We start from the raw sequence: 56,794 nt of genomic DNA on the forward strand, positions 1-56,794 counted from the left end.
GGGCGCATCAGCGAGGGCGAGGTGAGCTTCCGCGACTTCGTGCACTTCCCCCTGACCACCGAGCTGCGCGAGCTGGGCGAGGGCGCCTACCGCTTCGGCGTGCGCCCCGGCCACATCGGCCTGGTGCCGTCCAACGACGACGACCTGGAGCTGGCGGTGAAGGTGGAGCTGGCCGAGATCAGCGGCTCCGAGACCTTCCTCCATGTGCGCAGCGAGCATTTCGCCCTGGTCCTGCACCTGCAGGGCGTGCACGAGTACGACGTGGATGCGCCGATCCGCATCTACATCCCCACCCACAAACTCTTCGTCTTCGACGCCCAGGATCGATTGGTCCTGGCGCCGAGCCGTCGTACCTGAGGAGCCGCCCATGGCCGAGATACGCCTGCAGAGCCTCGCCCACAGCTACGCCAGCCAGCCGAAGGGGCCGGAGGACTACGCCATCCTGGCGATGGACCACGTCTGGGAGCAGGGCGGCGCCTATGCGCTGCTGGGGCCTTCGGGCTGCGGCAAGTCGACCCTGCTGAACATCATCTCCGGGCTGCTCAGCCCCTCCGAAGGGCAGGTGCTGTTCGACACCCGCGAGGTCAACCTGCTGCCGCCGGAGGCGCGCAACATCGCCCAGGTTTTCCAGTTCCCGGTGGTCTACGACACCATGACGGTGTTCGACAACCTGGCCTTCCCGCTGCGCAACCAGGGCCTGCCCGAGTCGCGGGTGCTGAGCAAGGTCAGCGAGATCGCCGAGGTGCTCGACCTGCACCACCTGCTCAAGCGCAAGGCGCGCAACCTGACGGCGGACGAGAAGCAGAAGGTCTCGATGGGGCGGGGGCTGGTGCGTGACGACGTGTCGGCGATTCTCTTCGACGAGCCGCTGACGGTGATCGACCCGCACCTGAAGTGGAAGCTGCGGCGCAAGCTCAAGCAGATCCACGAGCAGTTCAACATCACCATGATCTACGTGACCCACGACCAGCTTGAGGCCTCGACCTTCGCCGACAAGATCGCGGTCATGTACGAGGGGCGCATCGTCCAGTTCGGCACCCCGCGCGAGCTGTTCGAGCGGCCGCTGCACACCTTCGTCGGCTTCTTCATCGGCAGCCCGGGGATGAACCTGATCGAGGTGCGCCCGGAGGGTGAGGCGCTGGTCTTCGGCGCCACCCGCGTGCCCCTGGCCCCGGCCATGGCGGCGCACCTGGCCAAGGGGGGCTGGAGCAGCCTGAAGCTGGGCATCCGCCCGGAGTTCGTGCACGTCAGCGACGAGCCCTTCGTCGATGCCCTGGCCGGCGAGGTGACGCACGTGGAGGACCTGGGCACCTACAAGATCCTCACCCTGAACCTGGATGGGCAGCGGCTCAAGGCGCGCATGCAGGAGGACCAGGCCGTGCCGCGCGGGACGGCGTGGATCGGCTTCCCCTCGCAGTGGCTGATGCTCTACGCCGATGACTTGCTGGTGGAGGTGGCGCCATGACCGACAAGGTGATCAACAACAAGGCCTGGTGGCTGGTGCTGCCGGTGTTCCTGCTGGTGGCCTTCAGCGCCATCCTGCCGATGATGACGGTGGTGAACTATTCGGTGCAGGACATCTTCGATGCCTCCACCCGCACCTTCGTCGGCACCGAGTGGTACAAGCAAGTGCTGCAGGACCCGCGCCTGCACGACTCGCTGCTGCGCCAGTTCATCTTCTCCGCCTGCGTGCTGCTGATCGAGATCCCGCTGGGCATCGGCATCGCCCTGTGCATGCCGACCCGGGGGCGCTGGGCCTCGGCCAGCTTGATCGTGATGGCCATCCCGCTGCTGATCCCGTGGAACGTAATCGGCACCATCTGGCAGATATTCGGCCGCGCCGACATCGGCCTGCTGGGCTGGACCCTGAGCAAGCTGGGCATCAGCTACAACTACGCCTCCAACACCATGGACGCCTGGGTGACGGTGCTGGTGATGGACGTGTGGCACTGGACCTCGCTGGTGGCGCTGCTGTGCTATTCGGGCCTGCGCGCGATCCCCAACGCCTACTACCAGGCGGCGCGCATCGACCGCGCCTCGGGCTGGGCGGTGTTCCGCCACATCCAGCTGCCGAAGATGAAGAGCGTGCTGCTGATCGCCGTGATGCTGCGCTTCATGGACAGCTTCATGATCTACACCGAGCCCTTCGTGCTCACCGGCGGCGGGCCGGGCAACGCCACCACCTTCCTCAGCCAGACGCTGACCAAGATGGCGGTGGGGCAGTTCGACCTGGGGCCGGCGGCGGCGTTCTCGCTGGTGTATTTCCTCATCATCCTGCTGGTGTCCTGGCTGTTCTACACGGCCATGACCCACGACGACTCGAAGAGCTGAGGCCGCCCATGACGCCACGCAAAGCCCTGGTGCTGCTCGCCTACATCCTGTTCCTGCTGGTGCCGATCTACTGGCTGCTGAACATGTCGTTCAAGAGCAACACCGAGATACTCGGCGGCCTGACGCTCTGGCCCCACGAGTTCACCCTGCGCAACTACCAGGTGATCTTCACCGACCCGAGCTGGTACGAGGGCTACCTCAACTCGCTCTACTACGTGTGCCTGAACACGGTGATCTCCCTGGCGGTGGCGCTGCCGGCGGCCTACGCCTTCTCGCGCTACCGCTTCCTGGGGGACAAGCACCTGTTCTTCTGGCTGCTGACCAACCGCATGGCGCCGCCGGCGGTGTTCCTGCTGCCGTTCTTCCAGCTGTATTCGTCCATCGGCCTGTTCGACACCCATATCGCCGTGGCCCTGGCCCACTGCCTGTTCAACGTGCCGCTGGCGGTGTGGATCCTCGAGGGCTTCATGTCGGGGGTGCCGAAGGAGATCGACGAGACGGCCTACATCGACGGCTACAGCTTCCCGCGCTTCTTCGCCAAGATCTTCATTCCGCTGATCGGCTCGGGCATCGGCGTGACGGCGTTCTTCTGCTTCATGTTCTCCTGGGTCGAGCTGCTGCTGGCACGCACCCTGACGTCGGTGAACGCCAAGCCGATCGTGGCGGTGATGACCCGCACCGTGTCCGCATCGGGGATCGACTGGGGCGTGCTGGCGGCGGCGGGGGTGCTGACCATCCTGCCGGGCGTGCTGGTGATCTGGTTCGTGCGCAACCACGTGGCCAAGGGCTTCGCCCTCGGCCGGGTATGAGGTGATTTTATGGAATGGATGGCCTGGACCCTGCCCACCGCGACCTTCTTCGGCAGCATCGCGCTGGTGCTGTTGCTGATGGGTATCTGGGAGCTGCGTTCGCCCTGCGTCGAGCGCAAGGGCTTCCTGCCGATCGTCACGACCCGTGGCGACCGGCTGTTCATCGGGCTGCTCGGGAGCGCCTACCTGCACCTGTTGGTGATAGGCGCGACCAGCTGGAACCTGTGGGTAGCGTCTGCGCTATCCGTCGTGTGGTTGTTGGTCGTGATGCGCTTCGGCTAGTTGCGACCGTTCTGAATCCCAAAGGAGGTGTCTATGTTCGAAAACAATTACAAGACCCGACATAGCATGGCGATGGCGGCCCTGCTGGCATTGTCCGGATTGAGTGGCGCGGCCTGGGCCGATGCCTATGAGGATGCGGCGAAGAAGTGGATCGACTCGGAGTTTCAGCCCTCGACCCTGAGCAAGGAGCAGCAGCTGGCGGAGCTGAAGTGGTTCATCAAGGCCGCCGAGCCGTTCCGCGGCATGGAGATCAACGTCGCCTCGGAGACCATCGCCACCCATGAGTACGAGTCCAAGGTGCTGGCCAAGGCCTTCAGCGAGATCACCGGCATCAAGCTCAAGCACGACCTGATGCAGGAAGGCGACGTGGTGGAGAAGCTGCAGACGCAGATGCAGTCGGGCAAGAACATCTATGACGGCTGGGTCAACGACTCGGACCTGATCGGCACCCACTTCCGCTACGGCAAGGCGGTCTCGATCACCGACATGATGGCCAACGAAGGCAAGGACGTGACCTCGCCGACCCTGGACCTCAACGACTTCATCGGCATCTCCTTCACCACCGGGCCGGACAAGAAGATCTACCAGCTGCCCGACCAGCAGTTCGCCAACCTCTACTGGTTCCGCGCCGACTGGTTCGAGAAGCCGGAGCTGAAGGCCAAGTTCAAGGAAATCTACGGCTACGAGCTGGGCGTGCCGGTGAACTGGTCCGCCTACGAGGACATCGCCGAGTTCTTCAGCAAGCACGTGAAGGAGATCGACGGCAAGCGCGTGTACGGCCACATGGACTACGGCAAGAAGGACCCGTCCCTCGGCTGGCGCTTCACGGACGCCTGGTTCTCCATGGCCGGCGGTGGCGACAAGGGCCTGCCCAACGGCCTGCCGGTGGACGAGTGGGGCATCCGCGTCGAGGGCTGCCGCCCGGTGGGCTCCAGCGTCACCCGTGGTGGCGACACCAACGGCCCGGCGGCGGTCTACGCGACCCAGAAGTACGTCGACTGGCTGCACCAGTACGCGCCGCCGGAAGCCCAGGGCATGACCTTCTCCGAGGCCGGCCCGGTGCCTGCGCAGGGCAACATCGCCCAGCAGATCTTCTGGTACACCGCCTTCACCGCCGACATGACCAAGCCCGGCCTGCCGGTGGTCAACGCCGATGGCACGCCGAAGTGGCGCATGGCGCCGTCGCCGAAGGGCCCGTACTGGGAGGAGGGTATGAAGCTGGGCTACCAGGACACCGGCTCCTGGACCTTCCTCAAGTCCACTCCCGAGAAGCAGCGCCTGGCGGCCTGGCTGTATGCGCAGTTCGTCACCGCCAAGACCGTTTCGCTGAAGAAGACCCTGGTGGGGCTGACGCCGATCCGCGAATCGGACATCAACTCCCAGGCGATGACCGACGCGGCACCGAAGCTCGGCGGGCTGGTGGAGTTCTACCGCAGCCCGGCGCGCCTGCAGTGGTCGCCCACCGGCACCAACGTCCCGGACTACCCGCGCCTGGCGCAGCTGTGGTGGCAGTTCATCGCCGAGGCCGCCAGCGGCGACAAGACCCCGCAGGAAGCCCTGGATGGCCTGGCCGCCGCGCAGGACACCATGATGGCGCGCATCGAGCGCTCCGGGGTGCAGGGCGAGTGCGGGCCGAAGCTCAACGAGGAGCGTGACGCCCAGTACTGGTTCGACCAGCCCGGCGCGCCGAAGCCGAAGCTGGCCAACGAGAAGCCGAAGGGCGAGACCGTGAGCTACGACGAGCTGGTCAAATCCTGGCAGAAGAAATAAGGCTGGAAGGCAGGCCCCGGATGCCCGGGGCTGTTCGCTGAAACGAAAAACGGCACCCTCGGGTGCCGTTTTTCATGGTGCTGCCGCTGCTCAGTCGTGCAGGGTTTCCGCCGCGTGGAGGGTGTTCTCCAGCAGGCAGGCGCGGGTCATGGGGCCGACGCCGCCCGGGACCGGGGTGATCCAGCTGGCGCGTTGCAGGGCCGGCTCGTATTCCACGTCGCCCACCAGCTTGCCGTCTTCCTGGCGGTTGATGCCGACGTCGATGACGATGGCGCCTTCCTTGATCCACTCACCCTTGACCAGGCCCGGCTTGCCGGCGGCGACCACCACCAGGTCGGCGCGGCCCACGTGGCCGGCCAGGTCCTTGGTGAAGCGGTGGGTGACGGTGACGGTGCAGCCGGCCAGCAGCAGCTCGAGGGCCATGGGGCGGCCGACGATGTTGGAGGCGCCGACGACGACCGCGTCCATGCCGTAGAGATCGGCCCCGGTGCTTTCCAGCAGGGTCATGATCCCCTTCGGCGTGCAGGGGCGCAGCAGCGGCATGCGCTGGGCCAGGCGGCCGATGTTGTAGGGGTGGAAGCCGTCGACGTCCTTGTCCGGGCTGATGCGTTCGAGCAGCAGGGACGCGTCCAGGTGCGCCGGCAGCGGCAGTTGCACGAGGATGCCGTCGATGGTCGGGTCGACGTTGAGGCGGTCGATCAGCGCCAGCAGGTCTTCCTGGCGGGTGTTGGCCGGGAGGTCATGGGCCTCGGAGATGAAGCCGACTTCCTCGCAGTCCTTGCGCTTGTGCGCGACATAGACCTGAGAGGCCGGATCGCTGCCAACCAGGATGACGGCCAGGCCGGGAATGCGCAGGCCTTGCTGGCGGCGCTCGTCGACGCGCTGGGCTATCTGTTGGCGGAGGCGGGCGGCGATCGTTTTGCCGTCGATCAGTTGTGCGGTCATGTCGCGTGATTAACCATCGGAAGGGGCTAAAAAGGGCGCATATTCTCGCATGGCGTGGCTTTTGGGCAAAGGCGGCTGGTCAGCATTTTCCCGTAACCCCTTTATCTTTCTAAATTTTTTTAAATTTCCTGTTGACGAGGTAGGGGGCCCTCTATAACATGCGCCCCGCTTGTCGAGCACAGCAACTAGCTGGGTAAGACGGCAAACGTAGAAGTCTACAGGCTTCTGCTGAAGCCGAAGCTTTTAGTAATCTGTTCCACAGATGAATAAGCGCCCGTAGCTCAGCTGGATAGAGCATCCGCCTTCTAAGCGGATGGTCGCAGGTTCGAGTCCTGCCGGGCGTGCCAATTTGGCAAGTTTGGCTCAAGCAAGACGTAATATGGTGGGCGTAGCTCAGTTGGTAGAGCACAGGATTGTGGCTCCTGGTGTCGTGGGTTCGATTCCCATCGTCCACCCCATATTCGAGAAAGCGCCAGGCCTAGTGCCTGGCGTTTTCGTTTCAAGCGTTGCAAGCGGACGTGGTGAAATTGGTAGACACACCAGATTTAGGTTCTGGCGCCGCAAGGTGTGAGAGTTCGAGTCTCTCCGTCCGCACCATGTAAGCAGTCGTAGTCCGGGCTGCGCGAGGCGAGCCTCCAGAGATTCCGGATACGCAATCAGAGAAAGGCAGCCCCCTCGGGCTGCCTTTTTTCGTTTTCGGGCACGGCTCGTGCGCCAACCGGCCGCAGTGCCCTTCCCTGGGGGCTGTGCTCTACTCGAATCTCGCCGCCCGCCCGGCCGCAAGGCATCGGGCAGGGATGCTGGTCGGGTGGGGCGGTCTGTTCATTTCACGTTCTCATAGCCGTTCCTGGGTGCATCCGCCTGGGCGGTTTTCCCGTGTGCGAATTTGCAGGCAGGCTGGGTGGTCAGGGGTTGGCGTCACTGCGCACGAAGCGGTAGCCCAGGCCTTCGAAGCCGTCCGGGCGCAGGGTGAGGGTGTCGCCGAGGCTGCGGCCGCTCCCGGCGAGGATGGCGTGGGCATTGTCCTGGGGCAGCAGGAGGTAGTCGCCGATGGGGTTGCCGTCCGAGCGACCGCTGGCCAGGAGCATGCCGTCCTCCAGGCGCAGCCTGAGGCTCAGGGCGCTGTCGTCGCTCGCCTCACCGGCAATGCGATAGTCGCCGGCCAGCTCTGCCCATTCGGGAGGGATGGGGGTGGCGTCTACGCGTTCACCGATGAAGAGCGTCTGCCCGTGTCGGCGGCCGACCAGCACCTGGCGCCCTTGTAGCTCCACCACATCCAGCTGCAGTTGGCCCAGCTCGCCCAGGTCCTGGGGCCAGAGGCCGAGGAGTTTCTTGCGGGCCCTCAGCCAGCCGGCTTCGTCCCGCAGCAGTTCGACGCGAAGGCCCGGGAGCTCCGCGTACAGGCGTTCGCCCCTGGGGTGGATATGGATCAGGCCGGCGCCTGTGGCGTAGCGCCCGCTCAGGCGCCGGCGATCCTGTGGGCTTGGGCGTTGCAGGCCGGCAATGCCGGAAGGCTTCGCCGGGGTGCTTTCGGGGTGGGCCGCCTTGCCATCGCGCGCCTGCAGCATCAGTCGCATCGACAGGTTGGCGAGCTGCGTGGTGACGGCTGCGGCGCTGTCCGAGTTGGCAAGGACGACGACGCCGAGGCTCTGCTCCGGCAGCAGGATCATCTGGGCATTGAAGTCGCCGGTCGAGCCGCTGTGTTCGACGATGCGCAAGCCCTGGATGGCCAATTCGCCGCCGCAATCACCGAGGAACCAGCCGAGGCCTACCGAGCAGTCCAGGTCCAGTGCGTTGCCGGCGTTCTGTGGATGCAGCATCTCGCGGATCGAGGCTGGCTGCAGTACCTGCCGGCCCTGGTAGCGACCGTCGGCGAAGATCATCTGCATGAAGTGGCTGAGGTCGACCGGGCTGGCCCAGAGGCTACCGGCGGAGAGGTCCCTTATGTTGAGGTCTGCCGAGGGCTTGCCTCCTTTATAGCCGCGTGCGCGATAGGGCTGCTGGTCGCTGTTGCCGAGGAAGCCTGCGTGGCGCATGCCCAGCGGTTGCAACAGTGCTGCCTGGGCGCACTGCTCGAAGTCGCAACCACTGGCGCGTTCGATCGCGGCACCGGCCAGGGCGTAGCCGAGGTTGGAATAGACCGTCTGCGTACCGGGCATATGGCTCAGCCAGGTGCCGCTGGCAAGGGCGGGCAGTTCGCCGAGGGGGAGCGGGTGCTCGGCGACCTGGCCTTCGAGGCGGTCGGTCGGCAGGCCCGACTGGTGGCTGAGCAGGCGGCGCAGGGTGATGGCGCGGTCGGCTGCCGCCTGGTCTGTATGGAAGCGCGAGCGCACGTAGAACTCGCGCAGGCTGGATTGCAATGGGGCGTCCAGGTCCAGGGCTCCCCGTTCGCGCAGTTGCATGACGAGGCTGGCGGTGATCGGCTTTGACAGCGAGCCGACGCGGAAGGCGGTGTACTCGTCGGCGGAGAGGCGTCGCTCGCGGTCCGCGTAACCGAAGCCCCGGGCCCAGATCACCCGCTGGTCGTCCACCAGCGCCAGGGCCAGGCCGGGTATTTCGTGGGCCTGCATCTGCTGGCGGATGTGCTCCTGCAGGAAGACGATCAGTTCGCTGTAGTCGCCCTGGCGGATATCCGGTGTCGGTGTGCTCGGCAGGCCCTGGCAGCCAGCGCTGCCCAGCAGGCAGCCGAGCAATGGCAGGCGCAACGCGTGGAGCATGGGGGCTCTCCCTGGGTGATCAGGGAGACGATGCTAAGGGCGGTGGGGCGGGGCAGTCCGCCTGGCTTTGTCTGCAGTCTGTGAAAGATTGTGAAGCGGCTCCTCAGCCCTGGCGGGCCCAGCTGAGGCGGAAGGAGGCGCCGCCCTGCGGTGCGTCCAGCACTTCGGCGTGACCACCGTGCCATTGCGCGACACGGTGGACGATGGCCAGTCCCAGGCCGAAGCCGCCGGTGCGACGGTCGCGGCTCTCGTCGAGGCGGGAGAAGGGTTCGAAGACCCGCTGGCGTGACTCCTCGGGGATGCCGGGGCCGTCGTCGTTGACCTGGATCTGGTAGCTGTCACCGTCCTGGAGGAGGGCGACGTCCACCCGGCGGTCGGCATGGCGGATGGCATTGCGCAGCAGGTTGATCACTGCGCGGGCCATGAAGCGGGGCTCGATGCGCAGGCTATCCACCGCGCAGGTGCTGATTTCGCAGCGAACGCCGGCCGCTTCGGCTTCCAGGGCCACATCGGCGACCACGCTTTCCAGCCAGCTGGCAGCGTCGATGTTCTCGCGGTGCGAGCCTACGGCGCTGTGCTCCAGGCGCGCGTAGGTGAGCAGTTCGGAGACCATCCCTTCCAGCTCGCCCAGGTCGGCGCGCATGTCGTCCACCAGGGCCTGGTGGTCGGGGTGGTCGGAGCGGCGGGCCATCTGTTCCAGTTCGAAGCTGAGGCGGGCAATGGGGGTGCGCAGTTCGTGGGAGACGGCGTTGGTCAGTTCGCGCTGGTTGCTGATCAGGCTTTCGATGCGATCGGCCATCTGGTTGAAGTGCTCCGCCAGCTTGCGGCAGTCAGAGCCGCGGAATACCGGCGTGCGGGTGCCGAGGTCGCCGTCACCGAAGCGCTGGGCAGCCAGGCGCAGGGTCTCCAGGTTGCGCCAGTGCGGGCGGACCCAGAGGAACAGCACCAGGCCCACCAGGAAGCCCAGCAGCAGGTAGGCGCCGATGGTGTAGAGCAGGGTGCCGGCCGGCTCCGCGGGCAGGTCGATCACCAGCAGCTGCGGGCCGTCGTCGATGCGACTTATATAGCGGGTGTAGTTCTCGCGGGTGACCAGCAGGTCGTTGAGGATCAGCTTGCGCTCGCGCTCGTCCAGGGCGAGGTCACTGGCGTCCTTCAGCTCCAGGCGCAGGCCGTAGTGGGGGCGCCAGTCATCCATCTGGCGCGCGCGGCCGGCGGCGTCCAGTTGGCGCAGGCGCTCGGTGAGGGCATAGGCCTGGCCGCGCACCGCTTCGCGGTTGTATTCCTCGAGGCTCGGGGCGAAGAGGGTGGAGATGACGTGGTCGACCACGAAGATGGCGCCGCCGAAGCCCACCGCGAGCAATAGATAGAGGCGCAGGAACAGGCGCAGCATGGTTCAGCTCTCCCAGCCCAGGGGGTTGAACAGGTAGCCCTTGCCCCACACGGTCTTGATCCGTACCGGTTCGCGAGGGTTGTCCTGCAGCTTGGCGCGCAGCTTGCTGATGCAGACGTCGACGCTGCGGTTGAGACCGTCGAAGCCGATGCCGCGGGTGCGGTTGAGGATCTCGTCGCGGGAAAGGATCTCGCCAGCTTGGCCGGCCAATAGCCAGAGAAGTTCGAACTCCATGGTGGTGAGTTCGATGTCCTGGCCGCCCAGTTCGGCGCCTCGGCGGCGTCGATCGATATTCAGGCGGCCGAACTCGAGGCTGTCGCGCTCGCCGCCGGCGGGGGCATGGCGCCGTAGCAGCGCGCGCAGGCGAGCGAGGAGGACGGGCGGCTCGATGGGCTTGATCACGTAGTCGTCGGCGCCCGATTCGAGGCCGAGGATGTGGTCGAGGTCACTCTCCTTGGCGGTGAGCATCAGGATCGGCGTGTCGGCGATGCGGCGGATCTCGCGGCAGACGTGCAGGCCACTCTGGCCGGGGAGCATCAGGTCGAGCATCACCGCCTGGGGACGGAAGTCGACGAAGTTGTCGAGCGCGGTGTCGCCACGGTGCACCTGGCGAACCTCGAAGCCGTGTTCGGAGAGGTACTGGGACATCAGGCGGGCGAGCTTCTGATCGTCCTCGACCAGCATTACCTTGCTGAGGGCGTGACTTTCCATGGTTGTTTCGTCGGTCGGCGGGAGGCGTCGCGCATTATAAGCACCCTCCGCGGTCCTCATTCCAGTGGTGCGCCAGGCGGCGTAATCCCTGGCCGCGAGGCCTTCGCAGGAAGGCTTGCCGGAGCCGGGGGAAGGGCGGAAAAAGCGCTGTTGCATCTGCCGTCGCCGCTGGGGTGACTTCTGCATTTCGCTCCTCTAGAATGCATGCCCTTGATTATGGGGCCGGTCCGGCCGGCTAACGTCTGCAACGAGGAATATCCATGCAAGTTTCTGTTGAAAGCACCTCCGCTCTCGAGCGCCGTATGACTGTTGGCGTTCCGGCTGAGCGGATCGAGACTGAGGTCACCAAGCGTCTTCAGCAGACTGCTCGTCGCGCGAAAGTCGCTGGCTTCCGTCCGGGCAAGGTGCCCATGAGCGTGATCCGTCAACGTTACGAAGATTCCGCTCGTCAGGAAGTTCTGGGCGATCTGATCCAGTCCTCCTTCTATGAAGCCGTCGTCGAGCAGAAGCTCAACCCGGCTGGCCAGCCTTCCGTCGAGCCGAAAGTGTTCGAGAAGGGCAAGGACCTCGAGTTCATCGCCACCTTCGAAGTGTTCCCCGAGTTCCAGGTTGCCGGTTTCGATTCCATCGCCATCGAGCGCCTGCAGGCCGACGTGGCTGACGCCGATGTCGACAACATGCTGGAAATCCTGCGCAAGCAGAACACCCGCTTCGAAGTCGTCGAGCGTGCCGCCGAGAATGGCGACCAACTGAACATCGACTTCGTGGGCAAGATCGACGGCGAAGCCTTCGCCGGCGGTTCGGCCAAGGGCACTGCCCTGGTTCTGGGCTCCGGCCGCATGATCCCGGGCTTCGAAGAGGCACTGGTCGGCGTCAAGGCCGGCGAAGAGCGCGTCATCAACCCGACCTTCCCCGAGGACTATCAGAACCTCGATCTGGCCGGCAAGACCGCTGAGTTCACCGTCACCGTGAACAGCGTCTCCGCTCCCCAACTGCCGGAGCTGAACGACGAGTTCTTCGCCCTGTTCGGTATCAAAGAAGGCGGCCTGGAAGGTTTCCGCGCCGAAGTCCGCAAGAACATGGAGCGCGAGCTGCGCCAGGCCATCAAGTCCAAGGTCAAGAACCAGGTGATGGACGGCCTGCTGGCTGCCAACCCGATCGAAGTGCCGAAGGCCCTGATCGGCAACGAAGTGAATCGTCTGCGCGTGCAGGCCGTCCAGCAGTTCGGTGGCAACATCAAGCCCGACCAACTGCCGGCCGAACTGTTCGAAGAGCAAGCCAAGCGCCGCGTCGTGCTGGGCCTGATCGTCGCCGAAGTGGTCAAGCAGTTCGAGCTCAAGCCCGATGACGCCCGCGTTCGCGAGCTGATCGAGGAAATGGCTTCCGCTTACCAGGAGCCCGAGCAAGTCGTGGCCTGGTACTACAAGAACGACCAGCAACTGAACGAAGTGCGTTCTGTTGTGCTGGAAGAACAAGTTGTAGATACTGTCCTGCAGAAGGCCAACGTGACCGATAAAGCGGTCTCCTACGAAGATGCAGTCAAGCCGGTAGAAGCTCCGCAAGCCGCCTGATCGTTTCGCCTCGTTCGAGCACACCATAAGCCAGCCTCCGCGCTGGCTTATGCGTCTTTGAGACATGACATTAGTTAGGGAGTGATCGCTGGACATGTCCCGCAATTCTTATATGCAGCAACAGGTCCCTGATATCCAGGCCGCTGGTGGCCTCGTGCCCATGGTGATCGAGCAGTCCGCCCGTGGCGAACGTGCCTATGACATCTACTCGCGCCTCCTCAAGGAACGGGTGATCTTCCTGGTCGGTCCGGTCGAGGACTACATGGCCAACCTGGTCGTGGCGCAGCTCCTCTTCCTCGAGGCGGAGAACCCCGACAAGGATATCCACCTCTACATCAACTCCCCGGGCGGTTCGGTGACGGCTGGCATGTCGATCTACGACACCATGCAGTTCATCAAGCCCAACGTTTCCACCACCTGCATCGGCCAGGCCTGCAGCATGGGCGCGCTCCTGCTCGCCGGTGGCGCTGCCGGCAAACGCTACTGCCTGCCGCATTCGCGGATGATGATCCACCAGCCGCTGGGGGGTTCCAGGGCCAGGCTTCGGACATCGAGATCCATGCCCGCGAGATCCTGACCATCCGTGAGCGCCTGAACAAGATCCTCGCCGACCACACCGGTCAGCCGATCGACGTCATCGCCCGCGATACCGATCGCGACAACTTCATGAGCGGTGAAGAGGCAGTCAAGTACGGCCTCATCGATCAGGTCCACAGCAAGCGCCAACTGGCGAGCTAAGCGGTTCCGCAATACCGCGGCCGGAACATCTCCGGCCGCTTCGCGGGCTTGAAAATGCCCGCATTTGCCTTCATCTTGTGTTTCATGCCTATCCCGATTGGATTGATCGAATGACTGACACCCGCAATGGCGAGGACAACGGCAAGCTGCTCTATTGCTCCTTCTGCGGCAAAAGCCAGCACGAAGTGCGCAAATTGATTGCCGGCCCCTCGGTCTTTATCTGCGACGAGTGCGTGGACCTGTGCAACGACATCATCCGCGAGGAGGTGCAGGAAGCCCAGGCCGAGAACAGCGCGCACAAGCTGCCCGCGCCCAAGGAAATCCGCACCATCCTCGATCAGTACGTCATTGGTCAGGAACGTGCCAAGAAGGTGCTGGCCGTAGCGGTCTACAACCACTACAAGCGCCTCAACCAGCGTGACAAGAAAGACGATATCGAACTCGGTAAGAGCAACATCTTGCTGATCGGCCCGACCGGCTCGGGCAAGACGCTGCTGGCCGAGACGCTGGCCCGTCTGCTCAATGTTCCCTTCACCATCGCCGATGCCACCACCCTCACCGAGGCGGGCTACGTGGGTGAGGACGTCGAGAACATCATCCAGAAGCTGCTGCAGAAGTGCGATTACGACGTCGAGAAGGCCCAGATGGGCATCGTCTATATCGACGAAATCGACAAGATTTCACGCAAGTCCGACAACCCGTCCATCACCCGTGACGTGTCGGGCGAGGGCGTGCAGCAGGCGCTGTTGAAGCTCATCGAAGGTACTGTCGCTTCGGTTCCGCCCCAGGGTGGTCGCAAGCATCCGCAGCAGGAGTTCCTGCAGGTCGATACGCGCAATATCCTGTTCATCTGTGGTGGTGCTTTCGCGGGTCTGGAGAAAGTCATCCAGAACCGTTCCGCTCGCGGCGGCATCGGCTTCAATGCCGAGGTCCGCAGTGTCGAGCTGGGCAAGAAGGTCGGCGAAGCCCTGCGTGACGCAGAGCCGGAAGATTTGGTGAAGTTCGGGCTTATTCCGGAGTTCGTCGGTCGTCTGCCGGTCATCGCCACGCTGGACGAGCTCGACGAGGCCGCGCTGATGCAGATCCTCACCGAGCCTAAGAATGCGCTGACCAAGCAGTACGCCAAGCTCTTCGAGATGGAAGGGGTCGATCTCGAATTCCGTCCCGATGCGCTGAAGGCAGTCGCCCACCGCGCTCTGGAGCGTAAGACCGGTGCCCGTGGCCTCCGCTCCATCCTCGAAGGCATTCTGCTCGATACCATGTACGAAATCCCCTCGCAGACCGAGGTGAGCAAAGTGGTGATCGACGAGAGTGTCATCGAAGGCACTTCCAAGCCCTTGCTGATCTATGAGAACAGCGAGCAGCCGGCCAAGGCCGCGCCTGACGCTTGATGAAACAAAGGGGCCTCCGGGCCCCTTTGCATTTCCTACTACAGCGCTTGTTTTTTCCCGGACCTGCCCCCATCTTAGGTCCCAGGGTTATCCCATCTGTTACCGGCCATTGGCCGCTGTAGAGCTGAAATCATGAAGACAACCGTTGAATTGCCTCTCCTGCCATTGCGTGATGTCGTGGTCTATCCGCACATGGTCATCCCACTCTTCGTGGGCCGTGAAAAATCCATCGAGGCCCTCGAAGCCGCGATGACCGGGGACAAGCAAATTCTTCTGTTGGCGCAGAGGAATCCGGCCGATGACGATCCGGGCGAAGACGCCCTCTACCGGGTCGGCACCGTTGCGACCGTCCTGCAATTGCTGAAATTGCCCGACGGCACCGTGAAGGTGCTGGTCGAGGGCGAGCAACGTGGTTCGATCGAGCGTTTCACCGAGGTCGATGGCCATTGTCGCGCCGAGGTCTCCCTCATCGATGAGGTGGACGCTGGCGAGCGCGAGTCCGAGGTCTTCACCCGTAGCCTGTTGAGCCAGTTCGAGCAGTACGTGCAACTGGGCAAGAAGGTGCCCGCCGAGGTGCTTTCCTCGTTGAACAGCATCGACGAGCCCGGTCGCCTGGTGGACACCATGGCTGCTCACATGGCGCTGAAGATCGAGCAGAAGCAGGAAATCCTCGAAATCACCGAGCTTCCCGAGCGCGTCGAGCACGTGCTGGCGTTGCTGGATGCCGAGATCGACCTGCTGCAGGTCGAGAAGCGTATCCGTGGCCGCGTGAAGAAGCAGATGGAACGCAGCCAGCGCGAGTACTACCTGAATGAGCAGATGAAGGCCATTCAGAAAGAACTGGGTGACATCGATGAAGGCCACAACGAGATCGAGGAGCTCAAGAAGCGCATCGACAACGCGGGCCTGACCAAGGAAGCGCTGGCCAAGGCCAATGCCGAGCTGAACAAGCTGAAGCAGATGTCGCCGATGTCCGCGGAAGCCACCGTGGTGCGTTCCTATATCGATTGGCTGGTCAATGTGCCCTGGAAGGCCGAGAGCAAGGTGCGTCTCGACCTCGCCAAGGCCGAGGATATCCTCGATGCCGATCACTACGGCCTCGAGGAGGTCAAGGATCGTATCCTCGAGTACCTCGCCGTGCAGAAGCGCGTGAAGAAGGTCAAGGGCCCGGTGCTTTGCCTGGTCGGTCCGCCCGGCGTCGGCAAGACCTCGCTGGCCGAGTCCATCGCTCGCGCCACCAACCGCAAGTTCGTGCGCATGGCCCTCGGTGGCGTGCGCGACGAGGCTGAAATTCGCGGTCACCGTCGGACCTACATCGGTTCCATGCCGGGTCGCCTGATCCAGAAGATGACCAAGGTCGGCGTACGTAACCCGCTGTTCCTGCTGGACGAGATCGACAAGATGGGCAGCGACATGCGTGGCGACCCCGCCTCTGCGCTGCTGGAAGTGCTCGATCCCGAGCAGAACCACAACTTCAACGACCATTACCTGGAAGTCGACTACGACCTTTCCGACGTGATGTTCCTTTGCACAGCCAACTCCATGAACATTCCGGCGCCGCTGCTGGATCGCATGGAAGTGATCCGTCTTCCGGGCTACACCGAGGACGAGAAGGTCAATATCGCCACCAAGTACCTCGCGCCCAAGCAGACCCAGGCCAACGGCCTCAAGAAGGGCGAGCTGGAGTTCGATGAGGCCGCGATTCGCGACATCATCCGTTATTACACCCGTGAGGCGGGCGTGCGCAGCCTTGAGCGGCAACTGGCCAAGGTGTGCCGCAAGGCGGTCAAGGAGCACGCCCGCGAGAAACGCTTCAAGGTGCTGGTAACGGCCGAGTTCCTCGAGCACTTCCTTGGTGTGCGCAAGTTCCGCTATGGCCTTGCCGAGCTGCAGGACCAGATCGGGCAGGTCACCGGCCTGGCCTGGACCCAGGTCGGCGGCGAACTGCTGACCATCGAAGCCGCTGTGGTTCCTGGCAAAGGCCAGCTGACCAAGACCGGTTCGCTGGGCGATGTGATGGTGGAATCCATCACGGCTGCCTTGACCGTCGTGCGCAGTCGCGCGAAGAGCCTCGGTATTCCCGCGGACTTCCACGAGAAGCGTGACATCCACATCCACATGCCGGAAGGGGCGACCCCGAAGGATGGTCCGAGCGCGGGTATCGGGATGTGCACCGCGTTGGTTTCGGCCATGACGCAGATTCCCGTGCGGGCCGATGTGGCCATGACCGGGGAGATCACCCTGCGTGGTCAGGTGCTCGCCATCGGGGGTCTGAAAGAGAAATTGCTGGCTGCTCACAGGGGCGGGATCAAGACTGTGATCATCCCCGAAGAGAATGTGCGTGATCTGAAAGAGATTCCCGAAAATATCAAGCAGGACCTGGCCATTAAACCTGTTAAATGGATTGACGAGGTCCTGCAAATTGCGCTGCAATACGCCCCGGAGCCCTTGCCCGATGCGGCTCCCGAGATGGTTGCAAAGGATGACAAGCGCGAGTCTGATTCCAAGGAGCGAATCAGCACGCATTAGCCGGGGGGCTTTCTTGACACATTTTTCTAGCCCTTGTTATAAAGCGGCTCTTATGTGTCGGCAGGCCATCCAGCACCCGCTTTGCTTACACCAAACAACTAAGAAACAAACTCAACAGAAATAAGGGGACTTAAGAGTGAACAAGTCGGAACTGATCGATGCCATCGCCGCATCTGCTGATATCCCGAAAGCTGTCGCTGGCCGTGCGCTGGACGCAGTTATCGAATCCGTCACTGGCGCTCTGAAGGCTGGTGATTCCGTGGTGCTGGTAGGTTTCGGTACTTTCGCTGTGAAAGAGCGCGCTGCTCGCACTGGCCGTAACCCGCAGACTGGCAAGCCGATCAAGATCGCTGCTGCCAAGATCCCTGGCTTCAAAGCTGGTAAAGCTCTGAAAGACGCCGTCAACTAAGCGTCTTTCGGGCTTTGCCCTTCCAGCCGGGGCCTCGCCCTGGCTGGCAGCGGAGCGGTAGACCACGGGGAATACCCCGCGTCCAGGAAGCCCAGCTTCCGACCGCTCCGCCAGTTACGAGAGAAGGCGCATCCTCGGATGCGCCTTTCTTATATCCGGACTCTACCCGCGCTGCGCGGCTGTTTTATTCGGTACAGCCGTTTCTGGGGGACGCATGCTGCAGAACATCAGGGACAATTCACAGGGATGGATTGCCAAGACCATTATCGGCGTCATCATCGCGCTGCTCGCGCTGACGGGTTTCGACGCCATCTTCAATGCCACCAGCAATCGCCAGGATGCCGCCAAGGTCAACGGTGAGGAGATCACCCTCGACCAGTTGAGCCAGGCCGCAGACATGCAGCGCCGCCAGCTGATGCAGCAATTGGGCAAGGACTTCGATGCTTCCCAGCTGGACGACAAGCTGCTGCGCGAAGCCGCCCTCAAGGGGCTGATCGAGCGCAAGCTGCTGCTGCAAGGCGCAAAGTCGTCCGGTTTCGCCTTCTCGCAGCCTGCCCTGGATCAACTGATCCTGCAGACCCCCGAATTCCAGGTCGATGGCAAGTTCAACCCTGATCGCTTCGATCAGGTGATCCGCCAGATGAGCTACACCCGCCTGCAGTTCCGCCAGATGCTCGAGCAGGAGATGCTCGTCGGCCAGCTGCGCGCAGGCCTTGCCGGCAGTGGCTTCGTCACTGACGAGGAAATCCGTGCCTTCGCCCGTCTGGAGAAGCAGACCCGCGACTTCGCGACCCTGACCTTCAAGGCCGACCCCAAGGCGGTCACGGTCAGCGATGACGAGATCCAGGCCTACTACGACGAGCACAAGGGCCAGTTCATGAGCCCGGAGCAGGTCGTGCTCGAATACGTCGAACTGAAGAAAGAAGCTTTCTTCAGCCAGGTCGAAGTCAGCGAGGACGACCTCAAGGCCCAGTACGACAAGGAGATCGGCAACCTCTCCGAGCAGCGCGACGCGGCCCACATCCTGGTCGAGATCAACGACCAGCAGACCGAAGAGCAGGCCAAGGCCAAGATCGACGAGATCAAGCAGCGCCTGGACAAGGGCGAGGCGTTCGCCGCCCTGGCCAAGGAGTTCTCCCAGGACCCCGGCTCCGCTGCCAACGGTGGTGACCTCGGTTTCGCCGGTCGCGGTGTCTACGAGCCGGCGTTCGAGGACGCGCTCTACGCCCTGAAGAAGGACGAAGTCTCCGCTCCGGTGCGCACGCCCTACGGCCTGCACCTGATCAAGCTGCTGGCGATCCAGGCCCCCGAAGTGCCGAGCTTCGACAGCCTGAAGGAGAAGATGGTCCGCGAGCTGAAGACCCAACAGGTCGAGCAGCGCTTCGTCGAAGCCACCAAGGAACTGGAGGACTCCGCATTCGAGGCGTCCGACCTGGCCCAGCCGGCCCAGGAGCTGAACCTCAAGGTCCAGACCAGCGCGCCCTTCGGTCGTGAGGGTGGCGAAGGCCTGACTGCCAATCGCCAGGTCCTGCAGGCTGCATTCAGCCCCGAGGTCCTTGAAGACGGCGGCAACAGTGGCGCCATCGAGCTTGATCCGGACACCGTGGTCGTCCTGCGTGCCAAGGAGCACCGCAAGCCCACCCAGCTAGAACTGGCTTCCGTCATCGACAGCATCCGTCAGCACCTGACCCAGGAGAAGGCCAGCGAATCGGCCAAGGCCAAGGCCGATGAGCTGCTGGCCAGCCTGCGTGAAGGCAAGACCCCCGCTACCCAGGCGCCGCAAGGCCAGACCTGGAACGTGGTCGAGGCCGCCACCCGCAGCCAGGAAGGTGTAGACCCCGCCCTGTTGCAGACCCTGTTCCGCATGGGCAAGCCCGAGTCTGCCGACAAGCCGACCTTCTCCAGCCTGAAGCTGAGCAATGGCGACTACGTGGTGATCCGCCTGAATGGCGTGAGCCAGCCCGAGGACGCGCTATCCGAGCAGGACAAGGCCATGTATGGCCGTTTCCTGGCTTCGCGCAGCGGTCAGCAGGATTTCGCTGCCTACCGTCGCCAACTGGAAGCGGAAGCCAAGGTCGAGCGTTTCTGATCGACCTGGCGTGATTGAGGAAGGCCGCGGAAGCGGCCTTTTTCATGCCCGGGAGAAAAGGGGAGGGAGCGGAGCTCTTCCCGGCCTGCAGCCGGGCCAAAGGCTGCGCAAATGCCGGCTGTCGAGCCCCCATGAAAAAGCCCGCCTGATGGCGGGCTTTTCCACGTCCGGGGCGATCAGTCTTCGATCGCGCCCATGGCAGTGGTGTTGAAGCCACCGTCGACGTAGAGGATCTCACCGCTGATGCCCGAGGCCAGGTCGGAGCAGATGAAGGCGCCGGCGTTGCCGACTTCCTCGATGGTCACGTTGCGGCGCAGGGGGGTCTGCTTCTCGTTGGCGGCAAGCATCTTGCGGAAGCTCTTGATGCCGGAAGCGGCAAGGGTGCGGATCGGACCGGCGGAGATGGCGTTGACGCGGGTGCCTTCCGGGCCGAGGCTGCCGGCCAGGTAGCGGACGCCGGCTTCCAGGCTGGCCTTGGCCATGCCCATCACGTTGTAGTTGGGCATGGTGCGTTCCGCGCCCAGGTAGGACAGGGTCAGCAGGCTGCCATTGCGGCCTTTCATCAGCTCGCGGCCGGCCTTGGCCAGGGCCACGAAGCTGTAGGCGCTGATGTCGTGGGCGATGCGGAAGCCCTCGCGGGTGGTGACCTCGGTGAAGTCACCGTCCAATTGGTCGCCCGGTGCGAAGCCGACGGAGTGGACGATGCAGTCCAGGCCGTCCCACTTCTTGCCCAGGGCCTCGAATACGGCTGCGATCTCGTCGTCGTTGGCGACGTCGCAGGGGAAGCACAGGTCGGCGTTGGAGCCCCAGCCTGCGGCGAACTCTTCCACACGGCCCTTCAGCTTTTCGTTCTGGTAGGTGAAGGCGAGCTCGGCGCCCTCACGGTGCATGGCAGCAGCGATGCCCGATGCGATGGACAGTTTGCTGGCGACGCCAACGATCAGTACGCGCTTACCGGCGAGAAAACCCATGTGCGTTCTTCCTCTTCTGGTTAATTGGCAGTTTCCGGAGCCAGGAATGCGGCTTCCAGCAACTGCTTCGTATAAGTGTGCTGCGGTGCGGCGAAGACCGTCTCGGCAGGGCCTTGCTCAACCACCTTGCCGTGCTTGACCACCATCAGGTGGTGGCTCAGGGCCCTGACCACCGCCAGGTCGTGGCTGATGAACAGGTAGGTCAGGTTGTACTTGGCCTGCAGCGAGCGCAGTAACTCCACCACTTGGCGCTGCACCGTCCGGTCGAGCGCCGAAGTGGGCTCGTCCAGCAGGATCAGCGCCGGTTTCAGCACCAATGCCCGGGCAATGGCGATCCGTTGCCGTTGCCCGCCGGAAAACTCATGGGGGTAGCGGTTCCGGGTTTCCGGATCCAGCCCCACCTCCAGGAGCGCGTCGATGATGGCCTGTTCCTGCTCCGCCTCGGTGCCCATGCCATGGATCTTCAGGCCTTCCCCGACGATCTGGCCCACGCACATGCGTGGGCTCAAACTGCCGAAGGGGTCCTGGAACACCACCTGCATCTGGCGCCGGAACGGACGCACCTCCTTCTGCGAGAGCCCCTCCAGGGCCTGGCCCTGGAAGCGGATGGCGCCCTGGCTGCCGAGCAGCCGGAGGATCGCCAGGCCCAGCGTGGACTTGCCGGAACCGCTTTCACCCACGATGCCCAGGGTCTGGCCCTGGTGCAGGGTGAAGTCGATACCGTCCACGGCCTTCACATGGTCGACCGTGCGGCGCAGCAATCCCTTCTTCACCGGGAACCACACACGCAGGTCGTCCACCTCCAGCAACGGCGGCCCCTGCGGGCTGTCCACCGGCTTGCCCGAGGGCTCGGCGGCGAGCAGTTCCCGGGTATAGGGATGCTGTGGTGCACGGAACAATTCTTCACACGACGCCTGTTCGACGATGCAACCGCGCTGCATGACACATACGCGATGCGCGATACGTCGCACCAGGTTCAGATCGTGGGTGATCAGCAGCAGCGCCATGCCCAGGCGGGCCTGCAATTCCTTGAGCAACTCGAGGATCTTCAGCTGCACGGTGACGTCCAGTGCGGTGGTCGGCTCGTCCGCGATCAGCAGCTCCGGCTCGTTGGCCAGGGCCATGGCGATCATCACCCGCTGGCGCTGGCCGCCGGAAAGCTCGTGCGGGTAGGCCTTCAGCCGCTTGGCCGGCTCGGGGATGCCCACCAGCTCCAGCAGCTCCAGGGTGCGCTGGGTGGCGGCCTTGCCGCTGATGCCCTTGTGCAGGGCCAGCACTTCCTTGATCTGCTTCTCGATGCTGTGCAACGGGTTGAGCGAGGTCATGGGCTCCTGGAAGACCATGGCGATGCGGTTGCCACGGATGCCGCGCAGCTTGGCCTCGGGCAGCTTGAGCAGGTCCTTGCCGGCGTACTGGATGCTCCCGGCCGGGTGGCGGGCGAGCGGGTAGGGCAGCAGGCGCAGGATGGAGTGCGCGGTCACCGACTTGCCCGAGCCGGACTCGCCGACCAGTGCCAGTGTCTCGCCCTTGCGGATGTCGAAGCTCACGCCCTCGATCACCCGCTGGGTGTGTTGCCCGGTGACGAATTCGACCGCGAGGTCGCGGATTTCAATCAGGTTCTCGCTCATCTCACTTCCTCGGGTCGAAGGCATCGCGGGCGGCTTCGCCGATGAACACCAGCAGGGTCAGCATGACGCCGAGTACGGCGAAGGCGCTGATGCCCAGCCAGGGTGCCTGCAGGTTGGCCTTGCCCTGGGACACCAGCTCGCCCAGCGAGGGGGCACCGGGCGGCAGGCCGAAGCCGAGGAAGTCCAGGGCGGTGAGGGTGCCGATGGCGCCCGTGAGGATGAAGGGCATGAAGGTCATGGTCGAGACCATGGCGTTGGGCAGGATGTGGCGGAACATGATCGCGCCGTTCTGCATGCCCAGCGCCCGGGCGGCGCGCACGTACTCCAGGTTGCGACCCCGGAGGAACTCCGCGCGCACCACGTCCACCAGGCTCATCCAGGAGAACAGCAGCATAATGCCCAGCAGCCACCAGAAGTTCGGCTGCACGAAGCTGGCGAGGATGATCAGCAGGTAGAGCACCGGCAGGCCCGACCAGATTTCCAGGAAGCGTTGCCCGGCCAGGTCCACCCACCCCCCGTAGAAGCCCTGCAGGGCACCGGCGATGACGCCGATGATGGAGCTGAGGATGGTCAGCGTCAGGGCGAACAGCACCGAGATGCGGAAACCGTAGATGACCCGGGCGAGCACGTCGCGCCCCTGGTCGTCGGTGCCCAGCAGGTTGTCGGGGGAGGGCGGCGCGGGGGCCGGCACCTTGAGGTCGTAGTTGATGGTCTCGTAGCTGAAGGGCACCGGCGGCCAGATCATCCGCCCGTCCTTGGCCGCGATCAGCTCGCGGATGTAGGGCGTCTTGTAGTTGGCCTCCAGGGGGAACTCGCCGCCGAAGGCGGTTTCCGGGTAGCGCTTGAACACCGGGAAGTACCACTGGCCGTCGTAGCGCACGGCCAGCGGCTTGTCGTTGGCGATCAGCTCGGCGCCCAGGCTGGCGATGAACAGCACGAGGAACAGCCAGAGCGACCACCAGCCCCGTTTGTTGGACTTGAAGCGCTCGAAGCGACGTCGATTGATTGGCGAGAGTTGCATGTCAGCCCTCCCGGCTTTCGAAGTCGATGCGCGGATCGACCAGGGTGTAGGTGATGTCGCCGATCAGTTTCACGATCAGTCCCAGCAGGGTGAAGATGAACAGGGTGCCGAACACCACCGGATAGTCGCGGTTCAGCGCCGATTCGAAGCTCAGAAGACCCAGGCCGTCGAGGGAGAAGATCACCTCGATCAGCAGCGAGCCGGTGAAGAACATGCCGATGAAGGCGGCGGGGAAGCCGGCGATGATCAGCAGCATCGCGTTGCGGAACACGTGGCCGTAGAGCACGCGTCTCTCCGACAGGCCCTTGGCGCGGGCGGTGATCACGTACTGCTTGTTGATCTCGTCGAGGAAGCTGTTCTTGGTCAGGAAGGTGAGGGTGGCGAAGTTGCCGATCACCAGCGCCAGTACCGGCAGCGCCAGGTGCCAGAGGTAGTCCAGGATCTTGCCGCCCAGGCTCAGCTCGTCGAAGTTGTTGGAGGTCAGCCCGCGCAGGGGGAACCAGTCGTAGTAGCTGCCACCGGCGAACAGCACGATCAGCAGGATGGCGAAGAGGAAGGCGGGAATGGCATAGCCCACGATGATCGCGGTGCTGGTCCAGACGTCGAAGGCATTGCCGTGGCGCACCGCCTTGGCGATGCCCAGGGGCACCGACACCAGGTACATGATCAGCGTGCTCCACAGGCCCAGGGAGATCGACACCGGCATCTTCTCGATGATCAGGTCGGTGACCTTGGCATCGCGGAAGAAGCTGTTGCCGAAGTCGAAGTGCAGGTAGTTCTTGATCATCAGCCAGAAGCGTTCATGGGCCGGCTTGTCGAAGCCGTACATCTTCTCGATTTCCTTGATCAGCTCCGGGTCCAGGCCCTGGGCGCCGCGGTAGTTCGAGCCGGCCACCGAAACCTCGGCGCCGCCGCCGGAGATGCGCCCGGTGGCGCCGCCGGCGGCGGCATCGAAGCCTTCGAGCTTGGCGATCATCTGCTCAACGGGGCCGCCGGGGGCGGCCTGGATGATGATGAAGTTGATCAGCAGGATGCCGAACAGGGTGGGGATGATCAGCAGCAGGCGCCGCAGGATGTAGGCGAGCATTACTGCGCTTCCTCGCTCTGTGCGGCGTTGGCCGGGGCGTCTTCTGCATCGGCCTCCTCAGCGGGGGGCTTGGCGCCGGGCTTCTGCCACCAGGTGAGCATGCCGAAGTCATACAGCGGCGTGGTGGCGGGGCGGTCGAACTGGTTCCAGTAGGCCACGCGCCAGGTGTCCACGTAGTAGTTGGGCACCACGTAGTTGCCCCACAGCAGCACCCGGTCCAGGGCGCGGGAATGGTCGATCAGGCTCTGCCGCGAGTCGGCGCGGATCAGCCCTTCGACCAGCTTGTCGATGGCCGGGTCGCGCAGGCCGATGAAGTTGCGGCTGCCCGGGCTGTCGGCGCTGCGCGAGTGCCAGAACTCCATCTGCTCGTTACCCGGCGAGTTGGATTGGCCCCAGGTCCCGGGGATCATGTCGTAGTCGCGCGAGCGCAGGCGGTTCATGTACTGCGAGACGTCGACACGGCGGATGGTCAGGTCGATGCCCAGCTCGGAGAGGTTGCGCTTGAACGGCAGGATCACGCGCTCCAGGTTGGCCTGGGCGATCATGATCTCGAAGGCCAGGGGCTTGCCGTCGGGGCCGACCATCTTGTCGTTCTCGATGCGGTAGCCGGCCTCGGTGAGCAGCTTGTAGGCGCGGCGCTTCTGCTCGCGGATGATGCCGCTGCCATCGCTGACCGGTGGCTTGAATTCCTGGGCGAAGACCTCGTCGGGGATCTGCCCGCGCAGCGGTTCCAGGATCTTCAGTTCGGCCTCGCTGGGGAGCCCGGTGGCGGCCATCTCGGAGTTCTCGAAGAAGCTCCGGGTGCGCTTGTAGGAACCGAAGAACAGCTGCTTGTTGGTCCATTCGAAATCGAACAGCGAGGCGATGGCCTCCCGCACCCGGCGATCCTGGAACACCGGCCGGCGGATGTTGAAGGCGAAGCCCTGCATGCCCACCGGGTTGTGGTTGGGGATGGCCTGCTTGATGATCTTGCCGGCGCGCAGGGCGGGGCTGTCGTAGCCGGTGGCCCAGTCCTTGGCGGAGTACTCGAGGTTGAAGTCGAACTGGCCGGCCTTGAAGGCCTCCAGCGCCACCGACATGTCGCGGTAGTAGTCGACGGTGATGACGTCGAAGTTGTAGTAGCCGCGGTTCACCGGCAGGTCCTTGCCCCACCAGTCCTTGACCCGCTCGAAGCGGATCGAGCGCCCGGCGTCCACCTTGGTGATGCGATAGGGGCCACTGCCCAGCGGCGGCTCCAGGGTGTTCCGGGAGAAATCGCGGGTGGCCCACCAGTGCTTGGGCAGCACCTGGATCTGCCCGAGGATCAGCGGCAGCTCGCGGTTGCCCGGGTGCTTGAAGTCGAAGCGCACGCGCTGCTTGTCCTCGGCCACCACCTGGGCCACGTCGGAATAGTAGTGGCGGTACATCGGGTCGCCGTGCTCGACCAGGATGTTGAAGGTGAACACCACGTCGTCCGAGGTCACCGGGGTGCCGTCGTTGAAGCGCGCCTTGGGGTTCAGGTAGAAGCGCACGTAGCTGTTGTCCGGAGCCTTCTCGATCTTCTCGGCGAGCAGCCCGTACTCGGTGAAGGGCTCGTCGGGGGAGTGGTAGGTCAGGGTGTCGTGGATCAGCCCCAACTGGCCCGCCGCCGTGCCCTTGGGAATGAACTCGTTGAGGCTGTCGAAGCCGCCGAAGCCGGAGAGGCGCAGGGTGCCGCCCTTGGGGGCGTCCGGGTTGACCCAGTCGAAGTGCTTGAAGTCCGCCGGGTACTTGGGCGGCTCGTCGTAGAGGGTGATCGCGTGGCGGGGCTCGGCATGGGCGATGCCGACGAGGGTCAGCAGCAATGCGCCGCAGCCGCTCAGGCAGAGGGAGCGCAGGGTCTTGCTCATCGGGATTTCTCCGTGGGCTTCAGCCACCAGGCGCGCAGGCCCAGGGTATAGGGCGGCGTGGTGACGAAGGCGAACCTGTTGCGGTACGCCAGGCGGTGGTAGTTGATGTACCAGTTGGGAATGCTGTAGTGCTGCCAGAGCAGCGTGCGGTCCAGTGCGCGCCCGGCGGCGACCTGCTCGTCGCGGCTGTGGGCGCCGAGGAGCTTCTCGACCATGGCGTCCACCACCGGGTCGGCGATGCCCGCGTAGTTCTTGCTGCCTTTCACGGAGGCCTGGCTGGAGTGGAAGTAGAGCGACTGCTCCAGTCCGGGGCTGAGGGTCTGGGCCAGGGTCATGAGGATCATGTCGTAGTCGAAATGGTCCAGGCGCTGCTTGTACTGGGCGCGGTCGACGGTACGCAGGGTGACGTCGATGCCGATGCTGGCGAGGTTCTCGCTGTAGGGCTGGAGGATGCGTTCAAGGTTCGGATTGACCAGCAGGATTTCGAAACGCAGCGGTTCGCCACGGCTGTTCACCAGACGCTGGCCGGAGAGCTTCCAGCCGGCGTCGGCCAATAGACCCAGGGCGCGGCGCAGGGTTTCCCTGGGGATGCCGCGGCCATCGGTTTCCGGGACCTTGAAGGGCTCGGTGAACAGCTTGGCCGGCAACTGCTCGCGGTAGGGGGAGAGCAGCAGCCATTCCTGGCCCTCGGGTTTCCCGCCGGCCTCGAACTCGCTGTTGGGGTAGTAGCTGCGGGCCCGCGCATAGGCGTTGTTGAACAGTGCGCGGTTGGTCCATTCGAAGTCGAACATCAGGCCCATGGCCTCGCGCACGCGGCGATCCTGGAAGGTGGCGCGGCGGGTGTTCATGAACAGCGCCTGGGTCTGGGTGGGGATCTGGTGCGGTATCTCGGCGCGGATCACATCCCCGCGGGCGATGGCCGGGAAGCGGTAGCCATTGGCCCAGTTCTTCGCCTGGTGCTCGATGTAGAAATCGAATTCACCCGCCTTGAAGGCCTCGAAGGCCACGTTGCTGTCGCGGTAGAACTCCACCTCGACGCGGTCGAAGTTGTACTTGCCACGGTTCACCGGCAGCTTTTCGCCCCACCAGTCCTTGACCCGTTCGAACACCAGCCCGCGCCCGGGGCGGACCTGGGTGATGCGGTAAGGCCCGCTGCCCAGTGGTGCCTCGAAGCTGGTGGCCTTGAAGTCGCGGTTCTTCCAGTAGTGCTGCGGCAGCACCGGCATCTCGCCCAGGCGCAGGATCAGCAGCGGGTTGCCCGCGCGCTTGAGCACGAAGCGGATGCGGTGGCGGTTGAGGATGTCGACCCGCTGCACCTCCTGCAGGCTGGTGCGGTACTGCGGGTGGCCGCTGCTCACCAGGGTGCGGTAGGAGAAGGCGACGTCATAGGCCGTGATCGGCTGGCCGTCGTGGAAGCGCGCTTCCGGGCGCAGGTTGAATACCACCCAGCTGCGGTCCTCGCTGTACTCGACGCTTCTCGCGATCAGCCCGTAGCTGGAGGCGGGCTCGTCGCCGGAGGGGTCGTAAGCACCGGTGCCCGCCATCAGCGGCTCGTTGAGCTCGGTGACGCCGTACTGTAGGAAGTTCGGCGTTGATACCGGGCTGCTGCCCTTGAAGGTGTAGGGGTTGAGCGTGTCGAAGGTGCCAAAGGCCATCACCCTCAGCGTGCCGCCCTTGGGGGCATCGGGGTTCACCCAGTCGAAGTGGGAGAAGCTTTCCGGGTATTTGAGCGTGCCGAACTGGGCATAGCCATGGCTCTCGCTGATGGTCGCGGCCACCGGGCCGCTGGCCAGGCTGATCATCAGGAGCAAGAGGCGGCGCATCAGGCGTGTATCCGGTCCATGGCAGGGTGGTCGTGGGTGGGATCGTGAGCCTGGCTGGGCATGAACACCTCGGACGGGCGTGCCGCCGGCTGCATCTCGGGCCCTCGGCGGGAGCCGTCGGGCGGGCATTTTGTCCGGTACAGTAACAGCTTGTATCCACTGGAAAAAGAGCTGGTTCAGGGCCGGATGGCCAGCATTTTGACTACACTTCCGGAAAACGTGCAGGGGTTCCTATCTTGGGTTCACGTAGCCATGGTTTGCAGTCATGGATCGACAGGCTCAATCAGGCGGATTTGCCCGCTCTCGCCGCGGTGGTGCAGGACTTGCACAAGCTGGCGCAACACGACAAGGCGTCGGTCCAGCAACTGGCCGACGTGCTCCTGCGCGACGCCGCGCTCACCTCGAAGGTGCTGCGGGTCGGCAATAGCGTCTACTACAACCCTTCCCAGGAAACGATCCGCACCATCTCGCGGGCGATCGTGCTGATCGGCTTCGACAACGTGAGGCTGATCGGTCTGTCGCTGTCGCTGATCGACGGCCTGCTCACCCGCGCCCCGCGCGAGCAGCTGCAGGAGTTGCTCGCACGCTCCTTCCATGCCGCCGTGCAGGCCCGCAACATCGCCGGCTACGTGCTCACCCGCGATCAGGAGGAAGTGTTCATCGCCGCCTTGCTCTACCACCTGGGCGAGTTGGCCTTCTGGGGTTGCGGCGGCGAACAGGCCGACGAGCTGGCCAGCGCCCTGGCCCAGGCGGGTGTCGACGAGGACGAGGCGGTGCGCCAGGTGCTGGGCACCAGCTTCCGCCAGCTCACCGGCGGCCTGGTGAAGAGCTGGAACCTCGGCGAGATCGTCGCCCTGGCCCAGGGCGGCAGCGCGCAGAACGACCCTTCGGTAAAGGCCGTCAGCCTCGGCGTGCGCATCAGCGAGGCGGCTCTCGAAGGCTGGGATTCGGCGTCCATGGGCAAGCTGGTGGGGCAGTTGGCGAGTTTCATCGGCGTCACCCCCGAGGAGGCGATGCAGCAGGTACTGGCCAGCGCCGACGAGGCGGTGAAGGTGGCGGCGACCTTCGGTGCCAGCAAGCTCTGCGCGCTGATCCCCAATACCGATCCCGAGCAGTTGCTGCAACAGCAGGCCCAGCGCAAGGCGCGGCTGCTGCAGCCGGACCTGTTGCTGATGCAGCAGGCGTTGCAGGACCTGGGGATGATGGTTTCGCGTAATGCGGATGTCAGCCTGATCCTCGACACCCTGACCAAGGGCCTGCACCAGGGCGTCGGGCTCGAACGGGTGATGATCGCCGTGCTTGCCGATCGGCAGACACGCTTCCGCGCCAAGCGCGCGGTGGGCGAGGGCAGTGCCCACTGGCTCAGCGAGTTCGAGCTGCCGGCGGAACTGCCCGAGCAGCCGCACCTGTTCAGCTATGTGCTGCGCAGTCGCGAGGCGTTGTGGATGGGAATCCCGGCGAGCTACAGCCTGAGCGACCTGGTGACCCAGCCCATGCGCCGCTGGTTCGGCCAGGGGATGTTCTTCGTCGCACCGCTGCGGGCGGGCAGCCGCGAGATCGGGGTGATCTACGCCGACTGCCGGCTATCGGGAAGGGCGCTCAAGCATGAGCAGTTCATCGCCTTCCAGCGCTTCGCCCAGTTGGCCGGGCGATGCCTGGAGGCGCTGACTCAGGGGAGGTAGAGCGTGAGGGTCTGGCCGGGCTTGAGGGCGTGGCCGCTGCGCGGGTTCCAGCGCTGCAGGTGCTTCATCTCGACGTTGAAGCGCTTGGCGATCACGTAGAGCGAATCGCCTTCCTTGACCTTGTAGTAGGTCACCGCATCGCGGCCGGGCTTGTCGATCGAGGCGACCATGCGCGCTGTGCTCTTCGCCGCGGTTGACTGGCCGGGGGCTTGCAGCGCCAGGCTCTGGCCAACCTTCAGGGCGTTGCCGGAAAGACGGTTCCAGCGCTTGAGATCAGCCACGTCGACCCCGGTCTGCTTGGCGATCTGCCAGAGGTTGTCGCCATTCTTCACCTTGTAGGTACGCGGCGCGCTGCTCGGGCGCTCCTCGGCACGGGCCAGGTTCTGGAACAGCGGCTGGCTCGGCTTGGCGCCCGGCTCCACCGGGATGCTCAGGGCCTGGCCCACGCGCAGGTGGTTGCCGGAAAGACCATTGATCTCCTTCAGGGTGTTCACCGTCACGTGGTAGCGGTTGGCGATGCCATGCAGGCTGTCTCCGTTGCGCACCTTGTACTCCTGCCACTCCACCAGGTCCTGCGGCTTCATCATCGACAGGTTGGCGGCCAGCAGCTCGGCCTTCTCGGTCGGCACCAGCAGCTGTTGCGGGCCGTCCACGGTGATGCGTTTCTTGAAGGCGGGGTTGAGCTGGTAGAGCTCGTCCTCGTCCACTTCGGCCATGGCGGCCACGCGGGACAGGTCCATGCGTTGCTTGAGCTCGACCACTTCGAAGTAGGGCTCGTTGGCGATGGGGCTGAGGTTCACGCCGTAGGCTTCGGGCGCCAGTACCACCTGGGACAGGGCCAGCAGCTTGGGCACGTAGTCACGGGTTTCCTGGGGCAGAGGCAGGTTCCAGTAGTCGGTTGGCAGCCCCAGCTTCTGGTTGCGTTCGATGGCCCGGCTCACGGTACCTTCGCCGGCGTTGTAGGCGGCCAGTGCCAGCAGCCAGTCGCCGTTGAACATCTCGTGCAGGCGGCCGAGGTAGTCCATGGCCGCATTGGTGGAGGCGGTGATGTCGCGGCGACCGTCGTACCAGCTGGTCTGGCGCAGGTTGAAGTGACGGCCGGTGGAGGGGATGAACTGCCACAGCCCCACCGCATCGGAGCGGGAATAGGCGAAGGGGTTGTAGGCGCTCTCGATCACCGGCAGCAGGGCCAGTTCCAACGGCATCTTGCGCTCTTCGAGGCGCTCGACGATGTAGTGGATGTACAGGCTGCCGCGCTGGCTGGCGTTCTCGACGAAGGAGGGATTGCTGACGAACCACAGGCGCTGTTGCTCGATGCGCGGGTTGACGCCGATCTCGTCCTGCAGGGCGAAGCCCTTGCGCATGCGCACCCAGATGTCCTGGGGTTCGCGCTCGACGGGCACCTCGTCCAGCCACTGGTTCTGCTGCTGCATGCCGACGGCGAGGTCGGTGTCCTGGCCCGCGTCCTCGGGCTTGTGGGCGGCGCTCTGGCATCCAGCCAGCGCGGCGGCGCACACCAGCACGAGCGCCCGGGAGGCTCGAACCAATGCGTCTAGATCAAGGGTTTGGTACGACTTGGACGGCATTGGTCAGGGTGCTTTTCCGGGCAAAAAGATCGGGCGATTCTAGAAACCGACCCGGGGGTGGTCAAGTTTTCACCAGCTCAACTGTGACCTGAGAGGGGTTTCAGAAGCCGTCTTTCCATGCCCGGATGACGGCGAAGACCTGTGCGGGTGCGGGATTGTGGGTCCCGGTCCGCTTGTCGGCTATTTCTTTTACGGATGTTTCATTCACCCGCAGGAAGGGATTGGTCAGGCGTTCCAGGCCGATGGTCGTGGGCAGGCTGACGCCGTCCTGCTCGCGCAGCCGGGTGACCTCCTCGAAACGTCGCGCTACATCGGCATTGCCGGGCTCCACCGCACGGGCGAAGCGCAGGTTGCTCAGGGTGTATTCGTGGGCGCAGTACACCAGGGTTTCCGCCGGCAGCGCGGCGAGGCGGGCGAGGGCATCCTGCATGCCTTCCGGGTTGCCCTCGAACATGCGCCCGCAGCCTGCGGCGAACAGGGTGTCGCCGCTGAACAGCAGCGGCCGCGTGGCATCCGCGTGGAAGAAGGCGATGTGGCCGAGGGTGTGGCCGGGCACGTGGATGACGCGGAACGAAAGACCCAGCACCTGCACCAGGTCACCTTCGCCCAGGGCCTCGTCGCGACCGGGGATGCGCTCGTTGGCCGGGCCGAGCACGCGGGCCCCGGTGGCCGCCTTGATGCGCTCGACGCCGCCGACGTGGTCGGCATGGTGGTGGGTGATGAGGATGTCCGTCAGGGTCCAGCCGGGGTGGGCCTCGAGCCAGGCCAGCACCGGTGTCGCGTCACCCGGGTCGACCACCGCGCAGCGGCGTTCCGTCGCATCCTGCAACAGCCAGATGTAGTTGTCGGAGAAGGCACGCAGGGGGTCGATCTGTATCATGATCCGGTCGCCAATCAGTGAGCAAAGGAGCATCTTAGGGCTCCCATGCAGGAGATTTCCATGACCGAGAAAGCCTTCGCCCAGGCCGACCCCGCCTGGATCGAGCTGATCGACGATGCCCGCACCTGGTTCGAAGGTCCGCTCGGCGGCCTGATGCTGTTCGAGGAGCAGCGCCTGCTGGAGGACGAACTGGCACGCTATTTCGGTGGCTACCTGGTGCACTACGGCCCGCGCGCCGAGCTGCCGCCGGGGGCGAAGCAGATCCAGCGCAGTGTGCACCTCGGGGCGCCGCTCTCGGGGGTCGAGATCGTCTGCGAGGAAAATGCCTGGCCGCTCAGTGAGCACGCCGCCGACGTGGTGGTGCTGCAGCACGGGCTGGATTTCTGCCTGTCGCCTCATGGCCTGCTGCGTGAAGCCGCGCGCAGCGTGCGGCCCGGCGGGCACCTGCTGATCGTCGGGGTCAACCCATGGAGCCCCTGGGGGCTGCGCCACTACTTCGCCGGGGACGCCCTGGGCAAGGCCCGCTGCATCTCGCCGACGCGGGTCGCGGACTGGCTCAACCTGCTGGGCTTCGCGCTGGAGAAACGCCGCTTCGGGTGCTATCGTCCGCCGCTCGCTTCGGCGGCCTGGCAAGCACGCCTGGCCCGGCTGGAGCGCTGGGGAGGCGCCGGGCAGTGGTTCGGCGCCGGCTTCTATCTATTGGTGGCGCGCAAGCTGGTGGTCGGCCTGCGCCCATTGCGTCCGGCACGCCGCGAGCCCATGGGCAAGCTGGTGCCGATGCCGGTGGCCAAGGTCAGCCGGCGCGATTCGAAACACGAGGCATAAGTGACCGATCAAGTCGAGATGTACACCGACGGCGCCTGCAAGGGTAACCCCGGTCCCGGTGGCTGGGGCGTATTGCTCGTCTACAAGGGCGTCGAGCGCGAGCTCTGGGGTGGCGAGCGCGACACCACCAACAACCGCATGGAGCTGATGGCCGCCATCAGTGGCCTGGCCGAGCTCAAGCGGCCTTGCAAGGTGCGCCTGGTGACCGACTCCGAATACGTGATGCGCGGCATTCGCGAGTGGATGCCGAACTGGAAGAAGCGGGGCTGGAAGACCGCGGCCAAGCAGCCGGTGAAGAACGCCGACCTGTGGCAACTGCTCGACGAGCAGGTGAGCCGCCACGAGGTGGAGTGGCAATGGGTGCGCGGCCATACCGGCCACCCGGGCAACGAGCGCGCCGACCAGTTGGCCAACCGGGGTGTCAGCGAGCTGAACGCCCGCTAGAATGCCGCCTGCGGCTTTCCTTCCTTATATACAGAGCCATTCATTCACGGGCCCGAACATGCGTTATGTAGTACTGGATACCGAAACCACCGGCATGCCGGTGACCGATGGTCACCGCATCATCGAGATCGGCTGCGTCGAGCTGGAGGGTCGCCGCCTGACGGGACGCCACTTCCACTATTACCTGCAGCCCGATCGCGAAGTGGACGAGGGCGCCATCGCGGTCCACGGCATCACCAACGAGTTCCTGGTGGGCAAGCCGCGCTTCAAGGACATCGCCGACGAGTTCTTCGAGTTCATCAAGGGCGCCGAGCTGATCATCCACAACGCGGCGTTCGACATCGGCTTCATCAACAACGAATTCGCCCTGCTGGGCCAGAGCGACCGCTCCGACATCGCCGAACACTGCGGCGTGCTCGACACCCTGCTGATGGCTCGCAGTCGCCACCCCGGCCAGCGCAACAGCCTGGACGCCCTGTGCAAGCGCTACGACGTCGACAACTCCGGCCGCGACCTGCACGGCGCACTGCTCGACGCCGAGATCCTCGCCGACGTCTACCTGGCGATGACCGGTGGCCAGACCAACCTGTCCCTGGCGGGCGAGAGCGGCGAGGACAGCGGCAACGGTCCGCAGGCCAGCCCCATCCGCCGCATCACCGGCCGCGCGCCGGGCCGCGTGATCCTCGCCAGCGAGGCGGAACTCCAGGCCCACATGGCACGCATGGCGGTGATCGAGAAGTCCTCCGGCGCCCCCGCGCTCTGGGTGCAGATGGAGCAACCGGCGGCTCCGGAAGCCTGAGTCGGCCGAGTTCCAGAGGCGCGACCTTTTCTTACAGGCTGAGGCAGCCGGGGTTCCGTCGACTCCGGCAAGCTTCTACCCTGAGGGCACAGGCGGGACGACCCCCGCCGCCCTCGGGAAGCCTGCATGTACAAAGACCTGAAGTTCCCCATCCTCATCGTCCACCGCGACATCAAGGCCGACACGGTCGCCGGTGATCGCGTGCGCGGCATCGCCCGCGAGCTGGAGCAGGACGGCTTCGCCATCCTCTCCACCGCCAGTTCCGCCGAAGGGCGCATCGTCGCCTCCACCCACCATGGCCTGGCCTGCATCCTCGTCGCCGCCGAAGGCGCGGGCGAGAACCAGCGGCTGCTGCAGGACGTGGTCGAGCTGATCCGCGTGGCCCGGGTGCGCGCACCGCAACTGCCGATCTTCGCCCTGGGCGAGCAGGTCACCATCGAGAATGCCCCGGCCGAAGCCATGGCCGACCTCAACCAGTTGCGGGGCCTGCTCTACCTCTTCGAAGACACCGTGCCCTTCCTCGCCCGGCAGGTCGCCCGCGCCGCGCGCAACTACCTCGAAGGCCTGCTGCCGCCGTTCTTCCGCGCCCTGGTGGAGCACACCGCGCAATCCAACTATTCCTGGCACACGCCCGGCCACGGGGGTGGCGTCGCCTACCGCAAGAGCCCGGTGGGGCAGGCGTTCCACCAGTTCTTCGGCGAGAACACCCTGCGTTCGGACCTCTCCGTCTCGGTGCCCGAACTGGGGTCGCTGCTGGACCACACCGGCCCGCTCGCCGAGGCCGAGGCCCGTGCCGCGCGCAACTTCGGCGCCGACCACACCTTCTTCGTGATCAACGGCACCTCGACGGCGAACAAGATCGTCTGGCACTCCATGGTCGCCCGCGACGACCTGGTGCTGGTGGACCGCAACTGCCACAAGTCCATCCTCCACTCGATCATCATGACCGGCGCCATCCCGCTGTACCTCTGCCCGGAGCGCAACGAGCTGGGCATCATCGGGCCCATCCCGCTCAGCGAGTTCAGCCGCGAATCCATCCAGGCCAAGATCGACGCCAGCCCCCTGGCCCGGGGTCGGGCGCCGAAGGTGAAGCTGGCGGTGGTGACCAACTCCACCTACGACGGCCTTTGCTACAACGCCGAACTGATCAAGCAGGCGCTGGGCGATGTAGTCGAGGTGCTGCATTTCGACGAGGCCTGGTACGCCTACGCGGCCTTCCACGAGTTCTACGACGGGCGCTACGGCATGGGCACCCGGCGCACCGACGACGGCCCGCTGGTGTTCACCACCCATTCCACCCACAAGCTGCTGGCGGCCTTCAGCCAGGCCTCGATGATCCACGTGCAGGACGGCGGCAGTCGCCAGCTGGACCGTGACCGCTTCAACGAGGCGTTCATGATGCACATCTCCACCTCGCCCCAGTACGGCATCATCGCCTCGCTCGACGTGGCCTCGGCGATGATGGAAGGCCCCGCCGGGCGCTCGCTGATCCAGGAGACCTTCGACGAAGCGGTGAGCTTCCGCCGCGCCCTGGCCAACGTCTGGCAGACCCTCGATGCCCAGGACTGGTGGTTCGATATCTGGGAGCCGCCGCAGGTGGAGGGCGCCGAGTCGGTGGCGACCCGCGACTGGTTGCTGCAGCCGGGCGCCGACTGGCACGGCTTCGGCGACGTGGCCGACGACTACGTGCTGCTCGACCCGATCAAGGTCACCCTGGTCACCCCCGGCCTCAGCGCCGACGGCAAGCTGGGCGAGCAGGGGATTCCCGCCGCCGTGGTGGGCAAGTTCCTCTGGGAGCGCGGGCTGGTGGTGGAGAAGACCGGGCTCTACTCCTTCCTCGTGCTGTTCTCCATGGGCATCACCAAGGGCAAATGGAGCACGCTGCTCACCGAGCTGCTGGAGTTCAAGCGCTCCTACGACGCCAACGCCCCGCTGACCAGCGCGCTGCCCTCGGTGGCCCGTGCCGGCGGTGCCCGCTACCAGGGGCTGGGGCTGCGCGACCTGTGCGACGAACTGCACGCCTGCTACCGCGACAACGCTACCGCCCGCGCCATGCGACGCATGTACACCGCGCTGCCGGAGCTGGCGATCAAGCCCTCGGAGGCCTACGACAAGCTGGTGCGCGGCGAGGTCGAGGCGGTGCCCATCGAGCAGCTCCAGGGGCGCATCGCCGCGGTCATGCTGGTGCCCTACCCGCCGGGCATCCCGCTGATCATGCCGGGCGAGCGTTTCACCGCGCAGACTCGCTCGATCATCGACTACCTGGCCTTCGCCCGGACCTTCGACAACTGCTTCCCCGGCTTCGATTCCGATGTCCACGGCCTGCAGCACGACGACAGCCCCACGGGGCGCTGCTATACCGTTGACTGCATAAGGGAATGACGGGCCTGGGGGCGCGATGAGCGAGGAAAGACCGGCGGGCCGGGCAGGCACCATGGGGTTCTGGACCTGCACCGCGCTGGTGGTGGGCAACATGATCGGCTCCGGGGTCTTCCTGCTGCCCTCCAGCCTCGCGGCCTATGGCGGCCTTAGCCTGTTCGGCTGGCTCATCTCCAGCACCGGGGCGGTGATCCTGGCGCTGACCTTCGCCCGCCTGGCCCGGCTCAACCCCGGTGCCGGCGGGCCCTACGCCTATACCCGCGACGGCTTCGGCGCCTTCGCCGGCTACCTTTGCGCCTGGACCTACTGGAAGGCCGCGTGGATCGGCAATGCGGCCATCTCGGTGACCCTGGTGGGCTACCTGCAAGTGTTCTTCCCGGCCCTGCGCGACCCGCTGCTGACGGTCGCTACCGCCATCGGTGCCATCTGGCTCTGCACCCTGGTCAACCTGCGCGGCATCGGTGCCTTCGGCCTGGCGCAGAACATCCTCACCGCCCTCAAGCTGATCCCCTTGCTGCTGGTGGGCGTGCTCGGCTGGTTCTCCTTCCACCCCGAGTACCTGCGCATCCCCGATGTCAGCGAGCTGCCGCCCGGTTCCGGCGGCTACGCCAAGGCCATCGCCACCACGGCGGCGCTGACGCTCTGGTCCTTCATCGGCCTGGAGTCCGCCACCGTGCCGGCCGATCATGTGCGCGACCCCAAGCGCACCATCCCCCGCGCCACCGTGTTCGGCACGCTGGTGGCGGCGGCGGTCTACATCCTCTCCATCACCGCCGTGCAGGGCGTGCTGCCCCCCGAGGTCCTGGTGCGTTCCACGGCGCCCTTCGCCGATGCGGCGAGGGTGCTGATCGGCGACTGGGGCTACCACCTGGTGGCGGCCGGCGCGGTCATCGCCTGCCTCGGCGCGCTCAACGGCTGGGTGCTGCTGCAGGGGCAGATCCCCATGGCCACCGCGCGTGACGGCCTCTTGCCCGAGTCCCTGGCCAGGACCAACAAGCACGATGTGCCGGCCAACGGCCTGCTGATCTCCGGCGTGCTGGTCACCGCCCTGGTGCTGGTGGACGGGCAGGGCGAGCTGGTGGACGTGTTCAACGTGATCATCCTGCTCGGCACCATGACCGGCGTCGTGCCCTACGCCTTCTGCACCGCCGCGCTGCTGCAGCAACTGGCGGTGCAGCCGGGGGATTTCTCCGCCAACGAGCGTGGCCGCCTGGTGGCCATCGGTGTGCTCGGTTTCGCCTACTCGATCTGGGCGCTCTACGGCACGGGCGAGCAGGCTATCTTCTGGGGGTTCCTCGTGCTCATGGCCGGCATCCCGCTCTATACCTGGCGCCAGTGGCGCAACCGGGTACACGAGGAGGCCCTTGGCTCGCGCCCTTGAGCCCCGTTGCAAGCGGCTTCTAACTGCCATGGCGTGTCCTGCATCACAGAGGTCGCCTTCGACTTTCATCGAACGCTTGATATAGTTGCCGGATTCAAAAAACCTGAAATTTCTGACAGGCCAGCACCAGAACTGGCGAGGATGACTGCCGTGTCCGACTACAAAGCCTTTCGCGTAGAACTGGCAGACAAGATTGCCCACGTCGAAATAAACCGCCCCGAGAAAATCAACGCCATGAACGCGGATTTCTGGGTCGAGATCATCGACATCTTCCGTTGGGCGAGCGAGAACGACGAGGTCCGCGTGGTTGTCCTCTCCGGCGCCGGCAAGCACTTCTCTTCGGGCATCGACCTGATGCTGCTGGCGTCGGTCGGCGCCCAGCTGGGCAAGGACGTGGGCCGCAACGCCCTGGCGCTGCGCCGCAAGATCCTCGAGCTGCAGGCCTCCTTCAATGCGGTGGACACCTGCAGCAAACCGGTGCTCGCCGCCATCCAGGGCTACTGCCTGGGCGGCGCCATCGACCTGATTTCCGCTTGCGACATGCGCTACTCCACCACCGATGCCCAGTTCTCCATCAAGGAGATCGACATCGGCATGGCCGCCGACGTCGGCACCCTGCAGCGCCTGCCGCGCCTCATCGGCGACGGCATGATGCGCGAGCTGGCCTACACCGGGCGCACCATCGACGGCGAGGAGGCCCGCTCCATCGGCCTGGTCAACCGCACCTACGCCGACCGCGACGCGCTGCTGGAAGGGGTCTTCGCCCTGGCCCGCGAGATCGCCGCCAAGTCCCCGGTCGCCGTGCGTGGCACCAAGGAAATGATTCGCTACATGCGTGACCACCGCGTCGACGACGGCCTCGAATACATCGCCACCTGGAATGCGGCGATGCTGCAGTCCGCCGACCTGCGCGTGGCCATGGCCGCCCACATGAACAAACAGAAGCCGGAATTCGCCGACTGATGCTGTACGAGAACTCCGCGCTGGAGGCGCGCTAGACGCATGGTCACTGGAGCCACTTCCCTGAGCCTGGTGCGCGACGAGCTGTTCGCCACCATAGAACAGGCCGAACAGAGCCTCGAGCAGTTCATCGTCGAACGGCAGAACGGCAGCCTGCTGCAACAGGCCGTGGAAAGCCTGCAGCAGGTACGCGGCACCCTGAATCTCATCGAGCTGACCGGCGCCGAACTGCTGGCCCAGGAAGTCCTGGACCAGGCGACCGACATTCCCGCCGGTGTCGGCGAGGAGCGCGACACCCAGCTGGCAGCCCTGAGCAACGCGCTCTACGTCCTGCGTCGCTACCTGGAGAACGTCGACGCCCATCGCCAGGAAATGCCCGAGCTGCTCCTGCCGGCGATCAACGAGTTGCGCCAGGCCGCCGGCCAGCCGGCGCTGCCTGAAAGTTTCTTCTTCAGCGTGCGCCTGGACCAGGCGCGCGTTCCCGCAGCCGCCAACCTGCCCGAGACCGGTGCCCAGGACCTCCTGGCCCGCCGCCTGCGGCAGATGTACCAGGTGGGCCTGCTGGGCTTCATCCGCGAGCAGAACCCCCAGGCCAGCCTGAAGCTCATGGGTCGCGCCCTCGGCCGTCTCGACAGCCTCTACGCCATCGACCCGCGCGCACGCCTGTGCTGGATCGGCGCCGCTGCCGTCGAGGCCGTTCTGGACGGCCAGCTGCTGCCGCGCAAGGCTCGCAAGCAGCTGTTCTCGCGCATCGACCGCGAGCTGAAGCAACTGCTGGCGAACGAGCTCTACGAGGCGCCCCGCAGCCTGCAGAAAGAGCTGCTCTACCTCGTCGCCCTGGCCGATACCCAGGGACCCCGTGCGAGCGAGCTGCGCACCGTCTTCGGCATGACCGCGCTGCCCTTCACCGACCACCTGCTGGAAGAGGAATACCAGCGCCTGGCCGGCCCGGGGCAGGCGGTGATGCGTTCCCTTTCCTCGGCCATCCGCGAGGAGCTGGCCAGCGTCAAGGATGTGCTCGACCTGATCGAGCGCGGTACCGCCCAGGCGGACAGCTTCGGCAGCCTGCACGCGCTGCTGGGCAAGCTGGCCAAGACCCTCGGCATGGTCGGCCAGACCTCCGCCGCCAATGCGCTCCACGCCCAGTTGCCGGTGGTGGCGGGCTGGAGCGAGGCGACGCCGGCCGCGCCCGAGTCCCTGCACAAGCTGGCGGACGCGGTGCTCTACGTGGAAAGCATGGTCGCCGACCTGGAGCGTGGCGAGCGCCGCGAAAGCCGCCAGGCCGCCGCCCAGGCGATGACCGAGTCCGAATCCTTCGCCCAGCACCAACTGACCGAGGCGCGCATCGTGGTCATCGACGAGGCCCAGGCGGGCCTGGCCATGGCCAAGCGTGCGATCACCGCGTACCTCGAGTCCAACGGCGACAAGCTGCACCTGGCCAACGTGCCCCTGACCCTGCAGGCGGTGCGTGGCGGCCTCTGGTTCCTCGGCCAGGAGCGTGCGGCGCTGCTGGTGGGCGCCTGTGGCGATTTCATCCAGAAGGACATGATCGAAGCGCCGCAGATGCCGTCCGAGCAACTGCTGGAAACCCTGGCCGATGCGCTGACCAGCCTCGAGTACTACCTCGAGGGCGGCGGCGTGCTGCGCCCCGACGCCCAGCCGAGCGTGCTCGACCTGGCCGCCGAGAGCGTGCGCGCCCTAGGCCTGTCGGTGGCCGCCTGATGGCTGGCGAACGCTGGCAGCCCGGCCTGCTCGATGCCGGCCGCACCGGTGGCTGGGCCCTGGCCCACTGCCGCCAGCAGTTCCTCGCCGATGGCAATGGCGTGCTGTTCCCCCGGGAATGGCTGAAGCGCCAGGACCTGCCGATCCTCTCCGAACACGGCATCGGCCATTTCGATGGCGACGAGATCTACCTGCTTGAGCTCTCGAGCACCGCCGATGTACCCGGCAGCGCCTGGGTCGGCCTGCGCCAGTTGATGATGCAGGGCGATCCGGACACCTTCCGCATGCTCGGCTTCGCCACCCAGATCGGCACCTGGGCCGACCACCACCGCTTCTGCGGCAGCTGCGGCGCACGCATGAGCCAGGTGAGCGGCGAGCGTGCCATGCATTGCCAGAGCTGCGGCGTGCACCATTACCCGCGCCTGTCGCCGAGCATGATCGTGCTGGTGACCCGTGGCGACGAGCTGCTGCTGGCGCGTTCGCCACGCTTCGTCAGTGGCGTCTACAGCACCCTGGCCGGTTTCGTCGAGCCGGGCGAGTCGGTGGAGCAGTGCGTGGCGCGTGAGGTGCGCGAGGAAGTCGGCGTGGAGATCGCCACGCCGCAGTACATCGGCAGCCAGAACTGGCCCTTCCCGCATTCGCTGATGCTCGGCTTCCACGCCGAGTACGTCAGTGGCGATATCGTCCCGCAGCCCGGCGAGATCGAGGATGCCCAGTGGTTCTCCATCCATGACCTGCCGCCGTTGCCGGCGAGCAAGTCCATCGCGCGCTACCTGATCGACCTCTACCTGGCGCGCCGCCTGGGCCACTCAGAACCAGTGCTGCCAGGCTAGCCGCGCAGTCAGCGCCAACACCACGCAGATGAACACCGGGCGGATGAACTTCGCCCCGCCGCTGATGGCCGTGCGTGCACCGAGGAAGGCGCCCGCCATCAGGGCGACGCCCATGCAGATGCCCAGCAGCCAGGCCACCTGGCCACCGACCACGAACACCGCGAGTGCCACGCCGTTGCTGACGAAGTTCATGGTGCGGGCCACGCCGCTGGCGCGCACCAGGTCGAGGGGGTAGAGCAGCAGGCTGCTGACGGTCCAGAAGGCGCCCGTGCCGGGGCCGGCGACGCCATCGTAGAAGCCGAGGCCCAGGCCCTGGGGCCACTGGCGACGGCGGGGGATCGGAGCGTCCGTGGCGTGCTGGGCGTCCGGCACCTTGCCGAACAGCAGGTACAGGCCGCAACCGAACACCACGACGGGGAGCATCTGGTTCAGCCAGTGGGCCGGCAGCCAATGGGCGATGACGGCGCCGATGGCCGCGCCCAGGGCCGTGGCGATCAGCGCCCCGCGCCATTTGGCCGGCTCGAACAGCTTGCGCCGGTAGAAGGTGTAGCTGGCGGTGGCCGAGCCGAAGGTGGCGCACAGCTTGTTGGTGCCCAGCACCAGGTGCGGCGGCAGGCCGGCGGTGAGCAGGGCGGGGATGGTCAGCAGGCCCCCACCACCGGCGATGGCATCGATGAAACCGGCGAGAAAGGCGACCGCCGCCAGCACCAGAAGGGTGACGGGGTCGACGGCGAAGTCGAGAGGGAAGGGCATAAATGCTCGATCTGTGTCCGATTGCGCAGCGCGGCAACTGGTCGCTGCGCCGGGAGGTCCGCATAATGCCGGCTATTTTGCACAGAAGGAAAGGGTTCCATGCAGTACGACGGCCTGGCCTGGGGCATTGCCCTGCTGGCTCTACTCGCGGCGGTGGTCGCCGCGCGCATCCTCTTCGATCGCAGCTGGTTCCTCGGCTGGTTGCGCGGCACCGTCGGGCTGGCATTCCTCGCCCTGGCGCTGCTGGTGGGCACCGTGGCCTGGGACCTGACGCGCTACGAGCCGTTGCATGCCGACAAGCCCATCGTCACCCTCAACTTCAAAGCCCTCGGCCCGCAACGCTACGAGGTGACCCTGCTGGAGGGAGGCAACGAGCGCAGCGTGCTGCTGGACGGCGACCTGTGGCAGCTGGACGCGCGTCTGCTGCGCCTGAAGGGCCTGGCCGAGCTGATCGGGCTGCAGCCGGGCTACCGCCTGGAGAAACTCTCCGGCCGCTTCCTCGCCATCGAGGAGCAGCAACTGGCTCAGCACCCCGAGGCGGAGCTGGCCGTCAGCCCCTATGGCATCGACCTGTGGCGCTGGCTGCGGCTCAACCAGCGCGACCTGTTCCTCTTCGATCCGCAGGCGCAGCGGGTGACCTACCTGCCGATGGCCGATGGCGCGGTCTACTCCGTCGCCCTTTCGCCCACCGGCCTGCTGGCCCAGCCGCTCAACCCGGTCGCCACCCAGGCACTCAAGGACTGGCGCTGATCGCCTCGCACCACCCGTGTCGATGCACAAACGAAAAGGGAGCCCGAAGGCTCCCTTTTTCATGGGCGGGGTTTCCTCAGGAGAGGAAGCCGCCGTCCACGTTCAGTGCCACGCCGGTGGTGTAGCTGGAGGCATCGCTGGCGAGGTACAGCACGGTGCCGGCCATCTCGCTCGGGTCGGCCACGCGTTTGAGCGGGATGCGTTGCAGGGCGACGTTGAGGATGGCGTCGTTCTTGGTCAGGGCCGAGGCGAACTTGGTGTCGGTCAGGCCCGGCAGCAGGGCGTTGCAGCGGATGCCGAACTGCGCGCATTCCTTGGCGAAGACCTTGGTCATGCTGATGACGGCGGCCTTGGTCACCGAGTAGATGCCCTGGAACTCGCCCGGGGAGACGCCGTTGATGGACGCGACGTTGATGATGCTGCCACCCCCGTTCTGCTTCATCAGCTTGCCGCCTTCGATGGACATGAAGTAGTAGCCGCGGATGTTGACGTCGACGGTCTTCTGGAAGGCCGACAGGTCGGTGTCCAGCACGTTGCAGAACTGCGGGTTGGTGGCGGCGTTGTTGACCAGGATGTCGAGGCGGCCGAACTGTTCGCGGATCTGCGCGAAGACGCTCTGGATCTGTTCCATCTCGCCGATGTGGCAGGCGATTGCGGTGGCCTTGCCACCCTCCGCGATGATGGCGTCGGCGACGGCCTGGCAGCCGTCGATCTTGCGGCTGGAGACGATCACGTGGGCGCCCTGCTGGGCCAGCAGCTTGGCGATGGCCTCGCCGATGCCGCGGCTGGCGCCGGATACGAAGGCGATCTTGCCGTCGAGGTCGAACAGGTGGGTCTTGGACATGGGGTTCCCCTTGTTGTGAGCCGTGTTACAGCCGTGATTTGCCGATGACCTGCAGGCTCATCTGCTCCAGCAGCTTGTTCATGTGGATGAACTGTGCGAAGCGCTTGTCCTGGGTCTGGCCGTGGAAGAAGCGGTAGTAGATCTGCTGCACGATGCCGGCCAGGCGGAACAGGCCGTAGGTGTAGTAGAAGTCGAGGTTGCTGATCGGCGGCAGGCCGGCGCGCTCGGCGTAGTAGTCGGCGAACGCCTGGCGGGTCAGCATGCCGGGCAGGTGGCTCGGCTGGCGGCGCATCAGCTGCACCGGTGCCGGGTCGGCGGCCTCGATCCAGTAGGCGAGGGTGTTGCCCAGGTCCATCAGCGGGTCGCCGATGGTGGTCAGCTCCCAGTCGAGCACACCGATGATGTTCATCGGGTTGGCCGGGTCGAGGATCACGTTGTCAAAGCGGTAGTCGTTGTGCACGATCGCCGGCTTGTGGTGGTCGGCCGGCATCTTGTCGCGCAGCCAGGCCTTGACCGGCTCCCAGGTGGGCGCGTCGGGCGTCAGGGCCTTCTCGTAGCGGTCGCTCCAGCCACCGATCTGGCGCTGCACGTAGCCTTCCGGCTTGCCCAGGTCGCCCAGGCCACAGGCGTTGTAGTCGACGTTGTGCAGCTCGACGAACTTGTCGATGAAGTTCTTGCACAACTCGCGGGTCTTGGCTTCGTCGAGGTTCAGCTCGGCCGGCACGTCGGCCCGCAGGATCACGCCCTTGACCCGGTCCATCACATAGAACTCGGCGCCGATCACCGACTCGTCGGTGCAGTGCACGTAGGCTTTCGGGCAGTAGGGGAAGCCGTCGTTGAGCTGGTTGAGGATGCGGAATTCGCGGCCCATGTCGTGCGCGGACTTGGCCTTGTGGCCGAAAGGCGGCCGGCGCAGGACGAACTCGCGCTCCGGGTACTCCAGCAGGTAGGTCAGGTTCGAGGCGCCACCGGGGAACTGGCTGATGCGCGGCGTGCCGGTCAGGCCGGGGATATTGGCCTTGAGGTAAGGATCGATGGCTGCGGCGTCGAGCTCTTCGCCTTCGCGGATGCGGGTGGACTGATCAGTAAGCGTCATGCTTATCCCTTCTACTTATGATGAGGGCCCGAGATTATTCGCTAATCTAATGCCGCCCCGAGGGCGTCACAAGGGCGAAGGGCCGTTATAGGCAGGCGTGTTGCAGCACAATCAAACTGCCTGATTAGCCCGGATTCACCTGCGCCGGGCGAAAAAAAACCGGAGCCCTGGGACTCCGGTTTCCTTTGTTCCTGGCCAGCTCGAAAGCTTAGACCGGGAAGAGCTCGCCGAGCTTCATGGCGAGCATCATGTCGCCTTCGGCGCGCAGCTTGCCGCCCATGAAGGCCTGCATGCCGTCGGTTTCACCGGTCATGATGCCGACCAGGGTCTCGGTGCTCATGATCAGGGTGACGTTCGGGTTCGGGGCGTCGCCTTGCTGTACGTCGCAGGTGCCGTCCTTGACGACCAGGTAGTGGTTGTCGCCATCTTCGATGTTGAACTGGAATACCAGGTCCAGGCCAGCGGCGGCACCGGCGTTGAACTTGGACTGCATGTTTTTGACGATGTCAGCAACTGTGGTCATGGTTCTATCCTTTATTTTTCAGGTTTTTCTAGCGGCCCGAGAGCCGCAGTGGGCCGGGCTCATCGGTAGGTGATGAGTTCCGGCGCCCTCAACAGTTCCAGATGCACATGACTGTTGAAGGAAGCTAGCGCCACTTCGCTGCCACGGAACTTGAGGCGCGAGAGCGAAGTATTGACGATCTGCCAGTTGAGTTCGAATGCGCGGTCCGCCGGCACGCCGGCCACATGGTGGAGCAGGGCGGTGATGGTACCGCCGGAGGTGAAGACCGCGATGTTCTGTTTGCTTTCGGCGTGTTGCAGCACACGTTCCAGCCCGCCCGCGACCTGGTCGTGGAAGGCCTGCCAGCTCTGCAGCTCGGCGTTGTCGTAGTCGCCCGCCACCCAGCGCAGCACCAGCCTGGAGAACAGGCGCTGGAACTCGGCGCGGTTCTGTGGGGCGTTGCGCATGATGTGCAGGGCTTCGGGCTCCTGCTCCAGCAGGCTGGGCAGCAGCGCACGGATCACGGCGTCCGCGTCGAATTCGTTGAAGGCCGGGTCGGTGTCCACGGCGGGGGCGGCGAGGCCGGCGGCACGCAAGCGCGAGAGCGCGGCTTCGGCGGTGTGCTGCTGGCGCTGCAGGCTGCCGGCGACGCAACGGTCGAGGTTCAGTCCGAGGCCGGCGAGATGGTCGCCGAGGACTTCGGCCTGGCGAACTCCGACGGCGGAGAGCACGTCGTAGTTATCGGCGCCGAATGAAGCCTGGCCATGTCGGATCAGGTAGATGCTGCCCACGTACGCTGCCGTCCCGGGACGTTGAAAGTTTCGCGAGGTTATGGGGAAGCTCTGGGGCTGTCAACGAAAAAACATACGCTTGTTTGAATGCATTCCCGCTATTTATTAAGCGGTTTTTCCGTCTCTGGTGGATGACCGATGGGGGCGGGTATGCTTGGCCGGTTTCGCGCCTGCCACAGCGGGCGACAGTCGATCCCAAAGGGGGTGTTGTGGAGTTCTTAGCCGATTACGCGAGCTTTCTCGCCAAGACGATAACGCTGGTGGTGGCCATCCTGGTCGTCCTGGTGGCGATAGCCGCCGTGCGCGGGCGAGGGCGTCGCGTGGGCAGTGGCCAGCTGGCGGTGACCAAGCTCAACGATTTCTATAAAGGCCTGCGCGAGCGCCTGGAGCACTCGCTGCTGGACAAGGACCGCATCAAGGCCCAGCGCAAGGAAGAGGCCAAGGCCGCCAAGGCGGCGAAGAAGGCCGGCGAGCAGAAGCCGCGGGTCTTCGTCCTCGACTTCGATGGCGATATCAAGGCCTCGGCCGCCGAGCAGATGCGCCACGAGATCACCGCGCTGCTGACCCTGGCCACCCCCGCTGACGAAGTGGTACTGCGCCTGGAAAGCGGCGGCGGCATGGTGCACAGCTACGGCCTGGCCTCCTCGCAGCTGGCGCGCATCCGCCAGGCGGGCATCCCGCTGACCGTGTGCGTCGACAAGGTCGCTGCCAGCGGCGGCTACATGATGGCCTGCATCGGCGACAAGGTGCTCTCCGCGCCCTTCGCCATCCTCGGCTCCATCGGCGTGGTGGCGCAGCTGCCCAACGTGCACCGCCTGCTGAAGAAGCACGACGTCGACTTCGAGGTGCTCACCGCCGGCGAGTACAAGCGCACCCTCACCGTGTTCGGCGAGAACACCGAGAAGGGCCGGGAGAAATTCCAGGAAGACCTGGAAACCACCCACGAGCTGTTCAAGAACTTCGTCGCTCGCTACCGCCCGCAACTGGCCATCGACGAAGTGGCCACCGGCGAGGTCTGGCTGGGCATGGCCGCACTGGAAAAGCGCCTGGTGGATGAGCTCAAGACCAGCGACGAGTACCTGGCCGAGCGCGCCCGCGAGGCCGACCTGTTCCTGCTCAACTTCATCGAGAAGAAGAGCCTGCAGGAGCGCTTCGGCCTGGCCGCCAGCGCAGCCGTCGACCGGGTGTTGCTGAACGGGTGGGGTCGCCTCAGCCAGCAGCGCTTCTGGCAGTGAATGAAAGAGGCCCGGAGCGATCCGGGCCTCTGCGCTTTCACGCCTTGCTCAGGTACATGGTGATCTCGGCGCGCAGCACGGCGGTGTCGCCGACATAGGCCATCACCGGCACCTTGACGTCGCCCAGCACCGACCAGTCCACCGCGCTGCCATCGGCCACGGCGCGCACGTCGCCATTGGCCTTGGCCAGGTATTCCACCGTCATGCCGCGGGGAATCCAGCGGGTGCCGGCGGGGATGGAGGCGTCGGTCATGGTGCCGGCCACCAGCTCGGCGGCGTTGCACAGCGCGATGGCGTGCACGGTGCCGATGTGGTTGAGCACCTCGCGGCGCTTGGGAAAGGTGATTTCGGCGTAGCCCGCGCGCAGTTCGACGAACTGCGGGGCGATGCTGGCGAAGTAGGGGGCGACCTGGCCGATCATCGCGCTGAACTGCGCTGCACCGGCCTGCTGGAACATCTGCAACATCTGGCTCATGGGTTCCGATTCTCTCGTGAGTGGATTGAAGATGAGCGCGCGCCGCAGCAGTATACGAATATTAGAAAAGAATTCTAGAATTATATTCTAGTCATTTCACCGGGAGTTCCATGGCTCGTTCCTCGCGCAAAGACGACATCCTCCAGGCCGCCCTCCGGTGCTTCACCGAGGAAGGCGTGGACGCCACCACCATCGAGATGATCCGCGACCGCTCCGGCGCCAGCATCGGCAGCCTCTACCACCACTTCGGCAACAAGGAGCGCATCATCGGCGCGCTTTACCTCGCCGGGGTCGGCCAGTACGCCGCGCTGCTGCAGGAGGGGCTCGCCAGGGCCGCCGATGCCGAGGCCTGCGTGAAGCTGCTGGTCACCGCCTATATCGACTGGGTGGTGGCCAACCCCGATTGGGCGCGCTTCGTCCTGCACAGCCGCTCGCGGGTGGAGGCGGGGGAGGTGGGCGACCAGTTGCGCGAAGCCAACCGGGAACACCACGCGCGCATCCTCGCGGCGCTGCAGGCGTACCGTGAAGCCGGCGCCCTGCGAACCCTGCCCGAGGACTGCTTCGCCTCGGTGGTGATCGGTCCGACCCACGACTTCGCCCGCAACTGGCTGGCCGGCCGCACCCGCACGAGCCTCGCCGACTGCCGCGACCTATTGGCCCAGGTGGCCTGGGAAAGCGTGCGCGCCTGAAAGAGCGTTCCGTGTGATCCGTAGGTTGGGCTGAGGTACGAAGCCCAACATCGCGAGGCCGGGCATCGCACCGTTGGGCCTCGTTGCGCTCGGCGCCAACCTACGAATCTGCACCCAACTCGAACCACGATGCCGACCGGGGTGTAGGTTGGATGGCGCTCCTTTCATCCACCAGGCGGTGCTGCAGGGAGGCGTGGAGTCAAGGCAGCCCTGCGGCCTGCTTGGCGACTGAAGTCGCCCCTACAGGCTGTGTTTGGCCTGTAGCTCGGGTGCGAGCCGGCGTTTGCGGTGATGGGTTTCGCTACGCTCTACCCATCCTACGGCGCCGAGCCAACCCAGATGCGTGGGGTGGATGACGCTCTTTTCATCCACCAACGATGTTTGGACGGGCACATGATCCGCCCCATGAAACGGCGTGCGTCCCGGGCTGAAGCCCGGGCTACGTTGGCCGGTTCGCGCCCAAGAAAAAGCCCCGCAGGTGCGGGGCTTTTTCTTGGCTACGCAGCTCAGGCCGAGCGGCGGCGGAACAGCGGCAGGGGCTGGTCGCTGGACGCCTGGTAGACCTCGGAGTAGTCCTCGAACGCCTTGAGCGCGTCGTAGGGGTCCTTGTCCGCACGCAGGGCGAAGGCATCGAAGCCGCAACGCTTGAGGGCGAACAGCTGGTCGCGCAGCACGTCGCCGATGGCGCGCACTTCACCCTTGTAGCCATAGCGCTCGCGCAGCAGGTAGGCGGTGGAGGAGTGGCGGCCGTCGGTGAAGGCCGGGAAGTTCAGGGCGATGACCTTGAAATTGTCCAGCTGGTCGGCGATCTCCTCGATCTCCTCGTCCGCGTCCAGCCAGACGCCGAGGCCACCGTCGCGGGCCTTCAGCGCATGGGCGTGATCACGCCACAGGGACAGCGGCACGATCAGGTCGTCGCAGTTGGACAGGCCGTCGAGGGTCGCGTCCTTGTCCAGCAGGTGCCAGGTCTCGTCGATGACCTGGTTGTTCTTAATGATTCGCTGCATAAACGCGCTCCTTGAAGGGGTCGATGCCGATGCGGCGATAGGTGTCGAGGAATTGCTCTTCCTCGGTGCGCTTCTCCACGTAGACGTCGATGATCTTCTCGATCACGTCGGGCATGGCTTCCTGGGCGAAGGACGGGCCGAGGATCTGCGCCAGGCTGGCGTCGCGGCCGGCGCTGCCGCCGAGGGACACCTGGTAGAACTCCTGGCCCTTCTTGTCCACGCCGAGGATGCCGATGTGGCCCACGTGGTGGTGGCCGCAGGCGTTCATGCAGCCGGAGATGTTCAGGTCCAGGTTGCCGATGTCGAACAGGTAGTCCAGGTCATCGAAGCGACGCTGGATGGCTTCGGCCACCGGAATGGACTTGGCGTTGGCCAGGGAGCAGAAGTCGCCGCCCGGGCAGCAGATGATGTCGGTCAGCAGGCCCACGTTCGGCGTGGCGAAGCCCAGCTCGCGCAGCTCGTTCCAGAGGGTGAACAGCTGGGCCTGCTCGACGTCGGCGAGGATGATGTTCTGGTTGTGGCTGTTGCGCACTTCACCGAAGGCGTAGCGGTCGGCCAGGTCGGCGACGGCATCCAGCTGCTTGTCGGTGATGTCGCCGGGGGCGACGCCGGTGGGCTTGAGCGACAGGGTCACGGCGGCGTAGCCGGGGCGCTTGTGGGCGATCACGTTGCGCTGGCGCCAGCGGGCGAAGCCCGGGTGCTCGGCGTCGAGCTGGGCGAGGGCGGCGCTCTGGTCGTCCAGGGCCTTGTAGGCCGGGTCGACGAAGTGCCTGGACACGCGCTCGACTTCCGCCTCGGTCAGGGTGGTCGGGCCGTCCTTCAGGTGCGCCCACTCGGCGTTGACGCGCTCGGCGAACACCTCGGGGGTCAGCGCCTTGACCAGGATCTTGATGCGCGCCTTGTACTTGTTGTCCCGGCGGCCGTAGCGGTTGTACACGCGCAGGATGGCGTCCAGGTAGCTCAGCAGGTGCTGCCAGGGCAGGAATTCGTTGATGAAGCTGCCGACGATCGGGGTACGGCCCAGGCCGCCGCCGACGGAGACGCGGAAGCCCAGCTCGCCGGCTTCGTTCTTCACCGCTTCCAGGCCGATGTCATGCACTTCGATGGCGGCGCGGTCGCTCACGGCGCCGTTGACGGCGATCTTGAACTTGCGCGGCAGGTGCGAGAACTCGGGGTGGAAGGTGGACCACTGGCGGATGATCTCGCACCAGGGGCGCGGGTCCACCAGCTCGTCATGGGCGACGCCGGCGAACTGGTCGGTGGTGGTGTTGCGGATGCAGTTGCCGCTGGTCTGGATCGCATGCATCTGCACGGTGGCCAGCTCGGCGAGGATTTCCGGCACGTCTTCCAGCTCCGGCCAGTTGAACTGGACGTTCTGGCGGGTGCTGATGTGGGCGTAGCCCTTGTCGTAGTCGCGAGCGATCTGCGCCAGCTTGCGTACCTGGGTGGAGGAGAGCAGGCCATAAGGCACCGCCACGCGCAGCATCGGCGCGTAGCGCTGGATATACAGGCCGTTCTGCAGGCGCAGGGGGCGGAACTCCTCGCCTGAGAGTTCCCCGGCCAGGTAGCGGCGGGTCTGATCGCGGAACTGCTTGACGCGGTCCTCGACGATCCGTTGATCGTACTCGTCGTATACGTACATGAAATGTCCTGTTGTCAGGCTGCTTACAGCTTTTCTGCGCGCACGGCCGCGCACTCCTGTCGGAGCCGGGGGAAGATACCAGTTCAGGTTTATGCGCAAAAGTGATGTTTGAGTATATGTAAAGAACTGGAATGCATAAGCGAGGAGCCGAGCATAACCACGCTGCGCGCCCGCTGGGACCCAGGCGGGAATGGTTCTCGACTGGTGGTTCCAGCCGACGCCGGCCCTAGCCCAGCGCCAGCAGCCGGACCATCAGATGGCTGCTGGCCAGCAGCGCTTGCGGGTGCACTTCGGTGGGCTCGCGCAATCGCCGCAGGTGCTGGGCGAGCAGGTCGACACCTGCGGCGCGGGCCAGTGTTTCCTGCTGCTGGAGCACCTCGCGCTGGTGCCGGGACAGCTGCTGGCGCCCGCAACTGGCAAGGGACTCCAGCACGTCCAGCGCCGGCTCCACCAGGCGCGCGGCCAGGCTGGGCGCTTGCGGAGCGATGGCGGTGGGGCGCTGGCGGTCGAGCAGGCGCTGGATGCGCTCGAACAGCCGCCTGTTGAGGCTGAGGCCACCCCGGATCACCGATTCGAAATCCAGTGACAGGCAGCGCAATTCACCGTTGTCGGCGATCAGCAGGGCCAGCGGCTCCAGGGTGCGGCGCCGGCCATCCATCCAGGGACGCACCAGCACCGCACGGATGTCGTCGCGGGCCTTCTGGGCGCGCTCCAGGTTGTCCAGGCGATCGCGACGCTCCGCCGTGCAGGGCAGCTCCAGGGTGATGGCCTCGCCCTGGTCGTCCTCCAGCGTCCAGCACAGCGCCTGGCGCACCTCGTCGAGCACCGCCTCGTGGCAGCGGGCCGGGCGCAGCAGCAGGCTGGTCGGGGCCTCGGCGCTGAGCGCGGCGCTGTCCTCCAGATGTTCGCGCAGCGCGCTCCAGCGCCCGATGCCCAGGGTGCCGAGGCGCGGGTCGTGAACCGCCCAGTGCGGCTGGGCTTCGCTGCGGGTATCGCCATGGCTGGCCAGGCGTCCGTCGTCGGCCTGGCGGGGCGAGAGGAGGCGCAGCGGCGACCGGCACAGCAGCTGCGGCGTGGATTTCCACAACGCCTGCTGGCTCCAGGCCGATTCGCGGCGAAAGCCCGGGTCGCTGTTGTCCGGGCGTGCCAGGCTGGCTTCGCGCACTTCACCTTCCTCCAGGTCCCAGAATGCCAGGGTCAGGCCGCGCGCGCCGCCGGGCGTGGTCCACCAGTGCCCGCCCAGGGGCAGCAGGTCGAGCGTGGCGCCCGCCTGGTAATCGCGACGCAGGCGGCCACGCAGCGCGGGCAGGCGTTGGGCATCGGCCTGTTGCAGGGCGGCTGCCAGGGCGTGCACCTGGGCCATCTGCACCAGGACCTCCCGTTCGCCGATGTGGTCATCGCGGTCGGCAAGGCGGCCGATCTGCCCGCCCAGGGTGCGCAACTGGGCGGCGAGACGCGGCAGCCCCTCGGTGCGGGCGGACAGGTTGAGCATGCGCAATTGCACGGCGCTGGCCTGGCTGGCGTGGGACAGCCCCTGGCGCAGCAGTTCCTGCAGCAGCGCATGGAGGCTGGCGAGCAGGTCGCGCTCCGCCGGGTTCAGTTGCACGGGGTCGAGCACTGGCGCGTCGCTGTCGGCCGGCCAGTCCCAGGGCTGGCCCTGTCCCTGGAACAGCAGCGCCAGCGCGGCCAGGTGCAGGGCCTTGCGTTCGTTTTCCCGGCCCTCCGAAAGCATGCCGTCGAAGCCGCCTCCGGCCAGGTAGATGGCCTCGCAGGCCAGCGCCGGCAGGTGGATGACCAGCCGCCGGCCGTGGCTCTGGTGGCGGGCCTCGCCCAGCTCCCCCAGCCATTGCCGGGCCTTGCGCGTGGCCGCCTTGCCGGCCTGCTTCTGCAGCTGCTGCGGATCCAGCGCCAGGGCCTCGCGCAGCGCGATGTCGGCATCTTCTGCCGGCGCTTCTTCGCCGGCGGGCGCCGTGGGGTGTTCACGCAACCAGATCACGGCCGCGAGGATGTGCTTGCAGCAGCCGTTGGCGGGGCAGGTGCAGCGCGCCGCGTCGATGCCGGTCGCATCCAGGCGTACCTGTTGGCCATCGGCTTCCACCAGGCCGCCCCGCTCGTCGTTCTCCAGCCAGCGCAGCTTGCCGGCCTCCACGTCCTTGGTGGCGCGGCGCAACAGGCCGGCGTTGGCCAGCACCTCCAGCGCGGCATCGTCGTAGCTGCGGTAGCGGTCCTGCCAGGCGCTCATTGCATCACCTCGGCCAGCCACTGGGCGAAGTGCTCCGGGGTCAGCGCGGCGATCTGCATGCCGCGGTCGGCGAGGCGTTGCCCCATGGCCGGGTCGTAGACCGGCTGGGCGCCGTCATCCAGGGCGGCGAGGCCCAGCAGCCTGACCCGCGCTTCGTTGAGGCGTGCCACGCAGGCCAGCAGCGGGCCCACGGCGGCGCCTTCCTCGAAGTCGCTGATCAGGGTGAGCACGGTGCGCTGCGGGTTCTCCACCAACTGCTCGCAGTAGCGCATGGCCTTGCCGATATCGGTGCCGCCGCCCAGTTGCACGGTCAGCAGCACTTCCACCGGGTCGTGGGCCAGGTGGCTGAGGTCCACGGCCTGGGTGTCGAACAGCACCAGGCGCACGCGCACGCTGGGCAGGCTGGCGAGAATGCTGGCGCAGATGGCGCTGTACATCACCGAGTCGAGCATCGAGGCGCTCTGGTCGACGCAGAGGATGATGTCCCAGGGCAGTTGCCGGCGTACGCGGGCGTTGAAGCGCGGCGATTCGATCAGCAGGCGCTTGCGCTGCGGGTCGTAGTGCTTGAGGTTGGCGGCGATGGTGGCGCGCCAGTCGAAGTTCTGCGCGTTCTTCACCAGCGAGCGGCGGAAGCGGTTGCGCCGCCCGTGCAGGGCGTTGGTGAAGCGGTTGCGCAGGCGCTGGAGGATCTCCTCCACCACGCGGGTGATCAGCTGGCGTACGGCATCGCGGGTTTCCGCGCCCAGGCGCCCGCGCACGCCGAGCAGGGCCTTGGCCAGCGCCGGGCTGGGTTCTAGGGTGGCCAGGCTGGCGGGATCGGTGAGCAGCGCACTGATCTCGTAGCGCTCGATGGCCTGCACCTGCAGGCGCTCGAACGTCGAACGGGGGAACAGCGTGCGCGCCTGCTCCAGCCAGTTCAGGGCGGTCAGCTGGCTGTCGTCCAGCGAGCCGCCGCGCCCGCCCTGGACGTGGCCGCGGCGCTGGTATTCGCGGTTGTAGAGGTAATCGAGGGTCTTCTCCAGGCGCGCATCGGCGGCGTCGAACTTCGCTTCATGCAGCGCGCGGTCGGCGTAGCGGCCGAGGATCAGGCGCCAGCGCCGCGCCGCTTCGAGGTCACTCATGGTGAGGCTCCTGGGCCCAGGCCAGCAGCCCGTCGCGCTCCAGCGAGCGCTTGAGCGCCAGCTGCAGGGCGGCGCCGGCGAGCAGGTCGTGGCTGTCGAGTTCGTGGTGGGCGCTGTCGAGTGCGGCCCCGGTGATGCCGTTCAACTGCGCCAGGTGGTCGGCCAGGCGCCCGGTTTCGCGGGGCTTGAGGCGGGTGAAGGCGAGGCGCAGGTCCGGCAGGTGACGGACGAAGGTGGCCTCGTCCCAGTCCGCCACCAGGGCGTTGAGCCGGTGGGCCAGGTCATCCACCCGCAGGATCAGCTCCGGTGCGGCCTGCAGCAGCCCGTTCAGGTAGCGCACGGCGCCTTCGCTGTCGGCACCGGTGCCGAAGCGCCGTTGCAGGGCGTCGGCCAGTTGCTCCTCGCTGCTGCGCCCGTCGATGAACCGCAGCGCGTCGAGCGCCCCGGCGATGCCGGCGGGGGCCACCGTCTGCAGGCGGTCGAGCGTCTCGTGGAGCGATGCCTCCTGCAGGGCCAGGCCGGCCTGGCTGCCGCCCAGGTGGAGGAACTCGCGCAGCCCGAGCAGGGTGTCGGTGGCGGCGCTTTCGCGTTCGGCTTCACAGGTGGCGAGGCCGGGTAGCAGGAACAGGGCGGCGGGGAGGATGCGTCGCAGCAGCGCCGGGAGTTGCGGGTACTCGTCCAGGCCGAGCAGGTCGCGGCCGCGCCAGAGGTGCAGCAGGCGCTGGCCGCAGGTCACCACGGAGGCCAGCTCCGGGTCTTCGTCCAGGTGCTCGGCCAGGCGGTCGAACAGCCGTGGCATTTGCTCGCCGAGGCCGATCGACCCGGCTCGGGCGAGCAGTTGCGCAGCGCGGCTGGCACTGCGGCCCTGGCCGCTGGCCTGCAGCGCCTGCTCTTCATCCAGCAGGCGGCGGATGGCGACTTCCCGCAGGCTGCTGCCCAGCTCGGAGCGTTCGATCAGGCGGGCCTCGACCACCGGTGACCAGGCGTAGTCCCACTCCTCGAAGAGCAGGTCCAGCCCGGTGCCGTTGACGAAGTCCGGGCCGCCCTGGTGGCGGGCGAAGCCGCTGTCCAGGTAGGCCATCAGGTGCAGGAAGCGGCTCCGCGCGCGGTGCCGGGGCTTGCGGTAGAGGTCCAGTCGGGCGCGGCGCTGGAGGCTGTCGCTGAGGTCGAGGCGGTGGCCCAGGGCCAGGCGCCGGGCTTCTTCCACCAACGGGGGTGCCAGGCTCGATGGGGGGATGTCGCCCAGGCGGTTGCCGCCCAGCTGGTTCTTCACGGCGTCGAGGAAGGCGGCCTGGCCGTCGTCCAGGCTGCCCTTGACGAAGCAGGAATGGATGGCGTCGAGCAGGTCGTAGCGCCCCGGCCCGGGGTGCTGGCGCAGGGCGGCGAGGCCGGCGGCCTGTTGCGCGGCCTGGCTGACGCTGGCGAAGGACAGGGCGTCGGCCAACTGCCGCTCGCGGGTTTCGGCGGCGATGGCGCTGAGGATGCGCGCGGCGATGCGTTGGCGCGCCAGGGCGTCGGCCGGGTCTTCCAGCAGTGCCTCCCAGACCCGCTGGTGGTAGGCCGGCGAGGGCATGCCCGAGGCGTAGCCGTTAAGGGCGTCGAGGCGGTCGAAGCTGTAGCGGATCAGCCAGGCCTGGCTCTCGCCGTCGGCGGCGGGCGTGGGCGCCGGCGGGCTGTCGCTGGCCAGGGCCTCGACCAGGGCCAGGGTGTGGAAACCGCCGGTGACCACCAGCAGGGGGCCGTCGCAACGCGACCGCCAGTCGCGGATGCAGGCGAGCATGTGCGCCTCGCGGGGCAGGGAGCCCTCGGCGGCGAGCACGTCGTCCTCGTAGTCGAGGCGCGCCATGGAGCACCAGGCGAAGGCGTCGCCGAACAGCGTGCGCCAGTCCTGCAGGGCACCGTGGCTGCGCAGCTCGAACAGGTGCTCCCAGAGCTCGTCGTGGTCACGGCAATGGGCTTCGCGGGCCAGCGCCGCGAGGTAGGCGCTGTGGGCCAGGTAGCGCTCGGCCATCAGGCTGCGGCTCTGCTGCGGGTCTTCCTCCACGGCCACCTGGCGGGCCCAGGGCAGGTCGATGA

General features: G+C 65.9%; 46 protein-coding genes, 3 tRNA genes and 1 pseudogene (2 of these 50 cut by a window edge). 27 read left to right on the forward strand and 23 right to left on the reverse strand.

Annotated features, from left to right (window positions below; all coding sequences use genetic code 11):
• The 6 genes in view from PHLH3_RS09690 to PHLH3_RS09715 are tightly spaced (at most 33 nt apart) and all read left to right on the forward strand, a layout consistent with a single transcriptional unit that may run on beyond the window.
• Positions 1–357: the 3' end of an ABC transporter ATP-binding protein gene (locus PHLH3_RS09690; RefSeq protein ID WP_213629038.1), read on the forward strand. 726 nt of this gene lie to the left of the window's left edge; only the last 357 of its 1,083 coding nucleotides appear in the window; its start codon lies beyond the left edge, outside the window; it ends in the stop codon at positions 355–357.
• A gap of 10 nt (positions 358–367) precedes the next feature.
• Entirely contained in the window at positions 368–1,465 is a 1,098-nt protein-coding gene (locus tag PHLH3_RS09695) for an ABC transporter ATP-binding protein (RefSeq protein WP_173178819.1), read from the forward strand.
• Complete coding sequence (locus PHLH3_RS09700; RefSeq protein WP_111261315.1) at positions 1,462–2,331, forward strand: sugar ABC transporter permease; 870 nt, start codon at positions 1,462–1,464, stop codon at positions 2,329–2,331. Before PHLH3_RS09695 ends, PHLH3_RS09700 begins: the two co-directional genes overlap by 4 nt.
• A gap of 8 nt (positions 2,332–2,339) precedes the next feature.
• The gene (locus PHLH3_RS09705; protein WP_173178818.1) at positions 2,340–3,140 is read left to right on the forward strand and encodes a carbohydrate ABC transporter permease; all 801 of its coding nucleotides are present in this window, start codon (positions 2,340–2,342) and stop codon (positions 3,138–3,140) included.
• 9 nt (positions 3,141–3,149) lie between these two features.
• Positions 3,150–3,422: a DUF2160 domain-containing protein gene (locus PHLH3_RS09710; protein WP_111261317.1), complete on the forward strand. Its 273-nt coding sequence runs from the start codon at positions 3,150–3,152 to the stop codon at positions 3,420–3,422.
• Positions 3,423–3,455: 33 nt separating this feature from the next.
• Positions 3,456–5,192: an ABC transporter substrate-binding protein gene (locus PHLH3_RS09715; RefSeq protein ID WP_173178817.1), complete on the forward strand. Its 1,737-nt coding sequence runs from the start codon at positions 3,456–3,458 to the stop codon at positions 5,190–5,192.
• Between the two features lie 90 nt (positions 5,193–5,282).
• Here the strand turns inward: PHLH3_RS09715 and folD are convergent, their stop codons facing one another.
• Positions 5,283–6,137 carry a bifunctional methylenetetrahydrofolate dehydrogenase/methenyltetrahydrofolate cyclohydrolase FolD gene (folD, locus tag PHLH3_RS09720; protein ID WP_213629039.1) on the reverse strand — a complete coding sequence of 285 codons (855 nt, stop codon included), beginning with the start codon at positions 6,135–6,137 and terminating at the stop codon, positions 5,283–5,285.
• Between the two features lie 270 nt (positions 6,138–6,407).
• On the opposite strand from folD, the gene PHLH3_RS09725 reads away from it, so the two are divergent.
• From PHLH3_RS09725 to PHLH3_RS09735, 3 genes are all read left to right on the forward strand, one after another.
• Positions 6,408–6,484, forward strand: a tRNA-Arg gene (locus PHLH3_RS09725).
• Between the two features lie 35 nt (positions 6,485–6,519).
• Positions 6,520–6,595: transfer RNA gene (locus tag PHLH3_RS09730), tRNA-His, on the forward strand.
• A gap of 54 nt (positions 6,596–6,649) precedes the next feature.
• Positions 6,650–6,734, forward strand: a tRNA-Leu gene (locus PHLH3_RS09735).
• A 308-nt stretch (positions 6,735–7,042) separates the two neighbouring features.
• Here PHLH3_RS09735 and PHLH3_RS09740 read toward each other — a convergent pair.
• The 3 genes from PHLH3_RS09740 to PHLH3_RS09750 form a co-directional block, all read right to left on the reverse strand.
• Positions 7,043–8,854: a serine hydrolase domain-containing protein gene (locus PHLH3_RS09740; RefSeq protein WP_213629040.1), complete on the reverse strand. Its 1,812-nt coding sequence runs from the start codon at positions 8,852–8,854 to the stop codon at positions 7,043–7,045.
• A 103-nt stretch (positions 8,855–8,957) separates the two neighbouring features.
• Positions 8,958–10,244 carry an ATP-binding protein gene (locus PHLH3_RS09745; RefSeq protein WP_213629041.1) on the reverse strand — a complete coding sequence of 429 codons (1,287 nt, stop codon included), beginning with the start codon at positions 10,242–10,244 and terminating at the stop codon, positions 8,958–8,960.
• A 3-nt stretch (positions 10,245–10,247) separates the two neighbouring features.
• Entirely contained in the window at positions 10,248–10,955 is a 708-nt protein-coding gene (locus PHLH3_RS09750) for a winged helix-turn-helix domain-containing protein (RefSeq protein ID WP_213629042.1), read from the reverse strand.
• A gap of 260 nt (positions 10,956–11,215) precedes the next feature.
• Between PHLH3_RS09750 and tig the strand changes: the two genes are divergently transcribed.
• The 6 genes and pseudogenes from tig (at position 11,216) to PHLH3_RS09780 (ending at position 19,682) form a co-directional block, all read left to right on the forward strand.
• Positions 11,216–12,526, forward strand: coding sequence for a trigger factor (gene tig, locus PHLH3_RS09755; protein ID WP_213629043.1), 1,311 nt, complete (start codon positions 11,216–11,218; stop codon positions 12,524–12,526).
• Between the two features lie 94 nt (positions 12,527–12,620).
• Positions 12,621–13,264, forward strand: a pseudogene (gene clpP, locus PHLH3_RS09760) (ATP-dependent Clp endopeptidase proteolytic subunit ClpP).
• Between the two features lie 110 nt (positions 13,265–13,374).
• Positions 13,375–14,655 (forward strand): ATP-dependent Clp protease ATP-binding subunit ClpX, encoded by a 1,281-nt coding sequence (clpX, locus tag PHLH3_RS09765; RefSeq protein ID WP_111261325.1) that lies wholly within the window; start codon positions 13,375–13,377, stop codon positions 14,653–14,655.
• Positions 14,656–14,787: 132 nt separating this feature from the next.
• Positions 14,788–17,184: an endopeptidase La gene (gene lon, locus PHLH3_RS09770; RefSeq protein WP_213629044.1), complete on the forward strand. Its 2,397-nt coding sequence runs from the start codon at positions 14,788–14,790 to the stop codon at positions 17,182–17,184.
• A 136-nt stretch (positions 17,185–17,320) separates the two neighbouring features.
• The gene (hupB, locus tag PHLH3_RS09775) at positions 17,321–17,593 is read left to right on the forward strand and encodes a nucleoid-associated protein HU-beta (protein ID WP_003087931.1); all 273 of its coding nucleotides are present in this window, start codon (positions 17,321–17,323) and stop codon (positions 17,591–17,593) included.
• Between the two features lie 214 nt (positions 17,594–17,807).
• Positions 17,808–19,682, forward strand: a complete 1,875-nt coding sequence (locus tag PHLH3_RS09780) for a SurA N-terminal domain-containing protein (RefSeq protein WP_213629045.1) — start codon at positions 17,808–17,810, stop codon at positions 19,680–19,682.
• A gap of 176 nt (positions 19,683–19,858) precedes the next feature.
• Here PHLH3_RS09780 and fabI read toward each other — a convergent pair whose 3' ends face one another.
• From fabI to PHLH3_RS09810, 6 genes are read right to left on the reverse strand one after another with little or no spacing between them, the layout of a single operon-like run.
• Positions 19,859–20,653: an enoyl-ACP reductase FabI gene (gene fabI / locus PHLH3_RS09785; protein ID WP_173178811.1), complete on the reverse strand. Its 795-nt coding sequence runs from the start codon at positions 20,651–20,653 to the stop codon at positions 19,859–19,861.
• Positions 20,654–20,673: 20 nt separating this feature from the next.
• Positions 20,674–22,281, reverse strand: a complete 1,608-nt coding sequence (locus PHLH3_RS09790) for an ABC transporter ATP-binding protein (protein ID WP_173178810.1) — start codon at positions 22,279–22,281, stop codon at positions 20,674–20,676.
• A gap of 1 nt (position 22,282) precedes the next feature.
• Positions 22,283–23,302 carry an ABC transporter permease gene (locus tag PHLH3_RS09795; protein ID WP_213629046.1) on the reverse strand — a complete coding sequence of 340 codons (1,020 nt, stop codon included), beginning with the start codon at positions 23,300–23,302 and terminating at the stop codon, positions 22,283–22,285.
• A gap of 1 nt (position 23,303) precedes the next feature.
• Positions 23,304–24,389, reverse strand: coding sequence for a microcin C ABC transporter permease YejB (locus PHLH3_RS09800; protein ID WP_111261331.1), 1,086 nt, complete (start codon positions 24,387–24,389; stop codon positions 23,304–23,306).
• Entirely contained in the window at positions 24,389–26,257 is a 1,869-nt protein-coding gene (locus PHLH3_RS09805) for an extracellular solute-binding protein (RefSeq protein WP_213629047.1), read from the reverse strand. The genes PHLH3_RS09800 and PHLH3_RS09805 overlap by 1 nt, the downstream gene beginning before the upstream one ends.
• Positions 26,254–28,080: an extracellular solute-binding protein gene (locus tag PHLH3_RS09810; RefSeq protein ID WP_213629048.1), complete on the reverse strand. Its 1,827-nt coding sequence runs from the start codon at positions 28,078–28,080 to the stop codon at positions 26,254–26,256. Before PHLH3_RS09810 ends, PHLH3_RS09805 begins: the two co-directional genes overlap by 4 nt.
• Before the next feature lie 257 nt (positions 28,081–28,337).
• Here PHLH3_RS09810 and PHLH3_RS09815 point away from each other — a divergent pair, with 257 nt between their 5' ends.
• The gene (locus tag PHLH3_RS09815; RefSeq protein WP_213629049.1) at positions 28,338–29,762 is read left to right on the forward strand and encodes an HDOD domain-containing protein; all 1,425 of its coding nucleotides are present in this window, start codon (positions 28,338–28,340) and stop codon (positions 29,760–29,762) included.
• Here PHLH3_RS09815 and PHLH3_RS09820 read toward each other — a convergent pair.
• Together PHLH3_RS09820 and gloB are read right to left on the reverse strand one after the other, a co-directional pair.
• Positions 29,750–31,348, reverse strand: coding sequence for a lytic transglycosylase domain-containing protein (locus tag PHLH3_RS09820; protein WP_213629050.1), 1,599 nt, complete (start codon positions 31,346–31,348; stop codon positions 29,750–29,752). The two genes, PHLH3_RS09815 and PHLH3_RS09820, sit on opposite strands and share 13 nt — an antisense overlap.
• A gap of 100 nt (positions 31,349–31,448) precedes the next feature.
• The gene (gene gloB, locus PHLH3_RS09825) at positions 31,449–32,228 is read right to left on the reverse strand and encodes a hydroxyacylglutathione hydrolase (RefSeq protein WP_213629051.1); all 780 of its coding nucleotides are present in this window, start codon (positions 32,226–32,228) and stop codon (positions 31,449–31,451) included.
• 60 nt (positions 32,229–32,288) lie between these two features.
• Between gloB and PHLH3_RS09830 the strand changes: the two genes are divergently transcribed.
• The 8 genes from PHLH3_RS09830 to nudC all read left to right on the forward strand — a co-directional run bounded on the left by PHLH3_RS09830 (position 32,289) and on the right by nudC (position 41,571).
• A complete protein-coding gene (locus PHLH3_RS09830; RefSeq protein WP_111261361.1) occupies positions 32,289–33,053 on the forward strand; it encodes a methyltransferase domain-containing protein in 765 nt (254 codons plus the stop codon).
• On the forward strand, positions 33,054–33,497 hold the full coding sequence (rnhA, locus tag PHLH3_RS09835; protein ID WP_213629052.1) for a ribonuclease HI: 444 nt from the start codon (positions 33,054–33,056) through the stop codon (positions 33,495–33,497).
• Between the two features lie 58 nt (positions 33,498–33,555).
• A complete protein-coding gene (dnaQ, locus tag PHLH3_RS09840; protein WP_213629053.1) occupies positions 33,556–34,296 on the forward strand; it encodes a DNA polymerase III subunit epsilon in 741 nt (246 codons plus the stop codon).
• A 126-nt stretch (positions 34,297–34,422) separates the two neighbouring features.
• The gene (locus PHLH3_RS09845; RefSeq protein WP_173178802.1) at positions 34,423–36,678 is read left to right on the forward strand and encodes an arginine/lysine/ornithine decarboxylase; all 2,256 of its coding nucleotides are present in this window, start codon (positions 34,423–34,425) and stop codon (positions 36,676–36,678) included.
• Between the two features lie 16 nt (positions 36,679–36,694).
• Positions 36,695–38,056 carry an amino acid permease gene (locus PHLH3_RS09850; protein ID WP_213629054.1) on the forward strand — a complete coding sequence of 454 codons (1,362 nt, stop codon included), beginning with the start codon at positions 36,695–36,697 and terminating at the stop codon, positions 38,054–38,056.
• A 150-nt stretch (positions 38,057–38,206) separates the two neighbouring features.
• Positions 38,207–39,019, forward strand: a complete 813-nt coding sequence (locus tag PHLH3_RS09855; RefSeq protein WP_111261339.1) for a crotonase/enoyl-CoA hydratase family protein — start codon at positions 38,207–38,209, stop codon at positions 39,017–39,019.
• 39 nt (positions 39,020–39,058) lie between these two features.
• Positions 39,059–40,738 carry a ferrous iron transporter B gene (locus PHLH3_RS09860; RefSeq protein ID WP_173178800.1) on the forward strand — a complete coding sequence of 560 codons (1,680 nt, stop codon included), beginning with the start codon at positions 39,059–39,061 and terminating at the stop codon, positions 40,736–40,738.
• Entirely contained in the window at positions 40,738–41,571 is an 834-nt protein-coding gene (gene nudC / locus PHLH3_RS09865) for an NAD(+) diphosphatase (RefSeq protein WP_213629055.1), read from the forward strand. The genes PHLH3_RS09860 and nudC overlap by 1 nt, the downstream gene beginning before the upstream one ends.
• Here the strand turns inward: nudC and PHLH3_RS09870 are convergent.
• On the reverse strand, positions 41,548–42,324 hold the full coding sequence (locus PHLH3_RS09870; RefSeq protein ID WP_213629056.1) for a TSUP family transporter: 777 nt from the start codon (positions 42,322–42,324) through the stop codon (positions 41,548–41,550). The genes nudC and PHLH3_RS09870 overlap by 24 nt on opposite strands.
• A gap of 99 nt (positions 42,325–42,423) precedes the next feature.
• On the opposite strand from PHLH3_RS09870, the gene PHLH3_RS09875 reads away from it, so the two are divergent.
• On the forward strand, positions 42,424–43,074 hold the full coding sequence (locus PHLH3_RS09875) for a hypothetical protein (protein WP_213629057.1): 651 nt from the start codon (positions 42,424–42,426) through the stop codon (positions 43,072–43,074).
• 76 nt (positions 43,075–43,150) lie between these two features.
• Here the strand turns inward: PHLH3_RS09875 and PHLH3_RS09880 are convergent, their stop codons facing one another.
• The 4 genes from PHLH3_RS09880 to PHLH3_RS09895 form a co-directional block, all read right to left on the reverse strand.
• A complete protein-coding gene (locus PHLH3_RS09880) occupies positions 43,151–43,918 on the reverse strand; it encodes an SDR family oxidoreductase (protein ID WP_173178796.1) in 768 nt (255 codons plus the stop codon).
• Positions 43,919–43,943: 25 nt separating this feature from the next.
• Complete coding sequence (locus PHLH3_RS09885) at positions 43,944–45,014, reverse strand: phosphotransferase family protein (RefSeq protein ID WP_213629058.1); 1,071 nt, start codon at positions 45,012–45,014, stop codon at positions 43,944–43,946.
• Positions 45,015–45,222: 208 nt separating this feature from the next.
• Positions 45,223–45,537 (reverse strand): SCP2 sterol-binding domain-containing protein, encoded by a 315-nt coding sequence (locus PHLH3_RS09890; protein ID WP_021221784.1) that lies wholly within the window; start codon positions 45,535–45,537, stop codon positions 45,223–45,225.
• Positions 45,538–45,596: 59 nt separating this feature from the next.
• On the reverse strand, positions 45,597–46,307 hold the full coding sequence (locus tag PHLH3_RS09895) for a histidine phosphatase family protein (protein WP_213629059.1): 711 nt from the start codon (positions 46,305–46,307) through the stop codon (positions 45,597–45,599).
• 209 nt (positions 46,308–46,516) lie between these two features.
• Between PHLH3_RS09895 and sohB the strand changes: the two genes are divergently transcribed.
• On the forward strand, positions 46,517–47,542 hold the full coding sequence (sohB, locus tag PHLH3_RS09900) for a protease SohB (RefSeq protein ID WP_213629060.1): 1,026 nt from the start codon (positions 46,517–46,519) through the stop codon (positions 47,540–47,542).
• A 37-nt stretch (positions 47,543–47,579) separates the two neighbouring features.
• On the opposite strand, the gene PHLH3_RS09905 is transcribed toward sohB, so the two are convergent.
• Positions 47,580–48,017 (reverse strand): hotdog fold domain-containing protein, encoded by a 438-nt coding sequence (locus PHLH3_RS09905; protein WP_173178792.1) that lies wholly within the window; start codon positions 48,015–48,017, stop codon positions 47,580–47,582.
• A 110-nt stretch (positions 48,018–48,127) separates the two neighbouring features.
• Here PHLH3_RS09905 and PHLH3_RS09910 point away from each other — a divergent pair, with 110 nt between their 5' ends.
• The gene (locus tag PHLH3_RS09910) at positions 48,128–48,706 is read left to right on the forward strand and encodes a TetR/AcrR family transcriptional regulator (protein WP_213629061.1); all 579 of its coding nucleotides are present in this window, start codon (positions 48,128–48,130) and stop codon (positions 48,704–48,706) included.
• Positions 48,707–49,212: 506 nt separating this feature from the next.
• Here PHLH3_RS09910 and PHLH3_RS09915 read toward each other — a convergent pair.
• From PHLH3_RS09915 to PHLH3_RS09935, 5 genes are all read right to left on the reverse strand, one after another.
• Complete coding sequence (locus tag PHLH3_RS09915; protein WP_111261350.1) at positions 49,213–49,713, reverse strand: DUF934 domain-containing protein; 501 nt, start codon at positions 49,711–49,713, stop codon at positions 49,213–49,215.
• Complete coding sequence (locus PHLH3_RS09920) at positions 49,697–51,355, reverse strand: nitrite/sulfite reductase (protein ID WP_213629062.1); 1,659 nt, start codon at positions 51,353–51,355, stop codon at positions 49,697–49,699. The genes PHLH3_RS09915 and PHLH3_RS09920 overlap by 17 nt, the downstream gene beginning before the upstream one ends.
• Positions 51,356–51,581: 226 nt before the next feature.
• Positions 51,582–53,597 (reverse strand): SWIM zinc finger family protein, encoded by a 2,016-nt coding sequence (locus tag PHLH3_RS09925; RefSeq protein WP_213629063.1) that lies wholly within the window; start codon positions 53,595–53,597, stop codon positions 51,582–51,584.
• A complete protein-coding gene (locus PHLH3_RS09930; RefSeq protein WP_213629064.1) occupies positions 53,594–54,718 on the reverse strand; it encodes a VWA domain-containing protein in 1,125 nt (374 codons plus the stop codon). Before PHLH3_RS09930 ends, PHLH3_RS09925 begins: the two co-directional genes overlap by 4 nt.
• Positions 54,711–56,794: the 3' portion of a DUF5682 family protein gene (locus PHLH3_RS09935; RefSeq protein WP_213629065.1), read on the reverse strand. Its footprint extends 385 nt past the window's final position; the window shows 2,084 of its 2,469 coding nt (coding positions 386–2,469); its start codon lies beyond the right edge, outside the window — the gene reads right to left on this strand; it ends in the stop codon at positions 54,711–54,713. Before PHLH3_RS09935 ends, PHLH3_RS09930 begins: the two co-directional genes overlap by 8 nt.

This window comes from Pseudomonas sp. Pc102 (assembly GCF_018408275.1).
In the GTDB taxonomy this organism is placed as follows: domain Bacteria; phylum Pseudomonadota; class Gammaproteobacteria; order Pseudomonadales; family Pseudomonadaceae; genus Metapseudomonas; species Metapseudomonas tohonis.

What these genes read in the sequence shown, in the direction of transcription:
- PHLH3_RS09930 (WP_213629064.1), bottom strand. Translation starts at nt 54,718, where the DNA reads ATGAGTGACCTCGAAGCGGCGCGGCGCTGGCGCCTGATCCTCGGCCGC.
- PHLH3_RS09700 (WP_111261315.1), top strand. Translation starts at nt 1,462, where the DNA reads ATGACCGACAAGGTGATCAACAACAAGGCCTGGTGGCTGGTGCTGCCG.
- PHLH3_RS09875 (WP_213629057.1), top strand. Translation starts at nt 42,424, where the DNA reads ATGCAGTACGACGGCCTGGCCTGGGGCATTGCCCTGCTGGCTCTACTC.
- gloB (WP_213629051.1), bottom strand. Translation starts at nt 32,228, where the DNA reads ATGATACAGATCGACCCCCTGCGTGCCTTCTCCGACAACTACATCTGG.
- PHLH3_RS09880 (WP_173178796.1), bottom strand. Translation starts at nt 43,918, where the DNA reads ATGTCCAAGACCCACCTGTTCGACCTCGACGGCAAGATCGCCTTCGTA.
- PHLH3_RS09830 (WP_111261361.1), top strand. Translation starts at nt 32,289, where the DNA reads ATGACCGAGAAAGCCTTCGCCCAGGCCGACCCCGCCTGGATCGAGCTG.
- PHLH3_RS09885 (WP_213629058.1), bottom strand. Translation starts at nt 45,014, where the DNA reads ATGACGCTTACTGATCAGTCCACCCGCATCCGCGAAGGCGAAGAGCTC.
- PHLH3_RS09795 (WP_213629046.1), bottom strand. Translation starts at nt 23,302, where the DNA reads ATGCAACTCTCGCCAATCAATCGACGTCGCTTCGAGCGCTTCAAGTCC.
- PHLH3_RS09805 (WP_213629047.1), bottom strand. Translation starts at nt 26,257, where the DNA reads ATGAGCAAGACCCTGCGCTCCCTCTGCCTGAGCGGCTGCGGCGCATTG.
- nudC (WP_213629055.1), top strand. Translation starts at nt 40,738, where the DNA reads ATGGCTGGCGAACGCTGGCAGCCCGGCCTGCTCGATGCCGGCCGCACC.
- PHLH3_RS09715 (WP_173178817.1), top strand. Translation starts at nt 3,456, where the DNA reads ATGTTCGAAAACAATTACAAGACCCGACATAGCATGGCGATGGCGGCC.
- PHLH3_RS09870 (WP_213629056.1), bottom strand. Translation starts at nt 42,324, where the DNA reads ATGCCCTTCCCTCTCGACTTCGCCGTCGACCCCGTCACCCTTCTGGTG.
- PHLH3_RS09705 (WP_173178818.1), top strand. Translation starts at nt 2,340, where the DNA reads ATGACGCCACGCAAAGCCCTGGTGCTGCTCGCCTACATCCTGTTCCTG.
- PHLH3_RS09750 (WP_213629042.1), bottom strand. Translation starts at nt 10,955, where the DNA reads ATGGAAAGTCACGCCCTCAGCAAGGTAATGCTGGTCGAGGACGATCAG.
- dnaQ (WP_213629053.1), top strand. Translation starts at nt 33,556, where the DNA reads ATGCGTTATGTAGTACTGGATACCGAAACCACCGGCATGCCGGTGACC.
- PHLH3_RS09695 (WP_173178819.1), top strand. Translation starts at nt 368, where the DNA reads ATGGCCGAGATACGCCTGCAGAGCCTCGCCCACAGCTACGCCAGCCAG.
- PHLH3_RS09810 (WP_213629048.1), bottom strand. Translation starts at nt 28,080, where the DNA reads ATGCGCCGCCTCTTGCTCCTGATGATCAGCCTGGCCAGCGGCCCGGTG.
- PHLH3_RS09710 (WP_111261317.1), top strand. Translation starts at nt 3,150, where the DNA reads ATGGAATGGATGGCCTGGACCCTGCCCACCGCGACCTTCTTCGGCAGC.
- PHLH3_RS09920 (WP_213629062.1), bottom strand. Translation starts at nt 51,355, where the DNA reads ATGTACGTATACGACGAGTACGATCAACGGATCGTCGAGGACCGCGTC.
- PHLH3_RS09780 (WP_213629045.1), top strand. Translation starts at nt 17,808, where the DNA reads ATGCTGCAGAACATCAGGGACAATTCACAGGGATGGATTGCCAAGACC.
- PHLH3_RS09890 (WP_021221784.1), bottom strand. Translation starts at nt 45,537, where the DNA reads ATGACCACAGTTGCTGACATCGTCAAAAACATGCAGTCCAAGTTCAAC.
- lon (WP_213629044.1), top strand. Translation starts at nt 14,788, where the DNA reads ATGAAGACAACCGTTGAATTGCCTCTCCTGCCATTGCGTGATGTCGTG.
- fabI (WP_173178811.1), bottom strand. Translation starts at nt 20,653, where the DNA reads ATGGGTTTTCTCGCCGGTAAGCGCGTACTGATCGTTGGCGTCGCCAGC.
- folD (WP_213629039.1), bottom strand. Translation starts at nt 6,137, where the DNA reads ATGACCGCACAACTGATCGACGGCAAAACGATCGCCGCCCGCCTCCGC.
- PHLH3_RS09740 (WP_213629040.1), bottom strand. Translation starts at nt 8,854, where the DNA reads ATGCTCCACGCGTTGCGCCTGCCATTGCTCGGCTGCCTGCTGGGCAGC.
- PHLH3_RS09850 (WP_213629054.1), top strand. Translation starts at nt 36,695, where the DNA reads ATGAGCGAGGAAAGACCGGCGGGCCGGGCAGGCACCATGGGGTTCTGG.
- tig (WP_213629043.1), top strand. Translation starts at nt 11,216, where the DNA reads ATGCAAGTTTCTGTTGAAAGCACCTCCGCTCTCGAGCGCCGTATGACT.
- PHLH3_RS09800 (WP_111261331.1), bottom strand. Translation starts at nt 24,389, where the DNA reads ATGCTCGCCTACATCCTGCGGCGCCTGCTGCTGATCATCCCCACCCTG.
- PHLH3_RS09820 (WP_213629050.1), bottom strand. Translation starts at nt 31,348, where the DNA reads ATGCCGTCCAAGTCGTACCAAACCCTTGATCTAGACGCATTGGTTCGA.
- PHLH3_RS09905 (WP_173178792.1), bottom strand. Translation starts at nt 48,017, where the DNA reads ATGAGCCAGATGTTGCAGATGTTCCAGCAGGCCGGTGCAGCGCAGTTC.
- PHLH3_RS09910 (WP_213629061.1), top strand. Translation starts at nt 48,128, where the DNA reads ATGGCTCGTTCCTCGCGCAAAGACGACATCCTCCAGGCCGCCCTCCGG.
- clpX (WP_111261325.1), top strand. Translation starts at nt 13,375, where the DNA reads ATGACTGACACCCGCAATGGCGAGGACAACGGCAAGCTGCTCTATTGC.
- PHLH3_RS09860 (WP_173178800.1), top strand. Translation starts at nt 39,059, where the DNA reads ATGGTCACTGGAGCCACTTCCCTGAGCCTGGTGCGCGACGAGCTGTTC.
- PHLH3_RS09915 (WP_111261350.1), bottom strand. Translation starts at nt 49,713, where the DNA reads ATGCAGCGAATCATTAAGAACAACCAGGTCATCGACGAGACCTGGCAC.
- PHLH3_RS09790 (WP_173178810.1), bottom strand. Translation starts at nt 22,281, where the DNA reads ATGAGCGAGAACCTGATTGAAATCCGCGACCTCGCGGTCGAATTCGTC.
- PHLH3_RS09745 (WP_213629041.1), bottom strand. Translation starts at nt 10,244, where the DNA reads ATGCTGCGCCTGTTCCTGCGCCTCTATCTATTGCTCGCGGTGGGCTTC.
- PHLH3_RS09925 (WP_213629063.1), bottom strand. Translation starts at nt 53,597, where the DNA reads ATGAGCGCCTGGCAGGACCGCTACCGCAGCTACGACGATGCCGCGCTG.
- PHLH3_RS09845 (WP_173178802.1), top strand. Translation starts at nt 34,423, where the DNA reads ATGTACAAAGACCTGAAGTTCCCCATCCTCATCGTCCACCGCGACATC.